The sequence below is a fragment of the Cellulomonas persica genome (genome assembly GCF_007989825.1).
Classification (GTDB): Bacteria; Actinomycetota; Actinomycetes; order Actinomycetales; family Cellulomonadaceae; genus Cellulomonas; species Cellulomonas persica.
This window is the reverse complement of sequence record NZ_BJUA01000017.1, coordinates 1-57,671: the sequence shown is the minus strand read 5'-3', so window position 1 is coordinate 57,671 and position 57,671 is coordinate 1. Positions and strand designations below refer to the sequence as shown.

Genomic DNA, 57,671 nt, shown 5'->3' with positions numbered 1-57,671 from the left:
CCACTCGTCCGCGTCGCGGCCGAGCTGCTGCGTGAGCTCCAGGCGGGCCGTGACCATGGCCTGGTACAGGATCTCGTCGCGGCCCTCGAGCAGGCCGGGCGTGGTGCGGTCGTCCCACCACTCCGAGTCCGGGTCGTCGAGCAGCCCACGGACCACCTCGAGCCAGCGCGAGCCGCCGTCGGGCATGTCGCCGTCCGGCAGGTCGTCGGCGAACGTCAGCGAGAGCAGCGTCTTCCACACCGCCGCGAAGTACGCCGCCGCGGCCGAGTCCTCGCTCGAGACGCGGTCCCACGAGCGCAGCAGCTGCTGACCGTCGTCGGCGAACGTGTCCTCGATCCCGATCCGCAGCAGCCACGGCACGAGCACGTCGGCGTACGGGTTGTGCTGGTCGTTCTGCAGTGTGCCGACGTCCTCGACCGTGATCGGCGTGCCGCTCTCGATCGCGGACTCGACCTGCGTGCGGATGCGCTGCGAGCGATAGCCGTAGTCCCAGTCGTCGGTGAGGAACGGACCGACGCCCGCGGGCGTCACCGCCTGGTTCGCCGCGACGACGAAGCCCTCGACCGGGTCGAGCGCCCGCGGCATGACCTCGGGGTCGACGTAGCCCTGCCAGTCGTACGCCGGGTCCCAGCCGGGCCGCGGCCACGTGCCGTCGGACGGGACGTCGCCCGGCACGACGTTGCGCACCGGGATGCGCCCGGGCGCCTGGTAGCCGATGTGCCCGTCCGTCGTGGCGAACACGATGTTCTGCGACGGCACGTCGAGCAGCCGTCCCACGCGCGCGACGTCCTCGGCGTCGCGGGCCGTCGCCATCGCCAGCACGGCGTCGGCGGTACGGCCCGGCGCGAGCGCCGTCCAGGCGAGCGCGACCTCGTACTCGCGGCCGACGATCCCGTCCGGCAGCGGCGCGCGCTCGACCGCGTCCACCTCGAGCACGTCCGAGACGATCGGCCCGTGCACGCTCTGACGCACCTCGATCGAGACGTCGTCGCCGCCGTTGACCTTGATGACCTCGCGGCGCGTGGTGATCGGAGCGGTCTCCTCGCCGCGCAGCGTGCGGCCGTTCTCGACGCGCTCCAGGAAGAAGTCCGTCACGTCCGCGCCGAGGTTCGTCAGGCCCCACGCGAGGTCCGCGTTGTGGCCGATGACGACGCCCGGGAAGCCCGCGAACGAGAAGCCCGACACGTCGTAGGGGCACGCCTCGTCGACCGTCGAGCACCGCAGCCCCACCTGTGCCCAGACGCCCGGCGCGGAGATGCCCAGGTGCGGGTCGTTCGCGAGCAGCGGCTTGCCGGTGGCGGTGTGCTCGCCCGCGATCACCCACGAGTTCGAGCCGACGCCCTCGCCCTCGCCGACGAGGTGCGGCACCGCCGCGAGCGCCTTGCTCGCGCTGTCCAGCGCGCGCTGGATGCCCGCGTCGTCGAGGTCCAGCACCGCGCCCGGCGCCGCGGCCGCCGTCGGCGTCACCAGGTCGTCACCCGTCAGGATCGACGCGTTCAGGTCGTAGGGGTAGGCGGGGAACAGCTCGTCGACCCGGGCCACGTCCCGCACGGAGGCGTACGCGCGGGCCCGCGAGAGCTCGTCGTCGTAGTTGCCCCGCAGGTCCCACGCCATCGCCTTGAGCCACGCGAGCGAGTCGACCGCGTCCCACGGCTCGGGCGCGTCGACGTCGACCTGCAGCCCGAGCACCGTGTACTCGACCGCGATCTGCGACGGGGCCTTGCCGTCGAGGTACGCGTTCACACCGTCCGCGTAGGCCTCGAGCGCCGTGCGTGTCGACTCCTCGACCAGCCCGAGCTCACGCTCCGCGACCCGCCGCCAGCCGAACGTGCGGATCACCTTGTCCGCCTCGAGCGCGTCGGCGTTCTCGCCCACGAGCTCGCTCAGCCGCCCCGACACGACGTGCCGGCGGTAGTCCATCTCGAAGAACCGGTCCTGCGCGGCGACGTAGCCCTGCGCGAGGAACAGGTCGTGCGGGGTCGCTGCGGTGATCGTCGGGACGCCGCGCGCGTCGCGCGTCACGGTCACCTCGTCCTGCAGGCCGGCCACCTTCAGGGACCCGCTCACCTGCGGCAACGGTCGGCGGACGACGACGAACGCGGCGACGACAGCGGCGACCAGCGCCACCACCAGGACGATGGCGACGGACAGGAGAGTCAGACGAAAGGCACGGCTACGCACGACTGCGAGGGTAGTGCCGCGCCGAGACCCGCGCCGTCAGGAGGCAGCCGGAGCGGCGGCCGGGGCGCTCGTCGTCGAGGAGGACGACGGCGAGGTCGACGTGGTCCCCGAGGTCGACGCGGACGACGAGGACGTCGTGCTCGCGCCGCCCTTCGCGCTGTCGGAGGACACCGCCGGGACCGACGACGACGTCGCGCCCGAACGCGCGTCGTTGCGGTAGAAGCCCGAGCCCTTGAACACCACACCCACGGACGAGAAGACCTTGCGGAGCTTGCCCTCGCACTCGGGGCAGACCGTCAGCGACGCGTCCGAGAAGGACTGGTGGATGTCGAAGGCGTGACCGCACGCCGTGCACGCGTACGAGTAGGTGGGCACCGGGTCTCCTGGGGTTCGTTCGGTGAGCTCTCGTGCGGTGGCCGAGGGGCCGGCGCCGACCGGCGTCCGCTGGCACTCACACGTTCCGAGTGCCAATGGTAACGGCGCGCGCAACCCGACGATTCCCGCGCGCGCCCGCTCGGCACGCTGCGATCACGGTGCCTGCACGGACGAGGACCGCCGCCTGCGGTGGCGCGCGGTCCTCGTCGGTGGACGTCCGAGCCGGCTCGGTCAGGCCGTCGGTGCGGGGGGCGCCGGCGGGACCGACGGCGGCGGCGTCGGGCCGTCGGACGGCTTGATCGTCGGCGGGTTGGTGATGTCGGTGGTGAGCGCGGGCGTCGGGCGCGCGGCCAGCAGGTCGCGGATCTCCTGCAGCAGCAGGATGTCCTCGGCCGGTGCGGCGGGCTCCGGCTCCTCGCCGCGCTTGCGGCGAGCGGCGAGCTTGTTGAGCGGCAGCACGACGACGAAGTACACCGCCGCCGCCGTGATGAGGAACGTGATCGCCGCGCTGAGGATGTGCCCGAAGCTGATCGGGTCCTTGCCCTCGGGCCCGAACGCCAGGACGTGGTCGAGGTTGGGCTGCCCGAAGATCCAGCCGATCAGCGGGTTGATCAGACCGTCCACGATCGACTGCACGAACGCGCCGAACGCCGCACCGATGACGACACCGACGGCCAGGTCGACCGCGTTGCCCCGCGAGATGAAGTCCTTGAACCCCTCGAAGACCTTGGCCAGACCCTTGGCGCCTGAGCCGAGCGCTGCGCCGGCCGAGCCGGCAGCCGAGCCGAGCGGGGACTGAGACACGTGAACCTCCGGATGGGTGAAGCGACCTGGCGACGTTCGATCATGGCACGACGACCGCGGAGAGCAAGGCCGAGACGGCCGCCCCCGACAACGCCGCCGCCTCGTCGGGCGAGACCGCGACCAGCACGGGCGCCGTGTCACCGCTCGCGAGGCTCGCGGCCCAGCCGTCGTCACCCGCCCCGGGCGCGACGGGCAGCACGAGCGCGCGGCGCGCGACGACCACGCCCTGCGCCCCGGTCTCCGCCGCGGCGGCCAGCACGTCGATGCGTGTGCCGGGCTCGAGCAGCGCGGCCATCGCCGGGTCGGCGAGCCGCACGGCCGCGACGACCGTGCCCGGCGGCCCGACGAGCGCGCCCGACGCGAGCAGTCCCGGGACCACGGGCAGCCCGGCCGGCACGGGCACCGCGACGCTCTCGCCGACCACCTCCCCCGACCCCGGCGTCGTCCCGGCGACCGCGAGCCCTTCCGGGACCTGCGCGACGCGCACGTCCGCCGCGCCGATCGTCGTCCCGGCGGGCAGGTCACGCGCCGCGACGACGACCGCGCGCATGACCGGCTCGGGCGGCCGCAGCACCTGCAGCGCCGAGGTCGCCGCGAGCCCGACGCCCAGCGCGGCGACGACGAAGCGCCACCGCCAGAGCACCCCGCGCCACGCGACCTTGATCGGTCGCCGACGCCGCTCCAGCGGCGGCACCCCGCCGTCCACCCATCCCCGCACGCCGCGACGCTAGGCGCGCCGCAGCCCGCGCCGTCGGGACGCCGGACGTACCTGTGGACCGAACCCGCTCACCTGAGGGCTGGGGTCGGGTCGCGCGTCAGCCCCAGTGCGGGGGCTTGTCCAACCGCAGGCGGTCGTCGTTGTCGTCGCGACCCTCGCCCCAGCCCACGTCGGAGTCGTCGGCGCTGCGCGCCGCGAGCAGGGCATCCGTCGAACGGTCGGCGATGCGGGATCCGGGGCACGGGTCCGACGTCGCCGTCCCGTTCGAGCTCGGCGGGGCGGCCGGGAGCGTGCTGCGCAGCAGCGAGTCGTCGGTGCCGACGGTGCCCGGGGCGCGCACCGCGCGACGCGGCCTCCGGGCCGGGACGCCGGGGGTCGCCGGACTCGTCGCGCCAGCCTGCGCGCCCTCGTCGTCCCCGGTGCTCACCCTCCGATCATCCCACCGCGCCGGCTCCCACCTGCGCGTCCCGATCCGCGGGCCGAGCTGTCAGGACAGGGCGCGGGCGATCGCGGCGCGGACGGCGGTGTCGATGCGGTACGAGCGGCGCGTGACGCCGAGCTCGTCGCGCAGCTCCGCGGCCAGCTCGTCGCGCGAGCGCTCGAGTCCGTCCGACCGTAGCCAGGCGACGAGGTCGTCGAGCTGGTCGTCGCTGTACGCCGCGATCGGCAGACCGCGACGCACGTCGGGACGCGCGAGCGTCCGCACGGGCAGTGCGGGCTGCTCCGGCCGGACGAGCGTGAGCGGCCGCGAGACGGGCTGCGCGTCGGACGCCGCGCTCGGCGTCGTCTCGGCTGCTGTCGACGGCAGGTCGGCTGCGGTCGGCGTCGCGGCCGGGTCAGCCGCGGGCGTCGGGGGCGACGAGGGCCGGACGTCGGCGGGCGGCTCGGCCTCCGACGGCTCGGGACCGCTCTTGTCCTTGCGTGTGCGGCCCTTGCGGCGCAGCGCACGCCCGCGCACCATCGCGTCCGCGGCGTCCATGCGGGCGGGCGGGGCGGCCACTCCTCCGGTGACGACCGTTCCGGCGGCGCCCATGGGCTCCGCGACGGCCGCAGCAGCACCGGACGGATCCGACGAGGTGGCGGTCTGCACGGGCTGCGCAGGGACCGGAGCAGCGGTGGAGTCGCCGGGCGCCGCGGCGGCGGGGGCAGCGGCGGGCGCGACGTCCGACGCCGCGACCGCACCGGTCACGGGCCTCGGTTCGGCGAGCTCGTTCGTCTCGACCGCAACCGGGAGCTCCGCGCGGGCGGCCGGGGCGGCCGCAGCAGCGGCACGTGCGGGTCGCTCGGCGCCGAGCGCGCGCTCGTCGTCGGTCCACGACTGCGGCAGACCGATGATCGCCGTGCCGGTGCGCGGCTCGACGGGTGCGGGGACCGCGGCGTGCACGTACCGGCGGATGCGGTCTACCTCGGCCTCGGGGTCGAGGAACGCGGCGGCGGACCAGACGCGCACGACGGTCCACCCGAGCCGCTCGAGGCGGTCGGCGGTGAGCCGCTCGCGCACGCGCACGCTCGGCTCGGCGACGTACGCCTCGTCGTCCGTGAGCACGGCGACGAGCATCCGGCCCGGCAGCGACGGGTGCCCGACGACCATCGGGATGCGCTGCCCGCCGGGCACGCCGTAGTCGAGCTCGACGATCAGGCCGTGCCGCCACAGGCGCTCGGCGAGGTCGACGAGCAGCCGGTCGGGGTCCACCGCGTGCGACGCGGGCGCGGTCTGCCCGGTGCCGCGCTCGGCGGCGAACGTCAGCAGGTCGTGCAGCAGGCGCGGACCGTCGCCGCGCAGGCGCTCGGTGTCGAGGTCGTCGGCGCCGAAGCACGAGACGACGACGAGCCGGTGCCGGGTCGAGCCGAGCGTGTCGAGCAGCAGCGCGGCCCCGCCGGGGCCGGACAGCGCGCCGAACGTGTGCAGCACGCGACGGTGGGGCGTGCGGCCGAGACCGAGCGACAGGATCACGGCCTCCCGGCGCAGCCCCGCGACGCCGGTCAGGTCGGTCACGACGAACGGCTCGGGCCGCGCCGGGTCGAAGAACGCCGCGAGCGCGGGGTTGGTGCGGACCTCGTCGAGCACGGCCTCGCGGACGGCCTCGGCGTGCGCGGGGGTGACCGTGACGACCGCGAGGGACTCCTCGGGGCGGCTCATCACGTGCTCGAGGACGAGCTCGACGGTGTGCGCGACCTCCGCGGTCGTCGTCTCGACGATGCCCGACGTGGGGTTCGGCATGCCGGTGCCGTCGACGACCTCGAGCCGCACGAGCGGCCGGCTCGTGGGCAGCGGGGTCGCGACGAGCGCGTCGCCGTACCCGTGCTCGGCGAGGAACGTCGTGAGGTAGGGGTCGCGCGCGACGGAGTCCGCGCGCAGCGTGGCGCGCGGCAGAACGGTCGCGAGCTCGCGCACGGCGCTGCCAGACGCGCAGCGGGCGTCCCCGACGACGACGACCTGGCGCCCACGCGCGATCGCGGCGAGCGCGACCTCGGTGGGCAGGTGCGCGGCGGCGCCGAGCACGACGAGGTCGACGGTCCGCGATGCGGGCAGCACCTGCGGCACGAGCATGGGGCTCGCGACGAGCACGGGCCGTAGCCGGCGCACGACGTCGGGGTACCGCGAGAACGTGTCGCGCAGCGACGTGATGCGCTCCTCGACGAGCTCGGCGAACAGCTCCTCGGCCTGTTCGCGGTGCCGGCGCAGCACGGCGCCGACCTGCGCGGCGACCGCGGAGCGGATCGGCGGGGCGAGGCTCGCGACGTGCTGACGGTCGAGCTCGGCGTAGCGCGCGGTCATCGCCCCGAGGGTCTCGCCGTCGTAGCCCGCGAGCGCGGGGTCCTGCGCGAGGATCTGCTCGATCACGGTGCTCCACCACGCGAGCTCGAGCTCGGCGGGTGCGGCCTGCGGTGCGACGCGGCGCTCGGCGAGGTCGTCGACGAGGTCGCCGAGGCCCGCCGCGCGCAGGGTGTGCAGCAGGCCGGTGCGGTCGGGCAGCGTCTCGAGCGCGTCCTGCGTGGCGCGCAGCCGCGACAGGCGCTCGGTGAGCGCGTCGAGCGGCACCGTGCACAGCCCCGCGCCGCCGGGCGTCGACGCGAGCACCGCGTCGAGCGCCTCGAGGTCCTCGCGGACCTCCCGGTACTCGCTCTCGAGGATCTCGAGCCCCTCGGGCAGGCGCGGCCAGCCACCGCTCGGGCAGTGCGTCTGCCAGATCTCCCGCCGCTCCTGCACCTGCTGGAGCGCGGAGTGCAGGTCCGCGACGGGACGTCCGGGGCGCACCATGTCGCGTGCCTGGCGGCGCAGGCGGCGGCGCAGCCAGTAGCCCATCGCGATGCCACGCTCGGCGCGCCACTCCTTGGTCGCGGTCGCGGCGACGAGGTCGGCGGCCGTCCGCTCGAACACGATCGGCAGGAACAGGTCGAGGGACGCGCGGACGCCGTCGAGCATGCGCAGCTGCTCGCCCCACGCGTCGACGCTCTCGGCGGGCACCAGGCCGGTCTCGGTGTCGACCTGGACGGCGCGCTCCGCGAGGCGCGGCAGGGTGTCGTCGAGCAGGCGGGCCAGGCGCCGGCGCGCGACGTCCGCGTCGGCGTGCGTGCGCAGGTCGGCGCCGTACCAGGGGGTGTCGCCGGGCCGGACGCTGTAGGCGCCGAGCTCACCCGCGCGCCGCAGGTCGGCGGCGAGCCGGGTGCGCGTGGCGTCGCCGAGCACGCCGGCGACCTCGGGGGCGAGCCGCACGGTCGTGTGCGGCGCCGGGCGGGTCGAGGTCAGACGCGCGAGGTGCTGCAGCGCGTCGTACGCGGAGACCCCGAACGGCTCGCGCGCGACGTGCAGGCCCGTGACGTACGCCCGCAGGGCCTCGCGGTGGCCGACGAGGTCGGACCGCAGCGCCTGCACGCCGCGCACGTCGACGACGGGCGACTCCATGGTCATGGCGCCCAGCAGCCGCCGGGCCGCGGCGGTGCGCCAGCCGGCCTCGGGGGCGATGTCGAGCAGCAGGTCGTGCAGGCCGTGCGCGGCGAGCCGCTCGGTCAGCGCGACCGCCGCGCGCCGGTGGCCGGGCACGTAGAGCACGGTGCGTCCGGCGGCCGCGGCGTCGGCGACGATCGCGGCGATGGTCCCGGCCTCGTCGGCGCCCGTGGGGCTGTCGACGAACAGGTGCGAGCCGGTGGCCACGACGTCCAGCACGTACTGCTGCGCGGGGTCCAGGTCGCCGACGCCACGCTCGTGCGCGGGGTCGCGGTCCCCCTCGACGACCGCGGGCAGCGGCTGGTGCAGGCGCTCCTGGTCGGCCTCGACGCCCGCGAGCGCGGTCAGCACCTCGTGGTGCGCGACGCTCGCGGCGAGGTTGTCGAGGTCGTCGACGAGCACCTGGCCCGGGTGGACGAACGTGCCGACGACGACGCGCTCGGTGAGCTGGAAGTCCTCGAGCACGGCCTCGCCGAGCGACGCGAGCCGCTGCAGCGCGGCGCGCGGGTCGAAGCCGCCCGGCGTGAACGCGCCGCGCGCGACGGCCGCGGGGTCGAGCAGCGCACCGCGCGAGCGCAGCGCACGCGCGAGGACCGGGTTGACCTCGAGCGACGGCTCGAGCGCGAGCTCGTAGTCGCTCTCCCCCGTGCCCCGCGCCCGCAGCGCGACGGGCCGCAGCAGGACGGGCGCGTGCAGGCGACGAGGCTCGTTCGTGCCCTGCTCGGGCGACGGGTCGCTCGACTGCGCGCGCGTGATGCTCGCGAGCGCCGCGACGTCGTCCTGCCCGACCTGGCCGGGGGTGCGCTCGGTCCACGTCGCGACGCCGATCGCGAGCGACGTGGGCGCGATGCCGTACCGCTGCTCGTACGCCGCCGCGCGCGAACCGACCGCGCGGGCTCGTCGTCGCGCCGCCGACAGCGCCGCACCCTCGCGCACGAGGTTCGACAGCCGGGTCTCGCGCCCGGCGAAGAGCTGCGCCATGCCGGACGGGTGCGCGGCGGACAGGTCGAGCGCGGCCTCACCCAGCAGGTCGATGTCGGCGAGCGTCGATCCGCCCGCGGCCTCGACGAGCGCGCCGCGCCACGTCGCGAGCGCACTCTCGACGAGCTCGGCGTCGGACGGGGGTTCGACGAGCGCGACGGGGCCCGCAGCCTGCTCGTCGGACGACGAGGGCTCGGGACCGGTCGGGACGCCGGCGGTCGGGGTGGTGGGGTCGGCCTCGGCAGGGCCGGGCCCGTGGTCCGAGCCGGCTCCCGTGGCTGACGCTCGCGCGGGGACGGTCACCCTGCGACGGTAACCGCGGGCGCGGCCCGTCCGGCCGTGACGCGCCGAGGGTGGGCGAGTTGCACGCCAACGCGTGACGATCCGCATGATCGTGCGGCTCGCATCGATCCGTTCACGCCCTGCAGCCGCACACGGCCTGGCCGCGACGAGGTCGGCGTGCGGGTCAGGTCAGGGGCCGTCCACCCGGTTCGACGAGCACACGGCACGTGCCCTGAGCGAACACGCGCCACCACAGAACGCGAGAGGCGGCCGCGGATGATCGCGGCCGCCTCTCGGACGTGAGAACGGTGCGCACCGCGCAGGGGGCAGGCGATGCGCACCGTCGGGAGTCATCATGCGTCATGCACTACCTGCTGGTCAACCGTCCAGTCCATGATTTTGCAGAATGTCACCAAGGACCCATTCGCTCCCTCACTCGGTCGGCACCCGACCGCAGGTAGGCGCGGCTGACGTCAGGTGATCGACGCAACCGGTGCCACACGCTCGTCGTCCGCTCGTGGGACGCACGTCCGCGCGGGCGCTGCGGCCGCGGTGTTGGATGGGCCGCATGAGCACCGCGAGCACGTCGGTCGCGCCCGCGAGCACCCGCCTGAGCGTCCCCACCATGGCGATGCTCGTCGTGGGGTCGATGGTCGGGGCCGGCGTCTTCTCGCTGCCACGGCAGTTCGCGCAGTCCACGGGCGTCGCGGGTGCGCTCGTCGCATGGGGCGTGGCGGGCGCCGGGACGCTCATGCTCGCGCTCGTCTTCCAGATGCTCGCGGTGCGCCGCCCGGACCTGGACGCGGGCGTGTACGCCTACGCGAAGGCCGGGTTCGGCGAGTACCTGGGGTTCTTCTCGGCGTTCGGCTACTGGGCCTCGGCGTGCGTCGGCAACGTCACCTACTGGGTGCTCATCACCTCGACGCTCGGTGCGGTGTTCCCCGCGCTCGGCTCGGGCGACACGTTCCTGGCGGTCGCGGTCGGCTCCGCGGGGATCTGGGTGTTCTTCGCGATCGTGCGACGCGGCATCCGCGAGGCGACCGCCGTCAACCGCGTGGTGACGGTCGCCAAGACCGTGCCGATCGTCGTGTTCGTGCTGCTGTCGGTGCTCGCGTTCGACCCGCAGGTGTTCGCGGACAACTGGGCCGGTGCGCCCGGTGCAGGCTCGTTGCTCGACCAGGTGCGCGGCACCATGCTCGCAACCGTGTTCGTGTTCCTCGGCGTCGAGGGGGCGAGCACGTTCTCGCGGCACGCGCGGCGCCGCCGCGACGTCGGGCGCGCGACCCTGCTCGGGTTCGGGTCGGTGTTCGCGCTGTTCGCGTCCGTGACGATCGTCTCGTACGGGATCCTGCCGGCGTCCGAGCTCGCGGCGCTCGAGGAGCCGTCGATGGGCGGTGTGCTCGAGGCGGCGTTCGGCTCGTGGGGCGGCACGTTCGTCGCGGCCGGGCTCATCATCTCGGTGCTGGGTGCCTACCTCGCCTGGACGCTCATGGCCGCCGAGGTGCTGCTCGTGGCGGCCCGCGGCGACGACATGCCGCGTTTCCTGCGCGCGACGAACCGGCACGACGCACCCGTCCCCGCGCTCGTGCTGTCGACCGCGCTGTCCCAGGCGGTGCTGCTGCTCACGCTGCTGTCCGAGCACGCGTTCGACTTCGCGCTCGAGCTCACCGGCTCGCTCGTACTGATCCCGTACCTGCTCGCCGCGGCGTACGGCGTGCGCCTGCTGAGACGGCCCGCGCCCGAGGCCGGACGCGGGCCGTTCGTCGTCGCCGTGCTCGCGACGCTGTACACGACGTGGCTGCTGTACGCGGCCGGCGTGGACCACCTGCTCGTCGTGTTCGTCGTGTACGCGCCCGCGACCGTGCTGTTCGTGCTGACCCGCCGCGAGCAGGACCGCCGCTGGTTCAGCGCGCGCGAGCGCGTCGTGCTGGCGGTCTCGCTCGTCGGCGCGGTCATCGGGCTGGTCGCCCTGGTCGCGGGCTGGATCCAGCTGTAGGCCAACCGGGTCCGGGCGCGCCGGGCCGTCAGGCGGCGAGCGTGTGGCTCGTCGCCGGAGTGATGTGCGCGGCGGGCGGGATCGTGGCCTCGGCCGGGACCCTCGTCCGGTCGACGACCTGTGCTCCGTCGCCGACGGTCACGCGCGTCGCGAGCCGCGTCCCGGCGCCGAGCACCGCTCCGCGGCCGACGTGCACGTGCGTGCCGAGCCGCGCGTGCGGCCCGATCACCGCATCGGGCTCCACCCAGACGTGCGCGCCCAGGTGGGCGCCGCCACCGATCTGTGCCCCGGGGTCCACCCAGGCTGTCTCCGCCACGAACGCGGTCGGGTCGACGGAGGCGGTCATGGCGACCAGTCCCCCACCGTTGTCGTGCCGGCGGTAGCGCACGACCTTGCCGTCGTCTGTCTCGAGCTCTTCGTATCGCTTTCTCATGGCGCCCATAAGAACGATTCGACCCCTCTCGATGTTCCCGCTCGCGCCCCGCTGCCGGAGGACGACGAACGCCGGCGAGCTCCGCATCCGTGAGGAGCTCGCCGGCGTCCCGGTCCCGGTGTTCGCGCCTCACCCGACCGTGAGGCGCGACCGCCGGGGCGGCTCACTCGGTGCCGAGGCTGACCCGCGCGGTGACGCGCGGGGTCGTGCGCGGTGCGATGAGGGCGCGGACCTCGGAGCCGACGTAGCGGCGGTGGCCGCCGAGCGTCCGGATCGCCGTGAGTCGGCCGGCCCGCGCCCAGCGCGTCACGGTCTTGGGATCGACGCCGAACAGGGTCGCGACCTCGTGCGGGGTCAGCAGCTCGGGCTCGTCGTTGCGCAGGTCAGTCATGGTGTCTCCCCCCGAGTCCGACGTGCGGGCCGGACTTCGTCGCGTCAGTCACTGACAAGTTTGACAGGAAGCGCCGAAAATACAACCCCTTTGCTCTAGGGTGTGGCGTATGTCCCAACCAGACACCTCCCTGCGGGCCCGCAAGCGACGCGCCGTCAAGGGCGACCTGACGCTCGCGGCGATCGACCTGTTCATCACGAACGGCTACGACGAGACGACGGTCGAGAAGATCGCAGCTGCGGTGGGGATGTCCGAACGCACGTTCTTCCGCTACTTCGCGACGAAGGACGACGTGCTCGAGCAGCTCTCGGCGTACTGGCGCGACCTCGCCGCCCGCACGTTCGCCGAGCGGCCCGCGGACGAGTCGGACTGGGTGTCCATCAGGCGATGCTTCGACGACTTCGTCGAGAGCACCCGCCGCGACGACTTCGCACTCCCGCTGCTGCGGCTCATCTACGCGACGCCGCAGCTCTACGGGCGCCACATGCACAACGTCCGGCGGTGGCGGCAGATGTTCGAGGGCGTGCTGCGCACCCGGCACCCGCAGGCGCCGGACCTGGCGATCCGGGTCAAGGCAGCATCCGCCATGGCCTGCATGGAGTGCGCGCGCGAGGCCTGGGTCGCGACCGACGGCGAGCGTCCGATCGCCGACCTGATCGACGCGGCGATGTCCGAGGTCTGGCCGCTCGTCTGACCGACGCCGTCGTCGGTCAGCCCGCTCGTCCGACCGACGTCGTCGTCGGTCGGCGGGCCCGTCTCGCACGGCCCACGAGCGCTACCCCTCGTGGGCGCGCCACAACGCCCTGACGCGGTGCACCGTCGCACCGCGTCAGGGATGAGGCGGCTGGCTCAGATCAACCTCCACCACCTCACCTCGGCGCTGTGGTCGCATTGCGGGCACGGCGGGAGCGCCTCGCCGTCCTTCAGCTCGACCGTGTGACCGCACGCGTCCAGGAACTTCCCCTTACCCGGCTTCGCCCCGATGGAGAACACCGGCATCACCTCCTTGTGATGCCCTAGGCCTACTCCTGTGCCACCGCGTGTCGCCTGGGACCTAAGGCCGTCACCGCCCGGATCGGGGCCCTCGGGTCACCGCGTCGGCGTCCCGGGCGGCCGCGCGGGGGTCAGGACGACGAGACGGGGGCCGAGCCTCCTGCGGCTCAGCCCCCGTCCGACGCGCGTGCGTCCGGGCGGTCAGCCCTGGCGGCGGTCACCGCGCGACGGGTCGCCGGCGGGACGGCCGGCGCGACGCGGACCGCCGCGGCGTGCGGACGACGACGAGCCCGACGTGCCCCACGAGCCCGACGACGACCCGCCCGTGCTCGAGGAGTACACGACGGCCGAGCCGGAGCGCGCGCCCACGCCCGCCTTCGCGGAAGCGGCACCCTGGCGCGCGGCACCCTGGCGCGCGGTGCGCTGGCCGCTGGTCTGGCCGCTCGTCTGGCCGGCGGTCTGCGCGCCACGCTGCCCGCCGCGAGCCGGCTGCGCCGCCGGCGCACCGGCGCGAGCAGCGGCGTCGCCGCGCCCCTTGCCGCCACGACGGCGCGAACGCCCCGCGGGCCGCTCGGTGCTGGCCGGGGCCGCGCCGGAGGTCTGCTGACGACGACCGGTCGGCGCGGTCGTCGTCGGACGCACCACCGGCTTGACGGGTGCCGCGAGCGCGCCGACGAGCTCGGTCAGCACGTGCGCGCCGGGGCGCACGGCCTGCGGCGTCGCCGTGATGCCGGCCTGACGCGTCATCGCGCGCACGTCGGAGAGCTGCTCCGGGAGCACGATCGTCACGACGTCACCCGCAGACCCGGCACGCGCGGTGCGGCCCGAGCGGTGCAGGTACGCCTTGTGCTCGGCGGGCGGGTCGACGTGCACGACGAGCTCGACCTCGTCGACGTGGATACCGCGCGCCGCGATGTCGGTCGCGACGAGCACGTTGACCGCACCCGTGGAGAACGCCTCGAGGTTGCGCTCACGCGCGCCCTGGCCAAGGTTGCCGTGCAGGTCCACGGCAGGCACGCCCGCGGTGGTGAGCTGCTTGGCGAGCTTCTTGGCGCCGTGCTTGGTGCGCGTGAACAGCACGCGGCGGCCCGTGCCGGACGCGAGGTGCTGGACGACCTGACGCTTGTCCTCGGCGTCCGCGACGGTCAGCACGTGGTGCGTCATCGCCGACACCGGTGAGCGGTCGGTGTCGACCGAGTGACGCAGCGGGTCCTTGAGGAAGGCGGTGACGAGCTTGTCCACGCCGTTGTCGAGCGTCGCGGAGAAGAGCATGCGCTGACCGCGCTTGTCGGTCGCGGCCAGGATCCGCTTCACGCCGGGCAGGAAGCCCAGGTCGGCCATGTGGTCGGCCTCGTCGAGCACGGTGATCTGCACGTCCGCGAGCGAGATGATCCCCTGCTTCATGAGGTCCTCGAGGCGCCCGGGGCACGCGACGACGATGTCGACGCCGCTCTTGAGCGCGGACTCCTGCGGGCGCTGCGAGACGCCGCCGAAGATCGTCGTGACGCTCAGGCGCGCGGCCTTCGCGAGCGGCTCGAGCGTCGCGGCGATCTGCGTCGCGAGCTCACGCGTCGGCGCGAGCACGAGGCCCGTCGGGCGGTTCGGGACGTGGCGCACCATCGTCGTACCGGGGACGAGACCCGCGAGACGGGCGACGAGCGGGAGGCTGAACGCGAGCGTCTTGCCGGAGCCCGTGCGGCCGCGGCCGAGCACGTCGCGGCCGCGCAGGGTGTCCGGCAGCGTCGCGGTCTGGATCGGGAAGGCGTCCGGCATGCCGCGGTCGGCGAGCGTGCGGACGAGGACCTCGGGCACGCCGAGGGAGGAGAAGCTGGTCAAGGTGTCGCCTTTCAGGCGTCGAGGGGGCGCCCACCAGGCACTTTCACACCCAGGACGCGGGCCCGCGCTGGTCCATGAGCCGCGCAGAGCCGACCCCAGTGTCCCCCATGACCGGGCGAAACCCGCTGTCGCGCTGCTCACACACCCGTTCGAGCGGCGTCCGACGGCGCTCGCGTGCGTCATCGTGGTCCTGTGCACACCACGTCCCGTCCCCGCCGGCTCCTGACCGCGCTCGCAGGCCTCAGCCTCGTGCTCGGCGGCACGCTCGCCGTCTCCCCCGCCGCCGCGCAGAGCGCGATCGCCGCTCCCGTCGCGGCCGGCGACGTCGCCGCGGCGAGCGAGGTCGCCGCCGTGTCCGCGGCCATCACGCCCGAGCCGTCGAAGGCGACCCGGGACGTGCCCGCCTACTACTCGGAGCGCTCCACGCTCGCGCCGTGGGTCGGGCGGCCCTGCCACGGCAAGGCCGCGACCAGCAACGCGGTCGTCTGCGAGTACGGCAGGGCGTCGTCGTCGGCGTACACGATCGCGCTCGTCGGCGACTCGAAGATGGGCCAGTACGCGGCCGCGTTCATCCGGATCGCCCACGCGCGCGGGTGGCGGGTGCTCATCATCACGAAGTCCGCGTGCTCGTTCACCGACGCGGAGATCGACCGCGACGGCGCCCCGTACACCACCTGCAACGCGTGGAACCGCTCGGCGCTCAAGGCGCTGCAGCGCCACCAGCCCGACCTCGTCGTGACGAACCAGGCCACCTCGACGGGCCGCCTCCCGGGCGACACCGCGTCGTCGGCGTCCTCGATGGAGCGGGGCCTGGCCTCGCGCTGGCGCACGCTGCAGGGCATGGGCATCCCGGTCGTCGTCGTGCTCGACAACCCGCCGTCACCCGCGGGCGACGTCTACCCGTGCGTCGCCAAGCACCCGACGCAGCCGTGGCGGTGCAACTTCTCGGCGGTCAGCGGGACCGCGAAGGTCCAGCAGCGCGCGGCCGACCGCGTGGGCGGCGTCGGCGTGGTCAACCTGCGTCCCACGCTGTGCCCGGGCGGGGTCTGCCGCGCGGTGTTCGACCGCGTGCTGGTCTACCGGCAGGGCTCGCACCTGACGAACACCTACGTCAAGACGATCACGTCGACGATCGCGACGAAGCTCGACGCCGCGCGGAAGGTCGCCACGGCGCAGTAGCCGCCCCCGCCCGGAGAGTCGCGCGGTCAGGACCCGTCGCGCACGTCCGACAGGCGCACCCCGCGCAGGCGCGTCTGCGAGAACGTCACCGCGCAGCCGTCGCCCATCGGCGACTGCGCCTCGAAGCCGATCCGCAGCGCGGCACCCGGCCGCTCGAGGCCGAACACGCGCACGAGCACCCAGGTCTCGCCGTCGGACGACGCGTGGAACGCGAAGACGTTGTCGATCCGCGAGACGCGCAGCCAGAAGTCGTGCCGGTCGACGACGAAGGCGTTGGCGTCGTCGGCGACCTCGCGGTTCACGACCGAGACGACCATCGCCTCGCCCGCGGGCGAGTACTCGAAGCAGAGCTTGGCCCAGTACCTCTCGTCGAGCCACAGCAGCAGCACGCCCGCGTCGAACGTCGCGGCGAACTCCACCTCGACGTGCGCACTGAGCTGGAAGTCGCCCTCGGGCGCGTCGGTCAGGAGCGTCGCGGCGTTGAGCAGCGTCGTGGAGTTGACCTGGCCGTCGCCTGCACCGGGGTCGACGAAGATGTCGCTGAGCGGCGCGGCAGTCACGCGCAGGCGGCCGTCGGCGGGGTCGACCTGCCACGTGGACCCGGGAGACGCGTCGAGCGGGTCGGGCAGGCCGGGGACGACGAGCTGGGTCACGGACGGTCCTCTCGGATCAGGGTGGCGGGGGCGTGCGTGCAGGGTGCTGCGGCGGTGCTGGAGGGTGCGGGGCCGGACCGGGCCGGCCCGTCAGTCGACGAGGCGCACGGCCGTGCGGTAGGTCCTGCTCTGGCCGGGCGCGAGGACGACGACCTCGCCGTCCCGCTCCGCCTGTGCGCGGCCGCCGTCGCGTGACGTGGACGGCTCGACGCCGAGCACGTTGACGCCCGGCGTCGGGTCGCGCCAGAGCACGAGCAGCGGCCAGCCGTCGGTGTCCTGCTCGACCTCGAGGACGTGACCGTCGGGCGAGGTCACGCAGACGTACGCCGTCGGGCCCTCGTGGGGCCGGCAGTACAGGACGGTCTCGGGTGCGGGCCCGTCGGCGAGGTCGAGCGTCCACGGCAACGCCCGGGGCGCCGCGTCGGGCCGGTCGCGCTCGGCGTACGGGTCGGCGGTGGCGGTCACGACGGTCCCCGGGGCGACGAGCGGGTAGCCGACGTTCAGGTGGTGCCGGAACATGTGGCCCGCGGGCGTGAACCCGTCGTTGGTGACCACGTCCTCCACCCGCAGCTCGGGCCGTGCGGTGCTGGCGACGATGCGTCGCCGCAGCCGCAGCGACGGACCGCCGAGGGAGGCCTCCAGCACGTCACCCGTGATCTCGACCGCGGGCACGCCCTCGTCGTCGGTCAGGCCCCAGCGCACGTTCTCGGCCGGGATGTGCCCGACGCGCCCGTGCAGCCCGTGGTGCGTGCCGTCGACGGTCGAGGCGGCACCCGTCGAGGCGAGCCCGCACGTGGACAGCAGCCCGCCGCCGAACGTGCGCGTCCAGCCCGAGCCGTGCGGCTCGTACCGCGACGAGGCCACGGGTCCGCGCGCCGAGCGCCACGCGAGCGGCAGCCCGGCGGCGTCGGCCCAGCCGAGGTCGAGCGCACGGTCCAGCAGCACCTCGAACGAGATCCCGCCGGGGTTGCGCACCACCAGAACGGGTGCGCCGCGCCCGGGTCCCTCGTCGCGCACCAGGCGGTCGACCGACACGAGCTGGTCCGGTGCCCCGACGAGCCGGCGCACCGGCTCGTCGGTGAGCACCGAGTCGGCGCCGAAGCCCATCAGCCGGCCCCTCGGACCTCGGCCGCGGACGAGCGCCGCGCGCCGAGCGCGATCGCGGCGACGAGCACCGCGCCCGTGAGCACGTACTGCCAGTAGGACGCGACGCCCAGCAGGTTGAGCGCGTTGTTCAGGACGGCGAACAGCAGCGCACCGACGACCGTGCCGAACGCCGTCCCCCGGCCGCCGCGCAGCGCGGTGCCACCGACGACGACGGCCGCGATGACGTCCATCTCGAAACCGGTGGCCATGTTGCCCTCGGCCGACGACAGGCGGCCCGCCATGAAGACCCCGGCGAGCGCGAAGCACACCCCGGCGACGACGAACACGAGCACCTTGGCCCGGTTCACGGGCAGACCCGCGAGCACGGCGGCACGCTCGTTCGACCCGAAGGCGCGCAGCGTCCGTCCGAAGTAGGTGCGCTGCAACACGAAGTACGTGCCGACGGCCAGCACGACGAACACGAGGAACGGCACGGGCAGCAGCCCGACCGTGCCGGTGGTGAACGAGCGGTACTTGCTCGACGTGATCGGCACGACCTTGCCCGAGGTCCAGATGAACGCCGCGCCCAGGAACAGGTAGAGCGTGCCGAGCGTCGCGATGAACGGGGCGATCTTGACGTACGTCACGAGCAGCCCGTTGACCAGGCCGAGCACCGCGCCGATCGCGAGCGCCAGGAGCAGCGCCGTCCCGATCGTCGTGTGCGGCAGCACGGTCGCCACGGCGATCGACGCGACCGCGATCACGCCGCCGACCGACAGGTCGAGCAGGCCCGCGGCGATCAGCAGGGTCATGCCGCAGGCCGCCAGGCCGACGAACGAGGCCTGGAAGAGCACGTTCGACAGGTTGCCCGAGCCCCAGAACGACGGCCGGGCGAAGCCGACGGCCACGCAGGCCACGACCAGCACGCCCAGGAGGTACTGCCGCCCGGCGAACTGCCGCAGGACCTGCCCGATGCCCGGTCGGGCCTCCTGCTCGGCGGACGGGACGCCCGCCGCGGGGGTCGTCACGGTGGTGGTCACGAGAGCCTCCCTTCGAGCATGCGGCGGACCGCCGCTCGCTGCGCACCGTCGATGCTCAGGGCGAAGACCAGCAGGGCTCCGAGCGCGACGTACTGGTAGAACGACGGGACGTTGAGCAGGTTGAGGCCGGAGTTGATCATCGACAGCAGCAGGGCTGCGACGAACGTGCCGACGATCCGCGGCCGGCCACCGGCCATGCTCGTGCCGCCGAGGACGACGATCGCGATGGCCTGCAGCTCGAGGCCCGACGCCACCGAACCGTTGACGACGCCGAGCTGGCTCGCCAGGAGCACGCCGCCGACACCGGCCGCGGCCCCGGACGCGAGGTAGGACAGCAGGATCACGCGCGAGACGCTGATGCCGGTGTCGACCGCAGCCTCGGGGCTGCCGCCGACGGCGACGACGTGCTTGCCGAACCGCATGCGGTCGAGCGCGAACCAGGCGCCCACGCCGATGACGACCGCGATGACGAACGGCAGCGGGATGCCGAGCACGGACGCGGTGGCGACGGACTTGAACCCGCCCGACGCGATCATGATCGGCGCACCGCCCGTGAACAGCAGGACGAACCCGCGGAACACGCTCATCGTCGACAGCGTCGCGATGAAGCCGGGCACCCGCAGCCGGGTGGCGATCACGCCGTTGAGCAGGCCGAGCCCGGCGCCCACGCCGATGCCGACGACCGCGCCGACCAGCGGGCCCGCGGAGTTCACGACCGAGGCCGCGATGCACGCCGCGAGGGCCTGCGCGGAGCCGACCGACAGGTCGATGCCGCGGACCGCGATGACGAGCGTCATGCCGTAGCCGACGATCGCGAGGATCGCCGCGTTGACGAGCATGTTGGTGACGTTGGAGCCCGACGCGAAGTTCGGGACGGCCGCGATCCCGGCGACGAGCACCAGGACGAACGGGACCATGACGCCCGCGTTCTGCAGCAGGTTGCGGCGCGAGTCGGCCCGGCGGGCCAGCTCGGCGGAGCGCGCGCGCTCGTCGGCGACGAGGTCCGCCGTCGACGTCGCGGCGAGGGTCGTGTCAGACATGGGTCGCCTCCTGCGCGGTCTGTCCGACGGACGCGCCGACGATGTTGTCCTCGGTCACGTCGCGGCCGTGCAGCTCGGCGACGCGACGGCCCGCGAAGTACACGGCGCACCGGTCGGCGATCGCGGCGAGCTCGGGCGCGTCCGAGCTGGACACGACCACGGCCACGCCCGCGTCCGCGAGCTGCTTGATGAGCTGGTAGATGTCGACCTTGGCGCCGACGTCGACGCCTCGGGTCGGTTCGTTGAGCAGGAGCACCGCGCAGCCGGACAGCAGCGCCCGGCCGAGCAGCACCTTCTGCTGGTTGCCGCCCGAGAGGTTCCCGATGAGCTGTCGGCCGTGCGGCACGCGGATGCGCATGTCGGCGCGGAGCCGGGAGAACTGGGCGGACTCGTCGGCCGGGACCGGGAAGAGGCGGCGCAGCAGCGGCAGCGACGAGCGGTCGCGCGAGACCATCGCGTTCTCGGTGACGTCGAGGTGCGGCAGGATGCCCTCGCCCTTGCGGTCCTCGCTGAGCATGAAGACGCCGGAGCGGACCGCCTCGCGCGGGTTCGTCAGGCGCACGGGCTTGCCGTCCACCCGGATCTCACCGGCCGAGGTCAGGTCCCCGAACAGCGCGCGCGTGAGCTCGGTGCGACCCGAGCCGACGAGGCCGGCCAGGCCGACGATCTCGCCGCCGCGGACCGTGAGGTCGAACGGCTCGGCGACGCCGGGCACCCGCAGGCCGACGACCTCGAGGCGAGCGGCACCCTCGTCGGACGTCGACCCGGCGCGCTCGAAGGTCTGCGGCTTGCGTCCCAGCATGTGCTCGACGAGGCGTGCCTCGTCGAGCTCCGCGGTGGGTGCGTGCGCGACGAGCGCCCCGTCGCGCAGGACGGCGACGTCACCGCAGATGTCGAAGATCTCGTCGAGGTGGTGCGAGACGTAGACGACCGCCTTGCCCTGCGCCGCGATGCGCCGCACGATCTCGTGCAGCCGCAGCGTCTCGGCGCCGTTCAGCGCGGCGGTCGGCTCGTCCATGATGAGGACGTCGAACTCGCGCGACAGCGCGCGGGCGATCTCGACCATCTGCCGGTCGCCCACGGTGAGCGACGAGACGGGACGGTCGGGGTCGAGGTCGAGGCCGAGCTGGTCGAGCAGCTCGGCCGTCCGGCGGCGCGTGCGCCCGCGGTCGACCACACCGGCGCCGGTCAGCTCGTGGCCGAGGAACACGTTGTCGGCGACCGAGAGCTGCGGCACGAGCCGGAACTCCTGGCTCACGACGCTGATGCCCGCGGCCTGCGACTCGGCCGAGCTCCGGAACGTGCGCTCGGTGCCGCCCACCAGGACGGACCCGCTCACGGGCTGCTCGATGCCGCCGAGCACACGGATCAGCGTGCTCTTGCCCGCGCCGTTCTCACCGACGAGGCCGAGCACCTGACCGGGGGCCAGCTCCAGCGAGACCCCCTTGAGCGCGCGGACCCCGGGGTACTCCTGGACCACGTCCACGACCTGCAGCAGTGCGGGCATCGACGTACCTCCTCACGTGGGGACGGGTGAGGGCGGGGCGCGGCGGCCCCGCCCTCACCGGGGGATCACTTCTGCGAGGCGCGGGCGGCCTGGAAGTCCGCCAGGTTCTCGCCGGTCACGAGCTCGACCGGGAAGAAGACGGTCTTGGCCGCGGCGTCGTCGTAGCCCGGGTCCTCGCCGTCGAGCAGCGCGAGCACGGTCTCGACGGCCCGCTTGCCCTGGCCGAACGGGTCCTGCGCGACGGTGGCGCTCATGAGGCCCTGCTCGATGAGGTCCTGCGCGCCGTCGGAGCCGTCGAAGCCGATCAGGAAGAAGCCGTCGGCGACCGACTTGCCCGCCGTCTCCATGGCGCGCTGGGCGCCGATCGCGGAGTCGTCGTTCGCGGCGTAGATGACCGCGAGGTCGGGGTTGGCCGAGAGCATGTCCTGCGCGGCGGCGAAGCCACCGTCGACCGTGTCGTTCCCGTCGAGCGACGAGACGATCTCGAACGCGTCGTTCGCCTTGATCGTGTCGACGAACCCGGCGACGCGCTCCTCACCGACGACCGAGCCCGCGTGCAGCTCGATGACGCCGACCTTGTGCGGTCCGGGCTTGTCGCCGAGCTCGGCGATCACGTGCTGGGCGGCGAGCTCACCGCCGTTGTAGTTGTTCGACAGGATGTAGCCGTCGTAGTCGCCGGCGGTGCCGATGTCGGCGATGACGACCGGGATCTTGGCGGCGTGCGCCGCGTCGATCGTCGACGGCAGCGCCGAGGGCTGGACCGGCGTCACGATGAGGCCGGAGATGCCCTGGTTGATCAGGTCGAGGCTGCCGGAGACCTGCGCGTTCTGGTCCGACTTCTGGTCGACGACGATGGCCTCGATGCCCGCGGCCTCGGCGCCGGCCTTGACGCCCGCCGAGTACGACTGCCAGTACGGGTTCTGCAGGTCGTAGACCGAGTAGCCGATCTTCAGCGGGTCCTTGGCCTCGAACTGGACCTCGGCGCCCGTGTCCGTGGAGCCGGTCGCGGCGTCGGTGGTCTCGTCGGCGCCGCTGGCGCAGGCGGACAGCAGCAGGGCGGCAGCGGCGCTGAGGCCGATGACCCGGGTGAGGGTACGCACGGGATGTCTCCTTTGACGTGGTCGTGGTGCTGCGGTGCTGTGCGGGTGGTGCTGGTCCGGTCCGGGAGGCGAACCGGTCGTGCGTGGCGGTCCGGGGTGCCGGAGCGCGCCTGGTCGGTGCGGCGCGGGCGCCGTCAGACGATCGCGGTCGCGAGCCGGCCGGTGTTGGCGGCCTCGGCGACGAACGCGTTGTCGTGCAGCCCGGCCCACGAGGGCAGCGGCACGGCCTTGTCGTGCGCGTGCTCGGTGGGCTCGTGGCTGTAGGTCGAGACCTCGCGCACGACGAGCGGCGTCGTCGCGTCGGCGGGGCAGCGGAACGCGTGCAGGTGCTTGCGGTGCATGACGAACTTCGGGTCGCCGGCGCGCAGGCGCACGTAGCTGGTGAGCTGGGCGTAGGAGTCCTCGCGTCCGGCGGGCAGCGCCACACCCTCGGGCCAGGCCTCACCGGCTGGCATCGGGTGGAACGCGAGCACGTCCTCGTCGCCGACACGCACGGGCTCGGGCGAGTAGAAGACCTCCATCTCCCCCAGCACGACCTCGTAGCTCTCGGTCTTGCGCTGGTGGAAGTGCGGCGGGCAGAACTTGCCGGGGTGGACGATCATCAGCTTGTCGCACAGTCCCGAGTACTCGGCGTGCGCGGCGCCGGCGGCCGGCAGGCCGTCCACGGCGGGCTCGTTGAGCGACTCGAAGATCACCATCGCCTCGTACGGCTCGCGGGACCACAGGCCGTTCTCGAAGGCGTCGTACTGGTCGTCACCGAAGACGATGCCTGCGCTGTCGTTCACCATCTCGGGGGTGAGCGGGTAGCGCAGGGCCTGCGCCAGGCTGGCCGCCTCGTTGAGCCACTCGTCGTACTCGCGACGGGTCACGGACGTCCTGGTCACGGATCCTCCATTGGATCGAGCGTCGCCCGGTCGAGGCGCGACGCAACGGCTTGAACCGGTTCATTTCTGAACCGGTTCAAGAGTGCATCCCGAAGTCCGTGAGTGTCAAGCGGACAAGGTCACAGTTGAGTGTCAGTCACTGACACATTACGTCACGATGCCGGGTGCCCTGCGTCTGCGCAGGTCAGAGGCTCGCGGAGGCCGCGGTCGAGTCCCGCACCACGAGCAGCGGCTCGAACTCCACGTGCTCACCCGGCTCGCGTTCACCCGAGCGGAGCAGGAGGCGCGCCGCAGCGACACCCATCTCGAACGCCGGCTGCCGCACGGTGGACAGCGGCGGGTTCAGCGCGGGCGCGAAGTCCGCGTCGTCGTACCCGATCAGCGCGACGTCGTGCGGCACCCGCAGACCCCGCTGCTGCATCGCGAGCAGCGCCCCGAGCGCGAGCATGTCGTTGACGCACATCACGGCCGTCACCTCACGCGCGTCGAGCAGGGGCGCGACCGCCTCCGCGCCCTCGTCGACCGTCAGGTCGCACACCTCGACGTCCACGACCACGTCCTGCTCCGCGAGCCCGCGCTCCGCGAGCGCGAGCACCACGCCGGCCCGCCGCTCCGCGCACCACGAGACCGACGACGGCCCGTTCACGAGCGCGATCCGGCGGTGCCCCTGCTCCAGCAGGTGCGCCATCGCCAGGCGCGCACCCTCGACGTTGTCGAGGCTCACCCACGCGCCCGTCGAGCCCGCGCCCTGCCGCTCGAGCGTCACCACGCCGAACCGCCGGTCCCCGAACGGCGCCCAGTCGGACGCCCGGTCCACGATCGGCGCGATCACGAGCCCGTCGACGCCCTGGCTCTTCAGCACGCGCAGCAGGTGCTCCTGCCGCTCCGGGTCCTGGTGCGTCGAGCCGACGACCATCGTCAGCCCCGCCTCGTCGGTCACCGTCTCGACCCCGCGCAGCACCGACGCCCAGAACGGGTTGCCCACGTCCGGCACGACGAGGCCGATCAGCTCCGAGCGCCGGCTGCGCAGCTGACCCGCGGCGCGCGACGGCACGAACCCCAGCGCCCGCATGGCCGACTCGACACGCTCACGCGTCGCGGCCCCGACCCGGTCGGGGTTGTTCAGGACGTTCGACACCGTGCCCAGCGAGACCCCAGCTCGGGCGGCGACGTCCCGGACGCCGACCGGACGCACCGCGTCACCGGTCCGCGAACCCACGCTCTTGGGCACCACGCCTCCGTCCGTCTGCATCGTCGCCGTCGCCCTCACCACGCGCGTTCTCGCACGCGGCGGAGCAGGCGTGATGCTACGGCCCCGGATGCTACATCCGAGTTCCGGGCCGTTCTGCAGGGCCATCGTCGCAGGTCAGCCGCGCACCGTCGCCCGGTGCTGTCACACCGTGCGCCCCTGGGCTGACGCTCGGGGCCGCCCCGCGCCTCAGACCTCGACGCGCCGAGCTGAGCGCGCCTGCAGACCGTCGGCCAGCCGACGCGCCACCGCGTACAGCACCAGCGACGCGGCGACGGCCGCACCGGACGCCGTGACGAGCCCGACGAGCGTCGCCTCGACCGACTCGCCCTGTGCGACGTCCCGCGCGACCGCGAACGCGGCCGCGGCCAGCCCGAGCACCGCGACCCCCGCCAGGACGACGACACCCGCGCGCGACACCTCGACCCGGCCGCCGCGCTGTCGCCACCGCGCGCCCGCGCGCGCCGCCCACACCGCGAGCACCACGAGCCCGACGACCGTGCTCACGTGCTGCAGGACGCGCGCGACGTCCATCCCCGCGAACGCGGGCTCCCGCAGCGCGTCGACCCGCTCGACCAGGAACCCGTCGCCGTGCGTGAACGAGTCCCACAGCACGTGCGTCGCGACCCCCAGCACGAGCGAGACGACGACCCACCCCGCCCGCTCGACCCGGCCACCTCGCTCGTCGGACCGATCGCTCGGCAGGCCCACGCGGTGCCTCGTCACGAGCGCGGCGAGCGGTGCCTTGACCACCCACCACGCCGCGAGGAGAGCGGCGGCGGTGGGCACCGCGACCGTGAGGGCGCCGGGCCAGTGGTGCGTCGTCGTCGCGTTGACGAACGGCTCGTACCAGGCGCCCGCGTACCGCGGCACCGTCACGAAGTACGGCACGTCGGGCGCCATCGCCCCGACGACGAGCGCGGCGGGGACCAGCGGTCCGCGCGCGAGCGGGACGACGGCAGCGGCGTGCGACAGCGTGAACGGCATGCACCCAACGATCGGCCACGAGCCCGCGCCCGATCGTCGTCCCAGGGCATCGACTCCACACGCGTCGTGTCCGACCACGGTCGGACGCCCCCGATGCGCCGCGCAGCCCGACGGTCGTCGTCGCCCCGGTGCCGCCTCGGCGCGAGGCCGGCGACGCGCTCGTCGTCGGCCCCGGGTCACCGCCGGTGCAGGCCGAGCCAGCGGGGGACGCGGCGGCGGTAGGCGTCGTAGGGCTCGCCGAACAGGCCGTGCAGGAAGCATTCCTCGGGCAGGATCGCGCCCCACAGCACCAGGCCGACGGCCAGCGGGAACAGCAGGAGCCCCCAGAACGTCGGCGCCAGGAGCGCGAGCGCCAGGTACAGGCCGAGCATCCCGACGTACAGCGGGTTGCGCGAGAGCCGGAACGGCCCCTCCTCGATGAGCGAGAGCGTCGCCTGTCCCGGCAGCAGGCCGGTGCGATGGCGGCGGAACAGCCACAGCGCCCAGCCGTTCCACACCCCGAAGACGACGAGCAGCGCCCACCCGGCCGGCACGCGCCACGGTCCGAGCGTCACCGGGTCGCCCCCGATGACGGTCGCGAGCCAGCCGACGACGAGCGGTGTGCCGATCGCCACGGGCGGCCAGATCCGGAACCCCACGACTGCGTCCTGATCGTGCGCCATGCCTCACTCTGGCAGGCAACCGCGCCCGACGGGCACTGGAAGAACCGTCGGGCGGCCGCGCTGACCCGCGCGTTCACCCTGCGCGGGTGAGGTCGCGGGTTCGTCGCCGTCCGGACAATGGCGACGGACCTGCAGCCGCGGGTGCGAGGAACGGAGCGCTCATGGGGCGTCTGGTCGGCGGGCTCGTCGGCGTCGCGCTCGTCGTCTCCGGGTGCGCGGCGCAGGCCCAGGACGCGAAGGCGACCGACGTGTGCGCGCAGGTCGACGACCTGCGCGACGCCGTGCATGACGTGCGCGACCTCGACGCCGCGACGCTCACGGCCGACCAGGTGAAGGACGCGCTCGGCCGGCTGCGCACGGAGCTCGACCAGGTCATGGCCGCGGCCGACGGGACCGCGCGGACCGACGCCGCGGCGCTGCGTGAGGCGATCGCGGACCTGCGCGCGACGGTCGTCGCCGCCGGGCCAGACGCGCTGACCACCGCCCGCCCGCTCGTCGCCCAGCAGCTCGACGCTGTGCGGGACGCGGCGCAGGCGCTGCAACGGGACGTGGCCGCGACATGCGGGACGCGGTAGGGCCGGCAAGGGGCGAAGGAGGAGCGGCGTGGACGTGGTCTTCGTTCTCGAGGCGCTGGTGGTGCTCGCGTGCATCGTGATGGGCACGCGCGCCGGGGGCGTCGGGGTCGGCCTGTGGGGCGGCGTCGGCGTCGGGATCCTGGTGTTCGTCTTCCAGGAGGCGCCCGGTGAGCCGCCCGGCTCGGCGATGCTCATCATCCTGGCGGTGGTGACGGCGGCCTCGATGATGCAGGCGGCCGGGGGCATCGACTGGATGGTCGGCGTCGCGGCGCGCGTGATCGAGAACCACCCGAAGCAGATCACGCTCATCGCGCCGCTCACGGCGTTCCTGTTCGCGGTCGGGTCCGGGACGGGCAACATCCTGTACCCGCTGCTGCCGGTGATCTACGACGTGTCGTACCGCAACGGCATCCGTCCGTCGCGGCCGTTGACGGTGACGGTCGTGCAGTCCGGGATGGCGCTGGCGGCCTCGCCGGTGTCCGCGGCGATGGCCGCGATGCTCACGCTCACGGACGTCGAGCCGTTCGGGTTCAGCCTGCCGCAGATCCTGTCGGTGACCTTCCCGGCGTGCATCGCAGGGATCGTCGTGACGGCGCTCGTCATGAACCGGGTCGGCACGGAGCTGGACGACGACCCCGAGGTGCAGGCGCGCATCGCGGCCGGGCTGCTGCCGTCACGTGCCGAGCTGCTCGCCTCCAGCGCCACGGGGCCGACGACGAGCGACGCGACTGGCCCGGTCGTCGCACCGGACGGCGGCACCGCGGGGACGACGACGAGCGGGACCGCCCCGGTGGCCACCGCACCGGTCGTCCCGCAGGCCACCACCCGGGGCCGCAACTCCGCGCTGGCGTTCCTCGTCGGCGTCGTCGTGATCGTGCTGCTGGGTCTGTTCCCGGACCTGCGGCCCGCGTTCGAGGTCGAGGGCGAGTCCGTCCCGATCGACATGACGACGACGATCATCATCGTGATGTTCGCGGTCGGGGTCGCGATCCTGTTCCTCGGCCGGCCGAAGGTCGCCGACGTCCCCGAGATGTCGGTGTTCAAGGCGGGGATGGTCGCGGCGATCGCGCTGTTCGGCATCGCGTGGCTGACGGCCACGTTCATCGCCGCGCACGAGGACGTGATCGTCGGGACGATCGGCGGCTGGGTGAACGACTACGTGGTGATCTTCGCGCTGGCCGTGTTCCTCGTCGCCGCGCTCACGACGAGCCAGTCGACGGCGACGCGGACGATCGTGCCGATCGGGCTCGCCGCGGGGCTGTCCCCCGGGCTCGTCACGGGCATGTGGGCGGGTGCGCTCAACGGCGTCTACACGCTGCCGGCCAACGGCACGCAGATCGCCGCCGCGAACTTCGACCTCACCGGGACCACCCGGCTCGGCACCAAGCTGCTGGACCACAGCTTCTTCCTGCCGATGGTCATCATGACCGTGACCAGCGTGCTCGTCGGCGCTGCGATCGGCGCGATCTTCTACTAGCCCGACCGTCAGGAGGAGCCATGCAGACCGAGGAGATCGCCAGCCGCGCGGCGGCGCTCATGCCGTCGCTGCTCGACCGGCTCGCCGAGCTCGTCGCCATCCCGTCCGTCGCGTTCCCCGGCTACCCGGCCGAGCCCGTGCACCGGATGGCGGAGCGCACGCTCGAGCTGTTCCGCGAGGTCGGCTTCACCGACGCGCGCTTCATGGACGTCCCCGCAGGCTACCCGCCGATCTACGCCGAGCTCCCCGGTCCGGAGGGCTCACCCGTGGTGCTGCTGTACGCGCACTACGACGTGCAGCCCGCACCGCCCGAGCAGGGGTGGACGAGCGACCCGTGGACCGCGACGCGCAAGGCCGACGGCCGCATCTACGGCCGGGGTGCCGCCGACGACAAGGCGGGGCTGGTCGCGCACCTCGGCACGCTCCAGGTGTTCGAGGGCCGCCCGCCGTGCACGGTCAAGCTCGTGCTCGAGGGCATGGAGGAGACCGAGAGCAACCTCGAGGCGTTCGTCGAGGCGCACCCCGAGCTGTTCGTGTGCGACGCGTTCGTCGTGTGCGACATGGGCAACCTCGAGGTCGGCCAGCCCGCGCTCAGCACCGCGCTGCGCGGCGACGTGGCCTGCGAGGTCACCGTCCGCACGTTGCAGCACCCGCTGCACTCGGGCGTCTACGGCGGTCCCACACCCGACGCGATGATCGCGCTGGCGCGCCTGCTGGCGACCCTGCACGACGAGGCCGGCGACGTGGCCGTCGAGGGCGTCTCCCGCACGCCGTGGACCGGCGAGGACCTCACCGAGGACCAGTTCCGCGCGGGTGCCGACCTGGTCGACGGCGTCTCGCTCATCGGCACCGGCACCATCGGGCAGCGCCTGTACGGCAACCCGTCGGTCTCGGCGATCGGTGTCGACACGACGAGCATCGCGGGCTCGTCGAACGTGCTCCTGCCGGAGGCCCGCGCGAAGCTGTCCATGCGGATCGTCCCCGGCTCGGACCCGACGGCCGAGCTCGACGCGCTCGTCGCGCACCTCGAGACGCACGCACCGTGGGGCGCGCAGGTCGAGGTCCGCCGCACCAAGGCCGCTCCCCCGTTCACGTGCCCGACGGACGGCCCCGCCTACGCCGCGGCGCGCGACGCGCTCGAGCAGGCGTACGGCAGGCCCGTCGGCGAGGCCGGGTCCGGCGCGTCCATCCCGCTGCTGCGCACGCTGCAGACCGCGTCGCCGGGCGCCGAGTTCATCCTGTGGGGGCCGGAGGACGTCGCCAGGTCCCGCATCCACGCGAGCGACGAGAGCGTCGACCCGTCCGAGATCGAGCACCTCGTCGTCGCCCAGGCCCTCCTCCTGCAGAACCTGGCCGCGCGCTCGTCGTGATCAGGCGGCGGCCTGCGCCTCCAGCGCCTCGGTGAGCAGGGCGACGAGGGTGTCGAGCTGCACGTCGGTCGACGACGCGTCCTCGTCGATGTCCGCGCCGTCCAGCGCGCGCGCCGCGAGGCCCGACTTGCTGTCGATGAGCTCGGCGATCTTGGCGTCGATGGTCTGCGCCGCGATCACGCGCCACGCGGTGACCGGCTCGGACTGCCCGATCCGGTGCACGCGGTCGATCGCCTGGGTCTGCTCGGCGTCGGTCCAGGACAGCTCGGCGAGCACCAGGTTGGACGCGACCTGCAGGTTCAGCCCCACGCCAGCGGCCAGGAGCGAGCAGACCGCGATCTGCACGTCCGGGTCGGTGGTGAACGCCTTGATCGCCTTGTCGCGCGCCCGCGGCGTCTGCTCGCCGCGGATCGACGCGAACGGGATGCCCCGGTCGACGAACGTCTGCTCGGCCTGGTCCATGACGTCCACGTGCTTGGCGAAGAACACGACCTTGCCGACGTTGCGCGCGAGCTGCGCCGCGTAGTCCGCCGCGAGCCCAGCCTTGGCCTGGCCGATCCGGCGGACCATCGTGAACACGTTCTCGCCCGACGCCTTCGAGTTCGAGTCCTTGAGCTCGCCGGCGGCGACGCGACGCGCGAGCTCCAGGTCGATGCCCTCGCGCACCTCGTCGACCGGACGCGCCTCCAGCGCGGACTGGTACCGCTTGACGAGCCGACGAGCGAGCGCCTCCTCCGCCGCGCGGATGGACCGCCCCACCGCACCGTCGAGCTCGACGGGCAGGTCCGCGACCCGCCGCGCGGGGATGTCCGCGACCACGTCGACCTTGCGGCGTCGCACGATGCCCATGTCGATCACGCTCGCGCGCGCCGCGGCGTAGAAGCCGGGGTCGGCGGGCGTCAGGCCGGTCTCCTCGAGGCTCGACATGAGGTCGCCGAGCGGGACCTTGTCGTCGATCCACCCGAGGAACTGCCAGATCGCCCGGAAGTCCTCGATGTCGTTGATGAGCGGCGTCCCGGTGAGCGCCATGAGCAGCGGCCGCGCGGTGCGCTCACGGATCTTCTCGGAGATCGCCAGCACGTGCTGCGAGCGCTGCGACGACTTGTTCTTGATGAAGTGGGCCTCGTCGACGACCATCCCGCCGAACCCGAAGTCCCCGAGCCAGCCGACGTGCCGGTCGAGGATCTCGTAGTTGACGATGAACACGTCCGCGAACGCGTCGACGTCCTCGCCGTCGCCGTGCACCACGGTCGCCCGACGATGCGGCGTCCACAGCCCGACCTCGTGCGCCCAGTTGGTCTTCACCACGTTCGGGACGACGACGAGCAGCGGGTAGGCGTCCGCGGCCTGCGCCGCGAGCAGCGCCTGCGCGGTCTTGCCGAGGCCCGGCTCGTCGGCCAGGAGGAACGTGCGGTGCCCGCGCGCCGTGGCGGTGACGAGCTGCGCCTGGTGGTGCATGAGCTCACGCCCGAGCGGCGTGGGCACCGGCCGCGGTTCGGGCAGGTCCATGCACGCCGGCTGCCCGGTCGCGGCGTACTCGAACGACCGGAACAGCGGCTCCAGCAGCTCCCACCCCGCCAGCCGACGAGGCCGCGCGGCGCTGCGAGCGGCGGCCGCCTCGAAGTCGGGCGCGAGGAACGGGTTCGCGAGCTTGCGGGAGATCACCGACCGCGGCACCACGCGGTTCGTCGTGGCCTGCGCGACGACGGGCGCCGGCTCCGGCTCGGGCTCCTCGGGCGGCTCCAGCCCACCCGCACGCATGACCGTGGCCTTGTAGGCCCGCGCCGCGTCGGACACCTTGGCGTCCTCCGCGAGCAGCGCGAGCAGGGACGTGTCCCGCGCGGCGATCTTCGCCAGCAGCGTCGCGACCCCGTCGAGCCGCTTGAGCTGCTCGGTCCGCCTGGCCGACGACAGCTCCGTGTCCGCCATGACCTTCGCGCGCTCCTCACGCACCAGCAGCGCCGTCACCTGGAACTGCGTGCGCACCGCGGGGCGCGTCGGCGGGCGCCGGACCGCGTTGTCCACGTCCCGCGCCACCCCGGCGAGAACGGGGATGATCCCCTCCTCGTCGGGCCGCGACGCACGACGACGCTGCCCGCCAGCATCCTGGCGCGCGCGACCTGACCCGCGCTGACCGCTGGGTCGTGCCACTTCTCCTCCTTCATGCGGCGCACCGCACCCGCGGTGCGGCACGCCGTGCCGCAGTCGCCCGTCACCCGGACGACGCCAAGCCAGCGCCCTGACGTGGGCCGCCCGTGCCGGGGCGCCCCAGAAACGGGCGCCGGGTCACAGCGCGGCAGCCAGACCGCGCGATCCCGAGGACCGCGCTCACGCCGAGAGAGACACGCAACCGAACGCGCCTCGCTGGATCACCACCGAGCGGCCCCGCCGCCCGGCTCGATCACCGAACCACCGGCAGCCTACCGCGCGGGTGCGCCGCAGCCGGAGCACATCGGCATGCACGTCCGCGAGTCCTACTCGACGCGGTGACCGTCGCTCCGACGGGTTCCGGCGCGACGTCGCGCTGTTCCGCATCCTTCAGTAAGCCGGAGTGTTGTTGAAGGCTGTCACCGGATGGGACCCTCCGCTCCGTGAGCTTCGACGTGTTCGCACAGCGCTTCGTCGGCGGGAAACCTGCTGACGCGGACGGCCAGGTGCTCCGAGCGCTCATCGCCCCCCACCTGGGCAGAGTCGAGCCCGAGACCCGCTTCGCTGAGCTGATCTTCGAGGACGGGACAGCGGACCTCTACAGCGACGACGAGCCCGGCACCGGGTTCATGGTCAACCACGTCAGCGGACGCCGCGCCTGGGACCTCATCGCACGCGTGGCCGCAGCAGGCGAGATGGCGCTCTTCGCCCCTGGCGTGCCGACGCTGATCTTCAGTGAGGCGGCGCGAGCGCACCTGCCAGCCGAGCTGGCCGACGGAGCAGTGGTGGTCGCGTCCGGCGCAGACATCCTGCGCGCCATCGCCGACGGCTGAAGTCTCACCAACGTTGAAGGCTGGGTCCGATGCACCCGAGATGGATCGAGTCCGGCACGAGGGCGGCTCGGGCGGCGGGCAGATCCGCCCAAGTGCAGGGTTCATGCTAACACTTTCGTAGAAAACGTTAGTACTGTTGAGGCATGGCAACGGAAGTCACGGCCCTCGCGGTGCCGGCGACGACGTACGAGTCGCACCACTGGCTCGCGCAGACCGACGGGATGAGCTCGCGCGCGCAGCTCTCGAGCGCCTCGGGCCCGTACGAGTCCAGCGTGCCCGCGCGCATCGCCGACCACTCCATGACCATCCCCTCCGACCTCGGGGCGGACGTCGACGAGGCGACCGCCGCACTCGCGCGGTTCGACCTGTACGCGAGCGCGAAGCTCGGCGCCGAGAGCCCGACGCTCGGCCCGATGTCGTCGATCCTGCTGCGCACCGAGTCAGCCTCGTCGTCCCAGATCGAGAACCTGACCGTGGGCGCCCCCCAGCTCGCCCTGGCCGAGATCGACCAGGCCGGCAGCGAGAACGCGAGGGCCGTCGTCGCCAACGTCCGCACGATGGAGGCGGCGCTCGCCCTCGCCGACCACCTCGACGAGAGCGCCGTCCTCGCGATGCACGCCCGGCTGCTGGGCGGACAGCGAGGCTGGGAAGACCGCGCCGGCAGATACCGCGACGAGCTGGTCTGGGTCGGCCGGAGCAGGATCAGCCCGCGCGGCGCGTCGCACGTCGCACCGCAGGCCGAGCAGGTGCCCGCGGCGATGGCCGACCTGGTCCGCTACCTGGCCCGTGACGACGTGCCCGTCATCGTCCAAGCCGCCATCGCACACGCGCAGTTCGAGACGATCCACCCGTTCGCCGACGGCAACGGCCGCACCGGGCGGGCGCTGGTCCACGCGATCTTGCGCGCCAAGCGCGTCATGGTCCGCACGACGGCGCCCGTGTCGGCAGGGCTCCTGACGGACACCGAGGCGTACTTCTCGGCGCTCGGCGCGTACCGCCGCGGTGACGCCCGGCCCATCGTCGAGCAGTTCACCCGCGCGAGCCGCTACGCAGCCTTCACCGGCGAGAGACTCGTCGACGACCTGGCCGCTCAGGTCGACGCAGCCCGCGAGGCCCTGACCGCTCGCCGACTGCGGCCGCAGGCATCCGCCTGGCGGGTCGTTCCCCTGCTCATCTCGAACCCGGTGCTCAACGCCCGGCTGCTGGTCGACCGCCTCGGCACCAACGAGGTCGCCGCGCAGCGAGCGCTGACCCAACTCACCGACGCAGAGGTCCTGACCGAACGCACGGGCATGAAGCGCAACCGCATCTGGCAGCACTCAGGGATCCTGAACGTGCTCGACCAGTACGCGCAGCAGATCTCCCGTCACTAGCTGTACCGCCGGCGACTTCGTGGGACGCGCGCGACCCGCATGAACATCGCGCGCGCCTGGGCAAACTCGAACTACCGACACGGGTTCCCGAACGCGGCGGCCTGCGGCTCCTCGGTTGATCCTGTCGGCGCGAGCCCTCTAGCTCGCAGGTGGCCCTGGGCAGATTCGAACTGCCCGACACCCGCTCTGGGGTTCGATCTTGGACGGTGGATAGCGCGCTGACCTGCGGAACTACACGCGGGTAGTTCGTGGAGGTACCCGGTTCCGGCGGGCTCGCTGACCACGCTGCAGCGGACACCAAGCGCAGACGCCCTGCGGGTACCGCAGCGTCGTCGCGCTCCCAACGCTGGCCACGATCACGCCAGCCCCGGTCACAGATCCCTTGAGGCGCCGGACCCGTCGCCCGCGAGATGCGGGCGGCCCAAGGAGGGCCATGACCCGCCCGGGCTCGACGACTACCCGTGGCAGCGCATGCCTCGCGAGGTGAGCTGCCGACGGCATCGGGCCCGACGGCCTGCCGCAAGCGAGTACCGCCCATATGTGAGCTCCTCGGCGCCTCGCAAGTGGAACACTGGCGTCGTGCTCACGACGCTCTGTCTACGCAACTTCAAGTCCTTCGGCGACGTCAGCGTGCCGTTCGGGCCCTTCACGCTCATCTACGGGTCCAACGGCGTCGGCAAGAGCAACCTCCTCGACGCACTTCGCTTCCTCCTTGCTATCGGCCAGGGGCGATCCGTGCGGGACGCCATCGAAGGTCACGCTTCTGCCGCAGGGGGCCCGACCGCCACCGTTATGACGGGGATCAGAGGAGGCGCCCAGAACCTCCCTCGATACGCCGCCCAAACGTCCGTCTTCGAGCTCGAAGTAACTCTTGACAATGAGCAGGCCGGGAAGATCACATACACAGTCGCCGTGGATACCTCCGCGTACAAGATTGTGCGTGAAGAACTCAAGGCGGCTCGCCATTCTGGCGCCTACGTCTTTAGCACACATCCGGACGTCGCGCCCCTCAAACAAGCTCCAGACTCGCCCGCCATCGCGGCGCGCTACTACACGAGTTCGCCCGGGCGGAACCCAAGCCGTTCCTTCTCATCACACGAGTTCATCATCAATCAGTTCACGGGTCGCAAGGCCGAGACAGTGGCGAACGAACGCTGGGCCGACGTGGTGCGGCGGGAACTAGCCGCGTTGACTCCGCTGGAGTTGCACCCCGAGGTTCTTCGGCAGTATTCGCCCCTCGGTCGCTTCACCCTCGGCGAGCACGGCGAGAACTTCGCGGCTGTGACTTGGTCACTTCTCGCTCGCGCAGAAATTGACCAGACGGTCACCGAGTCGCCCGGACGCGCCTGGCCGAACATCATCACGGCGGCGAGACGCGACGGTCTCGATCTGAACGATGAGTCCCTCGACGATGAGACGAGCGACGCCCGCGCGCGGTTGGCCGCCATCTGCTCCTGGCTAGCCGAACTGACGCCTCGGCAAATCGAGGGAATCGCCGTCGAGTGGGCGCCGACGAACGAGGTCATCTTCTCGCTCTTTGAGGCGCCGCACGACCGGCCGCTCAATGCGCGCGTGCTGTCGGACGGCACGCTCCGTCTCGCGGCGCTCGCTGTGGCTTTGCTTGGTGAGAATCGGCGCGAGACATTCGTTATCGAAGAGATCGAGAACGGCGTTAATCCGGCACGCGTTCAACTCCTCCTCCGCCTGGTGGAGACGGCCACGCGCCCCGGTGGTGGCAAGCAGGTGATCGCCACCACCCATGCGCCCGCGCTCCTAGATTCCCTATCGGAGTCACTGAGAAGGTACACGCTAGTTCTCGGATGGGACGAAGAGAACGAGACTTCGGTCGTCACAAGCCTCGAGGACTTGCCCGGCCTCGAAGAGGCGGAAGGCACGTCGTCACTCGGTGACCTTCTCACTGAGGGTTGGGTGCAGATGGCGGCCGACCGGTGAGCACCAAGGTTGCCGTCCTGTGCGAAGACCACACAAACGATCGATTCATTTTGGAGCCGCTCGTCGCGGCAGCGCTGAGAGCAATCGGCGTCCCTCGGCCTCGCGTTTGGTCCGTCACAAACCCCCGCATGTCGGGGTTCTCGACGCTACTGACCAACCTCTGCGCGGTGGTCACCCGCTATCACAAGACAGTCGACCTTGTCGTTGTCGCCTTCGATCTTGACGGCGAAGACGGTCTCGAAGGCCGGCCCGACAAAGCGGCTCGGGTTCGTCGGGCGCTTCGCGAGTGTGATGCAGGCGCTGTCAACGTCGTGCTCCTGGGCTGCGTCATGGAGGCCGAGATCTACGCCATCTGGGGACAACGTTCAGCGATCCCTGTGTCGTGGAGCGACGCACGAGCGGAGCCAGACCCGAAGGAGCAGTTCTTCGACGGACTCCTGCGCAAGGAAGACCGGCTGGCGAGCGACGGCGGCCGCACTCGCCTCATGAAGGACAGCCTGGGATCCGGCTGGGGAGGCCTGAGCACGGCATGCCCGGAGCTTCAGCAGCTCACGGCCGACCTTCGAGTCGTGCTCCAGCGCTGACCCCAGGGGCCACTCATGCTGGCCCAAGGGGGCACCCGTCGGGTTCGGGTGACGCGGGCGTTCGTGGTTCAAGAACGCAACCCACTCGCCCAGCTCAACCTGCTCCTGGTCCAAGATCGAGAACAGTCGTTCGGAGCCGAACTCGACGCGCATGGTGCGGTGGGAGCGTCCGGTAAGCCGCTCGTGGTCGGTGACCTGGGCGCGGCGAGTCCGCCGGTGGGTGCCGGGTCAGGTGCCGACGGAAGTCACCAGCAGGGGGTCCTCTGCCCGCAGGTGGTCGAGCACCGCAGCCAAGTTCTCCTCCCTGGCGCGGGCGAGCGCCTCGGCGTCGACTGCGACGAACTGCAGGAAGCGGACGCGGCCGTTGGGGGTGTCGATCTCGCCCAGCTCGGGGTCGGTCGCGAGGAGGACGGCAACGAGCGGAGTGTCGGGGCCGTCCGTGTGCGGGTAGCCGGTGACGGGCGTCCCGATGGCGAGGCGGCTGCCCTCGGCGAGGAGCACTCCGCTGTCGGATGCCCACTTCGCGAGCCGCTGGAGGATCGCGAATGGCCACGCCGGTGCCTCCGCCTCGGCGCCGGTGTCGCGCACTCGCCACGTCAGCTCGTAGCCCCAGCCGCTGAGCCCGTCGTTGTCGCCCTCGTCGTCGTCGAAGAGGTTGCTCAGGCCGTAGGTCACGTAGTGCCAGTGGTTGTCGGCCCGGTAGGCGCTGCATCCCTGCAGGACGGACCCGAACGCGCGGCCCGGGGAGTAGCCGACGTGTCGCGGCGTCTGGTCGCCGTATAGCCGCTGGCAGGCCGCATCGATCGCGTCCCACCCACAGGCCGTCGGCTCACCGTCGTCGAGGGGAGGCCCGTCGGCTCCACCATCGTCCGAACCGTTCGCCGTCGCGGCGTCATCACGCCGACCGCGCCACCATGGCACCGCGCACCTCCCTCGATCGCTGACGAACTTGCTGCGAACTCGCGCGGGCGAGCCCTCTGACTCGCAGGCGGTGCGCCTGGGCAGATTCGAACTGCCGACACCCGCTTTAGGAGAGCGGTGCTCTATCCCCTGAGCTACAGGCGCTCGGGCCGGGGCCCGGGCTGCCGCGTGCGACGCAGGTCGCGGCGGCGCAGGCCAGCCTACCGGCCGGCCGGCGGGTGGTTGGCGCGGGCCCGCAGCAGCGCAAGGGGGCGCATGGTAACTGGGGCGACCGTTTGCCGAAAGTCAACCGGTTCAGTGAACGAAAGTGCATGTCCGACATCTTGACCATCTCGGGGCAAGGCGCTCACACTCGGCAGGCAAGGGTCCTGCCGGGGATGATCCCCGTGCAGGTCATGGGAGTGGATCGAGCCGTATCGCCCCAGGTCAGCGGGGATTGCAGGCGCCCAACGACCGTCGAGTCTCCCCGATCCACGATTCCGCACGAAGGAGTGCAGAATGACCGCAAGTTTCGCAAGTCTCCGGCGGCCGAAGCATCGTCGTCGGTCCGTGAAGCAGGCCATCGCCGCGGTGGCCGTCGCCGGTCTCGTCGGGACGGGGTTGGCCGTGGCGCTGCCGGCGTCCGCGGCAGTGACGTCCAATCAGACCGGCAACAGCGGTGGGTACTACTACTCGTTCTGGACGGACTCGCAGGGCACGGTCTCTATGGAGCTCGGCTCGGGCGGCAACTACTCGACGTCGTGGCGCAACACGGGCAACTTCGTCGCCGGCAAGGGCTGGCAGACGGGCACGGGCCGCGCGGTGACGTACAGCGGGCAGTTCAACCCGTCGGGCAACGCGTACCTGACGCTGTACGGGTGGACCACGGGCCCGCTGATCGAGTACTACATCGTCGACAACTGGGGCACGTACCGCCCGACGGGCACGTACATGGGCACCGTGAACTCCGACGGTGGCACGTACGACATCTACCGCACGCAGCGCGTGAACCAGCCCTCGATCCAGGGCACGGCGACGTTCTACCAGTACTGGTCGGTGCGCCAGCAGAAGCGGACCGGCGGCACGATCACGGCCGCGAACCACTTCAACGCGTGGGCGTCGAAGGGCATGAACCTGGGGTCGCACAACTACCAGATCCTCGCGACCGAGGGGTACCAGTCCTCCGGTTCGTCGAACATCACCGTGTCCGAGGGCTCGAGCGGCGGCAACAACGGCGGCGGCGGGAACCCGGGCGGGGGCGGCTCCTGCACGGTCTCCGCGACCAAGACCCAGGAGTGGGGTGACCGGTTCAACGTCACCTACACGGTCTCCGGCTCGAGCACCTGGACGGTGACGGTCTACCCGTCGAACGGCCAGTCGATCCAGAACCACTGGAACGCCAACCGCAACGGCAACACGTTCACCCCGAACGGATCGGGGAACACGTTCGGCGTGACCTACTACAAGGGTCCGAACAACGTGAACTGGACGCCCAGCGCGTTCTGCTGACACACACGCACCACCGGGGGCGGGTCCGCATCACGCGGGCCCGCCCCTGTGCGCGTCAGGACCAGGACCGCGAGCCGTGGACGCTAGAGCTCCTCGGCGTCGTCGAGCGTCTCGAGCGCCACCGGGACCACGCCCCGCATGCGGACGGCGATGCCGTAGGGGTCGGCGGCGGGGAACGGGCACTCGCCCACGTGGACGAGCCACTCGTCGGACTCGTCGACGACGAGGGACAGGTCACCGAGCCCGTCCGGCGTGACCGCGTAGGCGGCGTCGAGGCCGACGACGCGCGGCTGGGCGCGGGCGGTCGCGACGAGGAGGTCGAGCGCGGTGTCGAGCACGTCGGGCAGCGCCGCGACGACGTCCTCCACCAGACGGGCGGTCGTCGGCGGGACGGGGCCGTCCGTCGTCGTCATGAGGTTCACGACGAGCGCGCCGTCAGGGCACCCCCGGTGGGCGCACGGGACCTCGAGAACGCGGTGCCAGGCCTCGTCGTCGACGTGCTGCGGCTCGGACCACGGCAGTTCAGTCGTCATGCGCTCATCCTGCTGGGTCGATCAGCGGGCCGGCGCAGAGCGCGCCGGGGCTACGGCGTCCAGCCGGTCGCGTCGGCCGCGGTGATGGGGCGCAGGACTCGCGCGGGGTTGCCGGCGGCGATGACGGCTGGGGGGATGTCACGGGTGACGACGCTGCCGGAGCCGATGACGGCACCGGCGCCGATGGTCACGCCCTGGTTGATGGTGACGTGCCCGCCGATCCACACGTGGTCGCCGATGGTCACGGGCTTGGCGTAGCAGCCGCCGTTGACGCGTTCGACGGGGTCGAGGGCGTGGTTGGAGGTGAAGATGCCGACGCGCGGGCCGAGCAGCACGTTGTCGCCGATCGTGATGGGTGCGCCGTCGAGCATCACGCAGTCGAAGTTGGCGTAGAAGTTCGAGCCGATCGTGATGTTGTCGCCGAACTCGCAGCGGAACGTCGGCTCGAAGTGCACGCCGGTGCCGATCGAGCCGAGCAGGGTCGCGAGCAACGCCTCGCGCTCGGCCGCGGGGCGCCCGAACGTCGCGTTGTACTCGTTCGTGCGCAGCACGGCGGCCTCGCGGGCGGCGACGAGCTCGGGGGTCAGGTCGTCGTACATGGCGCCGGTGAGGATGTGCGCGCGCTGCTCGGCGAGGTTCATGCGGGCCGGTCCGTTCGTCGGGAGGAGGTCCCTCATCGTCGCGCGTCCGACGACCAGCGCAGGCCAGGCGCGACGGCGCGCCGACGACGACCACCCACCCAGGCGAGACCCGGAAGGGGAGATCAGCGCAGGACCGTGACCAGGCCCTCGCGGGAGTGCACGCCGGTCTTGGAGAACACGCGCGCGAGGTGCGAGTCGACGGTGCGCACGGACAGGGTCAGGCGCGCGGCGATCGCGCGGGACGTCATGCCGCCCGCGGCGAGCGAGGCGATCTCGCGCTCGCGCGGGGTCAGCGCGACCGGCGGTTCGAGCGGCGCGAGCCACAGGCCGCAGCGGTTGAGGTCCCGCTCGGCGATGCGGGTGAGGTCCACGTCGTCGGCCACCATCGCGTCGATGTGCGCGGCGACCGCGGCGGCGCGTGCACCCTCGACCTGGCGGGCCAGCACGGCGACGCGCTCGAGCACGTCGGGTGAGCGCCCGCCGGCACGCACGAACCGGTGCAGCGCCTCGAGCTCGACGCGGAACGCTCCGCGGTCGCGGGACCACTGCGCGAGCATCGATGCCTCGACCTTGACGCCCGGGTCGCGCAGCCACGCGAGCGCGTCGAGCTTGAGCAGGCGGATCTCGGGCTCGAGCGCGGCCGCGGAGCGCAGCGGTGCGGCCTCGACGGAGAGCAGCAGGTGGCGCGCGGCGTTCGTCGAGCCGCTCGCGGCGACGGCCAGCGCCTCGGCGGCCGTGGTGAACGCGATCATGCCGCCGCGGTCGTTGACGCGCAGGCGGGCGTTGGCGGCGCGCAGCTCCATCGCGGCCTGCGACCATGCGCCGAACAGGATCCCCGCGATGCCCTTGGCGGCCTGCAGCGCGACCCAGTCGATCGCCACCGGGTTCGCGTCGAGGATGCGCAGGTTCTCCTCCTCGAGGACCGTCAGGTCCCCGGCCCACAGCCGCGTGAGCACGTCGACGACGTAGATCTCGCCCACGCCCCAGCGGTAGCGGTCGGTCACGGTCTGCGCGACGTGCAGGTGACGTTCGGCCAGGTCACGCGCGTCGGCGAACCGTCCGGCGTCCGCCAGCCCGACGAGGGTCGGGGCGACGAGGCGCACCGCGGTCGCGGGGACGCGCGGGCCGTTGAGCATCGCGAGGGCGTCCTTGCGGGTCTGCTGCGCGCGGCCCGCCCAGCCGAGCCGGACCAGACGCGTCGCGTCGAGCTCCTCGGCCCAGTCCCCCGGCGCATCCACCGACTCCAGCCAGCGCTGGGTCGACGTGACGATCTCGAGCGCGTCCGAGACGTCCGTGCCGGACACGTGCAGCGACGCGGCCAGGATCTGGACCGCGTCGACGAGCCGGCGCACCAGGCCGGCGTCGAGGGCGGGCAGCTCGCGCAGCGTCTCGAGCACGGTCGTGGCGTCACGTCCGGCGCGCACGAGCTCGCTCTGCGACCACCACGCCTCGCCGCGCCAGTTCATCAGGCACGCCCAGTACTCGCTGCCGACGGGCGCGGCGCGCAGGGCCAGGTCGACGAGGCGGATGACGACGTCGGGCTGCTGCAGCGTGAACGCCTCGGCGACCGCCGCCTCGAACCGGGGCCGTCCGACGACGATGCCGGAGTCCATCGCGAGCATCACGGACCGCATGAGCGAGGCGCCGGACGCGGCGTGCGTGGACCCGGCGACCAGGTCGAGCACCTCACGACGACGACCGCCGGGCACCCGGGCGCGCACCGCCTCCGCGTACAGGGCGTGCGCCAGGTCGACGACGATCTCGCTGCCGCCGGCCGAGGGCTGCGGTCGCAGCGTCGCGACGCCCGTGTGCGTCAGCTCGTCGACGGCGGAGCGGGGCACGACGTCGAGCACCAGGCGCAGCGGGACGGGGCACAGCAGCGCGACGGCCTCGAGCGCGCGGTGCGCGTCGGGCGACAGCCGCGCGACGTCGTTCTCGACGATCTCCAGCAGCCGCGAGCCGGGCGTCGCGCGGCCCGTCCACATCCACACGCCGTCGTACTCGCGCAGCCCGCCCGACGACCGCTCGGTGCGCACGAGCTCGCGCGCGTGGAACACGTTCCCGCGCGTCTCGCCCCAGATCCGGCGCACGGTGTCCGACGTGGGCGTGCCGCCCAGCTCCCCGGCGAGCCACTGCTCGGTCTCCGCGAGCGTGAACGCGGCGACGTCGATGCGCTCGACGACGTCGTCCTTCCACAGCTCGAGCCACGGCGAGTCCGACGCGCCCGACGGGCGTGACGTCGCGACCAGCAGGACCGCGCGCTGTCGCACGACCCACGCGAGCGCCTGCGCCGAGGCGTCGTCGAGCAGGTGCGCGTCGTCGAGCCGCAGCACCAGGGGCGCGTCACCGGCGAGCTCGGTCAGCGAGTGCCCGAGCGCACGCACCGTCCGCGCGAAGCTGCCGATCGTCAGCAGGTCGTCGCCCAGGAGCGGCTCGAGCCCGGACAGCGGCATGCCGCCGCGCGACGAGGCTCCCGTGAGCGCGACGACGAACGGCGCCCGTCCGTCGATCACGAGCCCTTCGAGCGCGCGCGCGGCGAGCGCGGTCTTGCCGACGCCGGCCTCGCCGACGACGAGCACGCTGCGTCCCTCACGCAGGCACTCGCGCAGCTGCTCGACGGCCTCGCGGCGCGACGCGGGCATCACGAGATGACGTGAGGCGAAGCCCGCCGGGCGGTCCTGCCCGGCACGGGCGGACGGGACGAGATCGGTGGGCGCTTCGTCGCGCGCCGCAGGCCGCGGGGAAGGCGGCGAGGAAGGCACGAGGTCGAGCCTTTCTGGCGGTGCGAGCGGGACGTAGGTCCTCATCATGACGGGTGACAGCGCTCCTGTGACCTGGCCTTCTCGCCTGCTGGACGAATTTCGCCCGCTCGCCCCTGGCAACGGCCGTAGGTCCCGACCGCGCGACGTTGCGTAGCGATTACCGATGACCCGGTACCGGGCCTCTTCCTAGCCTCGAACCGCGACACACCTGCGTCTGCCGATCACCCCGCGCCGGTGTCCTGACCCCAACGCGGGGGCCACAGCCGAAAGAAGGATGGCCCGTGCCCACCTACACCGCCCCTGGCGTGTACGTCGAGGAGATCCCCTCGACTCAGAAGGTCCTGTCCTCGGCCCCGACGGCCGTCGCCGCGTTCGTCGGGTTCACCGCGTCGTTCCCCACGGACGACCCCCACGACCCGGACGGCCTCGCGCCCCGGCTCGTCACCTCCTGGACCCAGTTCGAGTCGCTGTACGGCGGCTTCGTCGAGGGCGCGCTGCTGCCCCTGTCCGTGTACGGGTTCTTCCTCAACGGCGGCGCGCAGGCCTACATCGTGCGCGTCCCGAACGCCGAGCCGTCGGGTGAGCCCGCGCGCCTCGCGCTGCCGGCGTACGACAAGTCGCTCGGCCTGCCGCTCGCGATCGAGTCCGTCGAGCCCGACGCCGACATCACGGTCGTCGTGAGCTCCGGCGAGGCCGCGGACGACGAGGACGGGCCCGCACCGTTCAGCATCACGATCGTCGAGGGCGGCGAGGCCGTCGAGTCCTACGACGACCTGACGCTCGGCGGTCCGCGCGACGCCGCGACCGTCATCAACAAGACGTCGACCAAGGTCAAGGTCGAGATCAAGCTCGCCGAGGACACCGACCTGTCGAGCCAGCTCGAGCTGCTCAAGCCGGGCCAGTACTCGCTCGAGAAGGCCGCGCCGAAGCCGGTGCCCGTCTCGGGCCGCAAGTTCGCCGGCTCGGAGACGAGCCGCTCGGGTATCAACGGTCTCGCGATCGCCGAGGACGTCACGATCGTCGTCGTCCCGGACCTGCTGACCGCCGCCACCAAGGACGACGGCTCGCTCGACCTGGGCCTGTGGAAGGCCGTCCAGACGAGCCTCATCGCGCACTGCGAGCAGCACGCGAACCGCGTCGCGATCCTCGACGCGCCTCCCGGGCTCACGCCGCAGCAGGTCAAGGAGTGGCGCAGCGAGGCCGCGCAGTACGACTCCGCCTTCGCGACGCTGTACTACCCCTGGATCAAGGTCGAGAACCCGACCGGCACCAACGGGAACGCCGAGATCCTCATCCCGCCGTCGGGTCACGTCGCCGGCGTGTGGGCGCGCACCGACGAGACGCGCGGCGTGTGGAAGGCCCCGGCCAACGACACGATCCGCGGCGTGCTCGACGTCGAGCGCTCCATCACGCAGAACGAGCAGGGCATCCTCAACCCGATCGGCATCAACGCGATCCGCCCGTTCGGCACGCGCGGCATCCGCATCTGGGGTGCGCGCACGCTCGCCTCGGACACGGACTGGCAGTACATCAACGTGCGCCGCCTGTTCAACATGATCGAGTCGACGATCCTCGAGGGCACCCAGTGGGCGGTCTTCGAGCCGAACGACGTCTCGCTCTGGGAGGGCGTCAAGCGCACCCTCAACGCCTACCTGCGCGGTCTGTGGCAGGCCGGGGCGCTGTTCGGCCAGTCCGCCGACCAGGCGTTCTTCGTCAAGTGCGACGAGACGACGAACCCGCCCGAGTCGATCGACGCCGGCAAGCTCGTCGTGGAGGTCGGGATCGCGCCCGTGAAGCCCGCCGAGTTCGTCATCTTCCGCATCAGCCAGAACAAGCAGATCGCCAGCTGACGACAGCTCGCGCGACCCCCTGACCAGACGAGGAGAACCCCATGCCCAACGACCTCATCGACGGTGACCCGCTCATCGCCCAGAACTTCTTCCTGGAGATCGACGGCTCCGTCGTCACGATCCTCGCCTCGGTGTCCGGCCTGGACATCGAGATGGAGGTGGCCTCCACGCAGCAGGTGGGCAAGGACGGCAAGTCGCAGACCATCAAGACCCTCGCGGGCCGCAACAAGCAGGGCGACCTGACGCTCACGCGCATGGCCCCGCCCGACGCCACCTCCGACAAGCTCTGGCAGTGGTTCCACGAGATCCGCAGCAAGGGCATCCTGCAGTCGGACCGCACGAACAACCGCAAGAGCGGCTCGATCGTGCTCTACGACTCGACGCACGCGGAGGTCGCGCGGTTCAACTTCACCAACGGCTGGCCGAGCAAGATCTCGACCGACCAGCTGAGCGTCGACTCCAACGACCCCGTCAAGGAGAACATCACGCTCACGATCGAGACCCTCGAGCGGATCAAGTGACCCTGCGCACCCGCTACGAGTTCACCCTGCCGCGCGGGTACGTCGACCGCGACGGGGGCGTCCACCGCGACGGCGTGATGCGCCTCGCGACGGCCCGTGACGAGCTGGAGCCGCTGCGCGACCCCACCGTCACGGGCCCGGACGACCCGCGCCTGACGATCGTGGTCCTCGCGCGGGTCGTCGAGAGCCTCGGCACGCTCTCGCAGGTCACGCCGCACGAGATCGAAGGTCTCTTCGCGGCGGACCTGGCCTACCTGCAGGACTTCTACGGGGTCATCAACTTCGGGAGCCAGCAGGAGTTCGAGGAGTTCGTCGCCGCTCAGCGTGCGCTCGGTCAGGCGCCCGGGGTCTCGTCGTCCGACGAGGCCCCGGCGCCCGCCGCCGCGAGCGAGCCTGCTCCGGAGGCGGCGCCGGCCGCGCCCGCCGAGGCTCCGCTCCCCCGGCCCGGTCGCGCCGCGATCGAGGAGATCCGCTCCGAGGCCCGTCACTAGGCCCTGACCATGCTGCGCTACCCCGTCGACGTCCTCTGGCAGGAGATCGCCTACCTGGCGTACCACCTGCACTGGCCGCTGTCCGACCTGCTCGACCTCGAGCACATGGACCGCGTCCGGATGGTCCGGGCTGTCTCAGCGATGAACGCACGAGCATGGGAGGCGGTGCGCGACAGTGCCTGAGACACCACTCGGCGGAGACGCACCCGTCTCCGCCAACTTCCTGTTCGAGGTCGACGGCGTCGAGATCGGGCACTTCGTCGAGGTCACCGGCCTCGAGATGACCGTGAGCACGCAGGAGTACCTCGAGGGCGGGCAGAACCAGTACGTGCACCGGTTCCCCGGGGTGATCCGCTGGCCGAACCTCGTGTTCCGGCGCGGCATGGTGAACTCCGACGCGCTGTTCCAGTGGGTCGCGAGCTCGTCGGGTGAGGGGTTCGCGGGCAAGAGCAACACGCTGACCCGCTCGACCGGCGCCGTGACGGTCGTCGACGGCTCGGGTACGCGCCTGCGCTCGTGGGAGTTCGAGGGCGTGTTCGCGGTCTCGTGGGCGGGGCCACGACTGTCCGTCGACGCGACCGAGGCGCTCGTCGAGACCCTCGAGGTCGCGCACAACGGCTTCCGCGCGAAGACGCTGCAGTGAGGCGCCCGTGACCGAGACGACCGGACCGGACGCCCGTCCGACGACCGCGGCGACCGACGAGCAGCAGCGACTGGACCCGACCCGCCTGGGCCGGGCCGTGGCGCTGCGCATGCGCCGGCCGGGCCCGCGGCTCGGGACCGCGCGCCCGTCGCCGATCGGTTCGCTCGCGTCGTCGTCCGTGCGGTTCGCGCACGGCTGGGGACGGCCCGTGGACGTCCGACGAGCACTGGCCGGCCCGGCCACGACCGTCACGCCGCGCCGCACGCCCGAGGAGGTCGCCCCGCCGCGCTGGTGGTCGCAGGTCGCGCCCATCCGCGCCGCGCACGACGCTCAGGCCGAGGCCGCCTCGATCCCGCGCGGCCTGCCGCGCATGGTCGACCAGATCCCCGCCGACGGCGCGCGCCGCCCCGGCAGCGTCCGCGACCGCCTCGCGCCGCAGACCGTGCGCGTCCGCGTCACGCCTGACGTGCGCGCGGCCGGTCGCATGGTCACGGCCTCCGACACCGCGCGCCCACGCTCCGCCGCGCGGCTGCCCGCGAGCCCACCGGGTGCCGCACGGTCGCAACCGGGGAACGCCCCGGGGTCCGGACCCTCGTCGTCGCCCGCGGTCGCCACCGGCCCGGCGGACCGGACTCCCGCCGCCGCGACGACGAACCCCGTCCGCCGGTCGTTCGCCGCACCCTCGTCGCCCGCGACGAGCGGGTCGGCGACGAGCATGTCCGCGAGCGCGGGCGGCAGGGCTGCGGCGAGCGCGTTCGCGAGCGCAGGCGGGTCCGCGGCGACGAGCGCGCCCGGTCCCGCCACGGCGCTGCGTCCCGCCGGACGCTTCCTGCGCCGACGAGCGCGCGCGGCCGCCGTGACCGACGCCCGCGTCGCGCGCGCCCTCCCGCCCGCCGTCGGGGTGGCCGCTCCGTCCGCGGCCGCCGCGAGCCCGACGAGCTCGGCCACCGCCCCGGTGGCACCGTCCGCGAGCGGCGCCCCGTCGACCCCGGCGTCGACCCCGGCGTCCACCCCGGCACTCACGTCGGGCTCGTCGGTCACGGGCCCGGCGGGCGCCGCGGGGACGACCGCGGCCCGTGCGGACTCGACCGCGGGTCCGCACACCGACTCCGGACACGTTGCCGCTGGCCCGTCGCCCGCGGCGGCCCGGACGGGCGGCGCGTCCACCCCGGGTGCGTCCACGCCGCAGGGGCAGGCCGACGCTCCCGCACTCCCCCGCGCGCTGAGCGCCGACCGGTCCCTCGGCGGCGACGTGCTGCCGGGGGCCGCGCGCCGCGGGCTGCTCGGACCGGTCCGCCGCATGCTCACCGGACGCGGCTCGCCGCTGCACCGGCCGGCCACCACGATCCCCGACACCGCGACGTCCGCGGCCCGCCGGGTGCTCGCCCCCGCCGCGCACCCGGCGCGCGGCATGACGGTCGACCAGCCCGTCCCCACCGGCACGACGAGCACTCGCTCGCAGACGTCGGCCGGCCCGGCCGCCGTGACGAGTGCGCCGCTTCGTCGGTGGGCGCGCGGCGACGCGTCGGTGTCGGGTGGTCAGCCCACCGCAGGCGCTGCACCGGCTGCGAATGCCCGGGTCACCGCGACCGAGGCGTCGGGCCACCGCGCGGGTGTGCCGTCGGCTGCCTCGCGCGGGGTCGGCGGGCTGCCGGGTGGCGGTCACCGGCGGGCGGGGCACCGGCCCCGCTGGATCGACGACGCGCGACGCGGGCTGGGACTCGAACCGGCGGTGCTGCGTCGCGCGACGCGCTGGTCCGGCTCGCTGCCCGCCCGCACCACTCCCACGGAGGCGCCCGTCGCACGCCGTGCCCAGGATCCCGCCCCTCCGGCCGCGAGCGCGCTCCAGGGCCTGCCGCGCGACGCCGCGCCCGCCGCCCTGCGCCGCAGCGCCACGTCAGCACCCGCCACGTCCGCACCTCTGAGGTCCGCACCCGCGACGCCGGCATCGACGACGCCCTGGCCGGCGGCCTCGGGCGGCCTCGAGACGTCGTCCGGCGTCGGCGCGGGCCTCAGCGGTGCCGATCGCCAGGCGGCGAGCAGCAGCCGGGCGGGCTCCGGCGGGACGAGCGCCGGCGCCGTGCACCACACGGCCGGGGGCGTCCCGACGCCGCGCATCGACGACGGCGCGTCCGCGCGTTCGTCGCTCGGTCGCGATGCCGCCACGCCTTCGGCAGACGGCCGGGCCTCCACGAGCCCGGCAACGAGCGCTGCCGCCGCACCTCCCCTGCGGCGGCAGTGGGCCGGCGTCGACTGGTCCGCAGTCGGCTCGCCCGCGTCCTGGGAGCCCGCCGGCACGACGAGCCGCGGTCCCGGTCACACGGTCGCGCTGCTCGCTCCGGTCGCCGTGAACCCGTCCACCGCGCGGAGCACGGGCACACCGCCCGTCGCCGGACCCGCGATCGGTGCGCTCGCGCGCACGAGCGGCGCCGCCCTGACCGCCTCCGGTGGGGCCGCGGCGAGCGGCACCCCGCTGCGGCGTTCGACCGTCGGCGCGGCACCCGGCTCGCAGCACGCGGACGCCTCGTCGCGCCCCGGGGCGCGCTCGCCGGTGCGGCGCTCGACCGAGCGCGGCGCGTGGCGACCCGCGGCACCCGCCCCGAGCACGGCCGCGAGCTGGTCGCCGTCGGGCTTCTCGGACGCGGGCTCGTCGTCCGCAGGCTCGTCGTCCGCAGGCTCGTCGTCCGCAGGCTCGTCGTCCGCAGCGCTCGGCGCCGGACGGCCGACCGCGCTGTCCGCGAGCGCGCTCGCGGACGAGGCGCTCGCGACGAGCCCGCTCGGCGGACGCGGCCCCGCACCCGCGCGCCCGTCGACGGCGTCAGGCGCACCGTCGCTGCCGACCGCGTGGTCGGTGCTCCCGCCCCGCACGGTCGTGCGCCGCTCCCCGTCGACCACCACGCCCGTCACCCCGGCCACGTCGCCGGGCGGCGCCGCCGCGGGCCGCGCGAGCGCACCGCCGGTGATCCCGGCGTCGGCCGACCAGACGGTGCGTCGCTGGTTCACCGGGACGCCGACCGGCGCGCGCGGCTCGACGACCATCGGCGGCTCCCGCCGCGAGAGCACTGGAGGTCCCGTGGACCCGTTCGCGCCCCCGGTGGCCGCCCCGACCGCGGGGCCGCTGACCGGCGCCGAGACGACGCTGAGCGCGGAGACGCTCGGGGCGATCGCGCGCACGGTCGAGGAGCGCGTCGTCGCGCGGCTGGACGCGTGGCGGCGCGACGAGCTCGACGAGCACGTGCTGCGCCTGGTCGAGCGCCGGCTCGAGGAAGAGACGGAGCGGCGCTCCTGGCGGCGCGGTTCGGAGGTGTTCTGATGGCGGTCGAGAAGGCGTTCCTCGAGGTCGAGGGCGGGACCCGGATCCCCTGCCTGTTCAACCCGTCGCAGCTGCAGATCACGCGCAGCAACTCGTGGGCGGGTGCGGCCGTGCCGGGCCGGGACGTGCCGCGGCTGCGCTACACGGGTGCCGAGTCGGGCGTGCTGCGCGTGGACCTGTTCTTCGACACCACGCACGACGGCTCGTCGGTCACGGCGCACACCGGCAAGATCGTCGCGCTCATGGACGTCGACCCCGCGCTGCCGGGGTCTGACGAGTCGAGCCACAACGTGCGCCCGCCGTACGTCACGTTCCACTGGGGTGACCTGCACTCGTTCAAGGCGGTCGTCGCGGACCTCGACCTGACGTTCACGTACTTCTCCGGCACGGGCACGCCGCTGCGCGCGACGGTCGGGCTGACGCTGCGGCAGTACGAGCCGTCGCAGGCGTTCGGGCGGCAGAACCCGACGTCGGGCACGCCCAAGCCGCACCGCGTGCACCGCGTGCAGTCGGGCGAGACGCTCGACCGGATCGCGGCCCGCTACTACGGCGACTCGACGCGTTGGCGCGCGCTGGCCGCCGCGAACGCCATCGCCGACCCGCTCGCGCTGCGTCCCGGGACGCTGCTGACCGTGCCGAGGATCGACTCGTGACGGTCGTCCGGGAGGAGATCCTGCTCACCTGGCCGCGGGTGGTCGTCGACGGCCAGGATCTCGACGGTGTCTGGGCGGACCGGCTGGTCGAGGTGCGCGTCCGCACGGGGCTGCGCGCGATCGGCCGCGTGTGGCTCACGTTCGCGGACCCGGGCTTCGAGCTCGCGTCGGCGTCGACGGTGACGATCGGGTCGACGCTCCGCGTCACGAGCGTCGACGCGAGCGGCACGTCGCTGCTCGTCGGGACCGTCACGTCGGTGTCGAGCGAGACGGACGGCGACGGCCCGCGCCTCGTCGTCGCCGCTGACGACCACGCGATCGAGCTGACGCGGCTGAGCGACGCCGAGACGTACCACGAGATGAGCCTGTCGGACGTGATCGGCAAGCTCGTGGAGAACCCGCTGCGGATGGGGAGCAAGGAGGGTGTCCCGACGACGAAGGTCCCGTTCGTGCTGCGCAACGGCACGCCGCTCGCGCTCGTCGACGAGATCGCGCAGCGGTACGGGCTCGACTGGGTGGTCACCGAGGAGACGCTCGACCTGTGGACCGCGTCGACCGGCAGCGCCCCGGGCACGTCGGCCGTGCCGCTCACGCTCGCCCAGGACCTGCACACGTTCTCGGTCCGGCAGGTCAGCGACGGCCCGACCACCGTGAAGGTGCGCGGCTGGAACCCCGAGCAGCAGGAGGCGATCGAGGGCGAGGCGACGACCCCGAGGTCCCGCTCCGGTCAGCAGCCCGCCGCGGGCGACAAGCAGTTCACGTACACGGGCACGCGCGTCTCGCCGGCCTCGGCGCAGGAGGCGCGGCTGCTGGCGGCCGGCATCGCGGCGCGCACGGGACGCATGGTCGCGCGCGGCCGCGCGCTGTTCACGCCCGCGCTGCGGCCCGGCGGCACGCTGCAGATCTCGGGCGCGGGCCCGGGCAACGGGACGTACTACGTCCGGGAGGTCACGCACGTCGTCGACCGCTCGGGTGCGCGCACGCTGTTCGTCGCGGGTGACCGCGACCCCGTGACGCTCGCCGACCCGTGGGACCAGGGCCCGAGCGCGTCGAGCTTCCGGCACTCGGGGCTCGTCGTCGGGGTGGTGGACGGTCTCAAGGACCCCGACTCGCTCGGCCGCGTGAGTGTGTCCCTGCCGACCGCGGCGCAGCAGGCGAAGTCCGCGTGGGCGCGCGTCGTGCACATCGGCGCAGGCGCCAAGCGCGGGCAGGTGTTCATGCCGTCCGTGGGCGACGAGGTGCTCGTCGGGTTCGAGAACGACGACGTCGCGCGGCCCGTGGTGCTCGGCGGCCTGTTCAGCGCGAGGTCGACCGCCCCCGACCAGCTGCTCATCCAGGACGGCAAGGTCATCGGCCACCTCATCCGCACCGAGACGGGTCATGCCGTGCACCTGTCCGAGGGCAGCGCCGACGCCGAGTCGTTCATCGAGCTCCTCGCCGCGGGCGGCAAGCAGAAGATCCGGCTCGGGAAGACGGGCGTCGACGTCGTCGCGGACGGCGACGTCCCGCTCACGGTCACGGTCGGACGCTCGTCGCTCACGTTCGACGGCCGGGGCGCGGTCACGCTCAAGGGCTCGAAGATCACGATCGAGGCGACCGACGGGATCACCCTGAGCTCGCAGCAGAAGATCGAGGCGAAGGGCCAGCTCGGCGTCGCGATCGAGGGGCTCGAGGCCAGCCTCAAGGGCAAGGCGAGCACCAAGGTCGAGGCCGGCGGCGTGGTCGAGGTCAAGGGAGCGATGGTGAAGATCAACTGATGAGCGAGATCACCAGCGCGGCGGACTTCGTCGGACGCGGCTTCGCGTGGCCGCTCGGCGTCGACCACACCGGCGCGATCGCCCTGACCGCACCCGGCGGCGACATCGAGGACGCGATCCGCGTCGTGCTGCTGACCGCACCCGGGGAGCGCCTCATGCGGCCGCAGTTCGGCTGCCGGATCTGGGACCTGATGTTCGAGCCCGTGAACCACAACCTGCTCGGCCTGATCTCGCAGGCCGTGCGGGACGCGCTCGCGCAGTGGGAGCCGCGGATCGACGTGGAGGACGTGCGGCCCGAGCAGGACGGCGACGACTCCGGCCTGGTCCAGATCCGGATCACCTACCGCGTGAAGTCCACCAACGACCGCCGCAACCTGGTCTACCCCTTCTACGTGATCCCCCGTGAGGACGCCTGATGGCCCCGCTCGACCCCCCGCACCTCGACGACCGCACGTTCCAGGACATCGTCGACGAGACCAAGCGCCTCATCCCGCGGTTCACGCCCGAGTGGACGAACCACAACGTGGCCGACCCGGGCGTCGCGCTCGTCGAGCTGTTCGCGTGGATGAGCGAGATGGTGCTGTTCCGGGTCAACCAGGTGCCCGAGCGCATGTACGTGCACTTCCTCAACCTCGTCGGGATCGAGCCGTTCCCGCCCGCCGTGGCGCACGCCGACCTGACGTTCTGGCTGTCGGCGCCCGCGGACCGCGCCGTGCACGTGCCCGCGGGTACGGAGGTCGCGACCGTCGGCGAGGAGCCCGTGGTGTTCTCGACGAGCGTCGAGGCTGTCGTCTCGCCGCCCGAGCTCGTCGCCGCGCAGGCGATCAACGCCGAGGGTCAGGCGACCGACGTGTGGGAGGACCTGACGGTCCCCGGCGCGTCCGCGACGTGCTTCACGTCGCACCCGGTCACGCCCGGCGACGCGCTGTACCTGGGCGCTCGCGAGTCCCTCGCCGGGTACGCGGTGCGCCTCGACCTGTCCGCGCGCGCCGAGGGCATCGGGGTGGACCCGACGAACGCCCCGCTCGCGTGGGAGGCGTGGGACGGCGAGGCGTGGATCGCGTGCCACGTCGAGTCCGACACCACCGGCGGGCTGAACAAGTCCGGGTCGGTGCTCCTGCTGCTGCCGCAGCGTCACGAGCCGCTGCTGCTCGGCGGTCAGCTCGCGCACTGGGTGCGGGTGCGGCTGCAGCGCCCGCAGCCGGGCCAGCCGACGTTCGCCGCGTCGCCGCGGGTCGCGAGCGCGTCGATCCTCGCGCTCGGCGTGACCGTGCCCGCGGAACACTCGACGCGGCTGCCCGCCGAGCTGCTCGGCCGCTCCACGGGTCAGCCGGGCCAGGTGTTGACGGTCTCGGGCGCGCCGGTCGCCCGCCGGCGCGACGAGGAGGGCGTGCTCGTCGTCGCCCGCGGCGTCACCGAGAGGTGGACCGAGGTGCCGGACTTCGCGTCGTCGGGGCCCGGCGACCGCCACGTGGTGTGGGACTCGACGACCGGCGAGGTCCGGTTCGGTCCCGCGATCCGGCACCCCGACGGTGCGGTGCGCCAGCACGGCGCCGTCCCGCCCGACGGCGCGGAGATCCGCGTGACTCCCTACCGCACGGGCGGCGGCGCGCGCGGGAACGTCGGTGCGCGCACGCTCACGTCGCTGCGCAGCGGCCTGCCGTTCGTCTCGTCGGTCTCCAACGCGCGCGCCGCCTCGGGAGGCGTCGACGCCGAGACGGTCGCCGAGGCCAAGGTCCGCGGCCCGCTGACGCTGCGCACCGGTCAGCGGGCGGTCACCGCCGCGGACTTCGAGGCGATCACCCGGCAGGCGTCCGTCGAGGTCGCGCGCGCCCGCTGCCTGCCCGCCGCGACCAGCGGCTCCCCCGTCGTGCGCGTCCTGATCGTGCCGCAGGTCCGCACCGACGCGCGCACGCACCGCATCGACGACTTCGCGCTGTCCCCGACGCTGTTCGACGCGGTCGCGTCCTCGATCGACGAGCGCCGCATGGTCGGCGTGCCCGTCGAGATCGGCACGCCGTTCTACCAGGGCGTGAGCGTCGCCGCGCTCGTGCGCACCCTGCCGGGCCGTCCCGCGGCGATGGTCCGCCAGCGCGTGTCCGACGCGCTCACCCGGTACGTGCACCCCCTCACCGGCGGCCCCGACGGCACCGGCTGGCCGTTCGACGCGTCGCTCACGGCCTCCGCGGCGACGCAGGTGGTCGAGGGCGTCGACGGCGTGCTGGCCGTCGACGAGCTGCAGCTCTTCGAGTACGACCTGCGCACCGGACGGCGCATCGGCGGCGGCCGCGAGACCATCACCCTCGCCGAGCACGCGCTGTTCCTGTCCGCGGACCACCGCGTGGTGGTGCGATGACCGGCCGCCCGAACGACTGGCTCCTGCGCCAGCTCCCCTACGGGATGCTGTCGGAGGACTTCTTCGTGCGGTTCGTCTCGATCTTCCAGGAGCAGGCCGGCACGCTCCTGCAGCACGCCGACAACCTGCCGTACCTCGCGGACGTCGACGTGACGCCCCCCGCGATGGTCCGGCACATGGGCGAGTGGCTCGGGATGCCCGGCATCGACACCTCCTACCCGGCCGCGACCCAGCGACGTATCCTGCGCACAGCGGCGCAGACGCTGCAGTGGCGCGGCACGGTCCGGGGGCTGACCCACCTCCTCGAGCTGTACTCCGGCGGACCGGTGCACGTCACCGAGAGCGGCGGCGTGTACCGCGAGGGCGCGGCGCCTGACGACCCGGCCTGGGCGGTGCTCGAGGTCGACTCGACGGGTCCGCTCAGCGAGTCGGACTTCCTCGCGCTGGTGCTCGACGAGGTCCCCGCGCACGTGCAGGTGGAGGTGCGAGTGGCGGGCCGGACGGTGTGGCCCGTGCTCGCCGAGGAAGGGGAGATGGCGTCATGACGGACGTCGACGCGTCGCGCGACACCCTCGAGGTGACGTGCCCGGAGTGCGGGGCGGTCGCCCACGTGCAGGCCGGCGCACGCCTCGCGAGCGACTTCTGCCCGCGGTGCGACTACCCGCTGTTCTGGGCGCGGCCCTCGTCCGCACCGCTGTCCGACGAGGAGACCGACGACGCGCGCTGGCGCGCCCCCGGCGCGTCCGGGTCCGCGCTGTCCGCGACGCTCGCGTGCCCCGTGTGCGCCGAGCTCAACACACCCGTCGCCGTCACGTGCGTGCGCTGCGGGTCGAGCATGACCCCGCCACCGCCCGTGACCCCGCCGGCTCCACCACCGCCAGCACCCGTGGTCGTCGTGCAGGCGCCCCCGCAGCTCATCCCGTGCAACCACCCGGACACGTGGTGGGTCGTCGTCCTGACCGCCGCCGCCACCGCGGCCGTCACCCTCCTACTGGTCTGGCTCTTCTAGCCCGCCCACGACCGTGTAGCCGTCGCCGGTCACCATCAGCACGTCGACAAGATCCGTAGCCCGGTTCGCCCCCGGGTGACGTCTGGACAATGTCCCCGAGCGCGACGTCGTGCAGAAGAACGGGATGCGGCAGACCCGAACAAGGGGCAGACCACTTCCACGGAACGCGGCACACACCCCGAGCCTCCACTGAAGCCGGGGCGGTTCACTCTCACGAGCGGGTACATCATTTTCCCGGCAGATGCGCCTGAGACAGATGGGCCGTCGCGCGGCGCAGCACCTCGACCTCCTGCTCGAGGAGCCGGTTGCGGCCCCGCAGCTCGCGCAGCTCGGCCGACTCGCTCGTCGTCACGCCAGGACGGTTGCCGTCCTCGACGTCCGCATCACGCAGCCAGTTCCGCAGACACGACTCGGCGATGCCGAAGTCGGACGCGATCTGCTTGATCGGAGCATCGCCACGGCGGGCGAACGCCACGACGTCCGCACGGAACTCCTGGGGATAGGGCCTGGGCACGGTGCACATCCTTCCAGCGGCGCCATCCGGCACCACAGGTCAGGTGTCACCTATCCGTGCAGCAGACCCCGGCGACATCATCGATGCTCTGACCCGCAAAGCGACCACCGCTGCTGAACATCTCGCTGTACGAACTCTGCGCGAACCGAGCGCCTGCAATGTCGGCCCCTGCGGTGTTTGCGGCAACTACGTCGCCGCCGACGGAGACAGACCGCCCCCATGACGCAGCTCCCGGCCCCGACGGCGAACCCCGCACGTCCCTCGCGACGGTGTCCGGCGGCAACAACCGCGCTGGGGCAGCGTAGACGTAGGCCGCCGTGTCGTAGGCGTACGTCGTCCCCACGGCCGACGCCGTCGCCTCTCCCACCACGAGGCCAGCCAGGCCAACGACGACGACCGCGACGGCGCTGGCCAGGAAGGCGCCGACCCAACGCTGCAGAGCAGGCGATCGGCTAGCCCGGCTCATCATCGCCACCGGCCGCCACGCGACGAGCGACCCGCTCACCCTTGGTCGTCAGCCTCAGCCAGAAGCCAGCCCCCATCGGACGCCAGCCCAAGCGGTCAAGCTCCGCCTCCGAGCGAGTGACCCAGCCGTCCGAAGGCGGCCCCCAGTCCTCGAACCCCGACGCCCCAAGGTCGCCAGGAACCATGAGCCCGTCCGAGTACAAGGACTCAAGGACCTCCAGCACGATGCGCTTCGTTCCTGGGTCGATCGCACCATGGGTGGAGAGCCACACGACATGGTCCAGCAATACCCAGTCGTCGAGGCCAATCTCCAGCAGTTCGCTGATGATCCTGGGCTGCGTCACCACGTCACACCGTCCGCGAGATGCACCGTGCGCGGGCGCCCACTCGGAGTGATGATGTCGATGCTCGGGCCACCCGTCCTTGAGGTCGTGCGCCACTGGACTACCCCACCATCTGGCAACTGAACCGCCCCGGCTTTAGTGGAGGATCGGTTCTCTGGTTTCCAGCGTCGTCGACGCCGGGTTCTGACGGTAGTAGTTGGCCTCCTGCTCGGCCGGTGGAATGTCGCCGAGCTCGGTGTGCAGACGTCGGTTGTTGAACCAGTCGACGTACTCGAGCGTGGCGATCTCGACGTCGTCCAGGGTCCGCCACGGGCCCCTGCGGCGGACCAGCTCGTACTTGAACAGCCCGATCGTGGACTCGGCCATCGCGTTGTCATACGCATCGGCGACAGTCCCGATCGAGGCTCGCATGCCCATGGCGGCGAGCCGGTCGGTCAGTGCCAGGGAGACGCACGTGGTGGGTCGTCGTCCTGACCGCGGCCGCGACCGCAGCCCTGACCCTCCTACTCGTCTGGCTCTTCTAGCTGTACTGACCAAGACCGTTGTTGACGTAGCGAGAGACCTCCGGGTCGAGTTGGAGCTGTCTAGGAACCGACTTTGACCACGGAGGTCTCTCGTGTCTCACGCTAACGCCCGTCTGACCCCTGCCGGCAGGCTGGTTCTGGTCCGTCGCATCGCAGCCGGGCGCCCCGTCGCGCACGTCGCCGCGGAGATGGGCGTCTCGCGGACCACGGCGTGGCGTTGGTGGCGCCGCTTCACCCTCGAGGGCAT

General features: G+C 72.9%; 51 protein-coding genes and 1 tRNA gene (1 of these 52 running past the window's edge). 24 read left to right on the top strand and 28 right to left on the bottom strand.

Going from position 1 to position 57,671, the window contains the following annotated elements; genetic code table 11:
• The 6 genes from CPE01_RS14290 to CPE01_RS14265 form a co-directional block, all read right to left on the bottom strand.
• Positions 1 to 2,181, bottom strand: the 5' portion of a protein-coding gene (locus tag CPE01_RS14290) for a penicillin acylase family protein (RefSeq protein WP_246783963.1). The gene continues 375 nt to the left of window position 1, outside the view; only the first 2,181 of its 2,556 coding nucleotides appear in the window; its start codon is at positions 2,179 to 2,181; its stop codon lies beyond the left edge, outside the window.
• 36 nt (positions 2,182 to 2,217) lie between these two features.
• Positions 2,218 to 2,556, bottom strand: coding sequence for an FmdB family zinc ribbon protein (locus tag CPE01_RS14285; protein WP_146807486.1), 339 nt, complete (start codon positions 2,554 to 2,556; stop codon positions 2,218 to 2,220).
• 231 nt (positions 2,557 to 2,787) lie between these two features.
• Positions 2,788 to 3,360 carry a large conductance mechanosensitive channel protein MscL gene (gene mscL / locus CPE01_RS14280; RefSeq protein WP_146807485.1) on the bottom strand — a complete coding sequence of 191 codons (573 nt, stop codon included), beginning with the start codon at positions 3,358 to 3,360 and terminating at the stop codon, positions 2,788 to 2,790.
• A gap of 40 nt (positions 3,361 to 3,400) precedes the next feature.
• Positions 3,401 to 4,078, bottom strand: coding sequence for an SAF domain-containing protein (locus CPE01_RS14275; protein WP_246783962.1), 678 nt, complete (start codon positions 4,076 to 4,078; stop codon positions 3,401 to 3,403).
• Positions 4,079 to 4,175: 97 nt separating this feature from the next.
• Entirely contained in the window at positions 4,176 to 4,505 is a 330-nt protein-coding gene (locus tag CPE01_RS14270) for a hypothetical protein (protein WP_146807484.1), read from the bottom strand.
• Positions 4,506 to 4,565: 60 nt separating this feature from the next.
• Positions 4,566 to 9,311 carry a PDDEXK-like endonuclease domain-containing protein gene (locus CPE01_RS14265; RefSeq protein WP_186811558.1) on the bottom strand — a complete coding sequence of 1,582 codons (4,746 nt, stop codon included), beginning with the start codon at positions 9,309 to 9,311 and terminating at the stop codon, positions 4,566 to 4,568.
• A gap of 547 nt (positions 9,312 to 9,858) precedes the next feature.
• Between CPE01_RS14265 and CPE01_RS14260 the strand changes: the two genes are divergently transcribed.
• Positions 9,859 to 11,286: a basic amino acid/polyamine antiporter gene (locus tag CPE01_RS14260; protein ID WP_146807483.1), complete on the top strand. Its 1,428-nt coding sequence runs from the start codon at positions 9,859 to 9,861 to the stop codon at positions 11,284 to 11,286.
• Between the two features lie 28 nt (positions 11,287 to 11,314).
• Here CPE01_RS14260 and CPE01_RS14255 read toward each other — a convergent pair whose 3' ends face one another.
• Entirely contained in the window at positions 11,315 to 11,719 is a 405-nt protein-coding gene (locus tag CPE01_RS14255) for a transferase (protein WP_146807482.1), read from the bottom strand.
• 163 nt (positions 11,720 to 11,882) lie between these two features.
• Positions 11,883 to 12,110, bottom strand: coding sequence for a BldC family transcriptional regulator (locus CPE01_RS14250; protein WP_146807481.1), 228 nt, complete (start codon positions 12,108 to 12,110; stop codon positions 11,883 to 11,885).
• Between the two features lie 109 nt (positions 12,111 to 12,219).
• Here CPE01_RS14250 and CPE01_RS14245 point away from each other — a divergent pair, with 109 nt between their 5' ends.
• Complete coding sequence (locus CPE01_RS14245) at positions 12,220 to 12,804, top strand: TetR family transcriptional regulator (RefSeq protein ID WP_146807480.1); 585 nt, start codon at positions 12,220 to 12,222, stop codon at positions 12,802 to 12,804.
• A gap of 500 nt (positions 12,805 to 13,304) precedes the next feature.
• Here CPE01_RS14245 and CPE01_RS14240 read toward each other — a convergent pair whose 3' ends face one another.
• A complete protein-coding gene (locus tag CPE01_RS14240) occupies positions 13,305 to 14,939 on the bottom strand; it encodes a DEAD/DEAH box helicase (RefSeq protein WP_246783961.1) in 1,635 nt (544 codons plus the stop codon).
• A 192-nt stretch (positions 14,940 to 15,131) separates the two neighbouring features.
• On the opposite strand from CPE01_RS14240, the gene CPE01_RS16530 reads away from it, so the two are divergent.
• Entirely contained in the window at positions 15,132 to 16,118 is a 987-nt protein-coding gene (locus CPE01_RS16530; RefSeq protein ID WP_186811557.1) for an SGNH hydrolase domain-containing protein, read from the top strand.
• Positions 16,119 to 16,144: 26 nt separating this feature from the next.
• Here CPE01_RS16530 and CPE01_RS14230 read toward each other — a convergent pair whose 3' ends face one another.
• The 10 genes from CPE01_RS14230 to CPE01_RS14185 form a co-directional block, all read right to left on the bottom strand.
• Positions 16,145 to 16,771: a DUF1349 domain-containing protein gene (locus CPE01_RS14230; RefSeq protein WP_146807479.1), complete on the bottom strand. Its 627-nt coding sequence runs from the start codon at positions 16,769 to 16,771 to the stop codon at positions 16,145 to 16,147.
• Positions 16,772 to 16,861: 90 nt separating this feature from the next.
• Positions 16,862 to 17,878, bottom strand: coding sequence for a DUF4432 family protein (locus CPE01_RS14225; RefSeq protein WP_146807478.1), 1,017 nt, complete (start codon positions 17,876 to 17,878; stop codon positions 16,862 to 16,864).
• Positions 17,878 to 18,897, bottom strand: a complete 1,020-nt coding sequence (locus tag CPE01_RS14220; protein WP_146807477.1) for an ABC transporter permease — start codon at positions 18,895 to 18,897, stop codon at positions 17,878 to 17,880. Before CPE01_RS14220 ends, CPE01_RS14225 begins: the two co-directional genes overlap by 1 nt.
• A complete protein-coding gene (locus tag CPE01_RS14215; protein WP_146807476.1) occupies positions 18,894 to 19,937 on the bottom strand; it encodes an ABC transporter permease in 1,044 nt (347 codons plus the stop codon). The genes CPE01_RS14220 and CPE01_RS14215 overlap by 4 nt, the downstream gene beginning before the upstream one ends.
• On the bottom strand, positions 19,930 to 21,444 hold the full coding sequence (locus CPE01_RS14210; RefSeq protein ID WP_146807475.1) for a sugar ABC transporter ATP-binding protein: 1,515 nt from the start codon (positions 21,442 to 21,444) through the stop codon (positions 19,930 to 19,932). Before CPE01_RS14210 ends, CPE01_RS14215 begins: the two co-directional genes overlap by 8 nt.
• Before the next feature lie 65 nt (positions 21,445 to 21,509).
• Positions 21,510 to 22,544, bottom strand: coding sequence for a substrate-binding domain-containing protein (locus CPE01_RS14205; RefSeq protein WP_146807474.1), 1,035 nt, complete (start codon positions 22,542 to 22,544; stop codon positions 21,510 to 21,512).
• Positions 22,545 to 22,678: 134 nt separating this feature from the next.
• Positions 22,679 to 23,428 carry a cupin domain-containing protein gene (locus tag CPE01_RS14200; RefSeq protein ID WP_146807473.1) on the bottom strand — a complete coding sequence of 250 codons (750 nt, stop codon included), beginning with the start codon at positions 23,426 to 23,428 and terminating at the stop codon, positions 22,679 to 22,681.
• A gap of 184 nt (positions 23,429 to 23,612) precedes the next feature.
• Positions 23,613 to 24,659 (bottom strand): LacI family DNA-binding transcriptional regulator, encoded by a 1,047-nt coding sequence (locus tag CPE01_RS14195; protein ID WP_186811556.1) that lies wholly within the window; start codon positions 24,657 to 24,659, stop codon positions 23,613 to 23,615.
• A gap of 207 nt (positions 24,660 to 24,866) precedes the next feature.
• Positions 24,867 to 25,664 carry a DUF4184 family protein gene (locus CPE01_RS14190; protein WP_146807471.1) on the bottom strand — a complete coding sequence of 266 codons (798 nt, stop codon included), beginning with the start codon at positions 25,662 to 25,664 and terminating at the stop codon, positions 24,867 to 24,869.
• A 176-nt stretch (positions 25,665 to 25,840) separates the two neighbouring features.
• Positions 25,841 to 26,326: a methyltransferase family protein gene (locus CPE01_RS14185; protein ID WP_146807470.1), complete on the bottom strand. Its 486-nt coding sequence runs from the start codon at positions 26,324 to 26,326 to the stop codon at positions 25,841 to 25,843.
• 161 nt (positions 26,327 to 26,487) lie between these two features.
• On the opposite strand from CPE01_RS14185, the gene CPE01_RS14180 reads away from it, so the two are divergent.
• From CPE01_RS14180 to CPE01_RS14170, 3 genes are read left to right on the top strand one after another with little or no spacing between them, the layout of a single operon-like run.
• Positions 26,488 to 26,901: a hypothetical protein gene (locus CPE01_RS14180; protein ID WP_146807469.1), complete on the top strand. Its 414-nt coding sequence runs from the start codon at positions 26,488 to 26,490 to the stop codon at positions 26,899 to 26,901.
• A gap of 28 nt (positions 26,902 to 26,929) precedes the next feature.
• The gene (locus tag CPE01_RS14175) at positions 26,930 to 28,378 is read left to right on the top strand and encodes an anaerobic C4-dicarboxylate transporter family protein (protein WP_146807468.1); all 1,449 of its coding nucleotides are present in this window, start codon (positions 26,930 to 26,932) and stop codon (positions 28,376 to 28,378) included.
• 20 nt (positions 28,379 to 28,398) lie between these two features.
• Positions 28,399 to 29,748 carry a M20/M25/M40 family metallo-hydrolase gene (locus CPE01_RS14170; protein ID WP_146807467.1) on the top strand — a complete coding sequence of 450 codons (1,350 nt, stop codon included), beginning with the start codon at positions 28,399 to 28,401 and terminating at the stop codon, positions 29,746 to 29,748.
• Here CPE01_RS14170 and CPE01_RS14165 read toward each other — a convergent pair whose 3' ends face one another.
• On the bottom strand, positions 29,749 to 31,899 hold the full coding sequence (locus CPE01_RS14165) for a DEAD/DEAH box helicase (protein WP_146807466.1): 2,151 nt from the start codon (positions 31,897 to 31,899) through the stop codon (positions 29,749 to 29,751).
• Positions 31,900 to 32,339: 440 nt separating this feature from the next.
• Between CPE01_RS14165 and CPE01_RS14160 the strand changes: the two genes are divergently transcribed.
• From CPE01_RS14160 to CPE01_RS14145, 4 genes are all read left to right on the top strand, one after another.
• Complete coding sequence (locus CPE01_RS14160; RefSeq protein WP_146807465.1) at positions 32,340 to 32,729, top strand: hypothetical protein; 390 nt, start codon at positions 32,340 to 32,342, stop codon at positions 32,727 to 32,729.
• 143 nt (positions 32,730 to 32,872) lie between these two features.
• Positions 32,873 to 34,102 (top strand): Fic family protein, encoded by a 1,230-nt coding sequence (locus CPE01_RS14155; RefSeq protein ID WP_146807464.1) that lies wholly within the window; start codon positions 32,873 to 32,875, stop codon positions 34,100 to 34,102.
• Between the two features lie 579 nt (positions 34,103 to 34,681).
• Positions 34,682 to 36,055, top strand: coding sequence for an AAA family ATPase (locus CPE01_RS14150; protein WP_186811555.1), 1,374 nt, complete (start codon positions 34,682 to 34,684; stop codon positions 36,053 to 36,055).
• A gap of 128 nt (positions 36,056 to 36,183) precedes the next feature.
• Positions 36,184 to 36,639: a hypothetical protein gene (locus CPE01_RS14145; protein ID WP_146807462.1), complete on the top strand. Its 456-nt coding sequence runs from the start codon at positions 36,184 to 36,186 to the stop codon at positions 36,637 to 36,639.
• 228 nt (positions 36,640 to 36,867) lie between these two features.
• On the opposite strand, the gene CPE01_RS14140 is transcribed toward CPE01_RS14145, so the two are convergent.
• Positions 36,868 to 37,560, bottom strand: a complete 693-nt coding sequence (locus tag CPE01_RS14140) for a suppressor of fused domain protein (protein ID WP_186811554.1) — start codon at positions 37,558 to 37,560, stop codon at positions 36,868 to 36,870.
• A gap of 71 nt (positions 37,561 to 37,631) precedes the next feature.
• Positions 37,632 to 37,704, bottom strand: a tRNA-Arg gene (locus tag CPE01_RS14135).
• A gap of 405 nt (positions 37,705 to 38,109) precedes the next feature.
• On the opposite strand from CPE01_RS14135, the gene xynA reads away from it, so the two are divergent.
• On the top strand, positions 38,110 to 39,048 hold the full coding sequence (xynA, locus tag CPE01_RS16840) for an endo-1,4-beta-xylanase XynA (protein WP_281285126.1): 939 nt from the start codon (positions 38,110 to 38,112) through the stop codon (positions 39,046 to 39,048).
• An 83-nt stretch (positions 39,049 to 39,131) separates the two neighbouring features.
• On the opposite strand, the gene CPE01_RS14125 is transcribed toward xynA, so the two are convergent.
• The 3 genes from CPE01_RS14125 to CPE01_RS14115 all read right to left on the bottom strand — a co-directional run bounded on the left by CPE01_RS14125 (position 39,132) and on the right by CPE01_RS14115 (position 42,864).
• On the bottom strand, positions 39,132 to 39,581 hold the full coding sequence (locus CPE01_RS14125) for a hypothetical protein (RefSeq protein ID WP_146807459.1): 450 nt from the start codon (positions 39,579 to 39,581) through the stop codon (positions 39,132 to 39,134).
• A 50-nt stretch (positions 39,582 to 39,631) separates the two neighbouring features.
• Entirely contained in the window at positions 39,632 to 40,258 is a 627-nt protein-coding gene (locus CPE01_RS14120) for a sugar O-acetyltransferase (RefSeq protein WP_222592941.1), read from the bottom strand.
• An 86-nt stretch (positions 40,259 to 40,344) separates the two neighbouring features.
• Positions 40,345 to 42,864 carry a helix-turn-helix transcriptional regulator gene (locus CPE01_RS14115; protein WP_146807458.1) on the bottom strand — a complete coding sequence of 840 codons (2,520 nt, stop codon included), beginning with the start codon at positions 42,862 to 42,864 and terminating at the stop codon, positions 40,345 to 40,347.
• Positions 42,865 to 43,265: 401 nt separating this feature from the next.
• On the opposite strand from CPE01_RS14115, the gene CPE01_RS14110 reads away from it, so the two are divergent.
• Genes CPE01_RS14110 through CPE01_RS14060 form a run of 12 tightly spaced genes read left to right on the top strand, consistent with a single transcriptional unit; the run spans position 43,266 to position 55,577 of the window.
• A complete protein-coding gene (locus tag CPE01_RS14110; RefSeq protein ID WP_146807457.1) occupies positions 43,266 to 44,834 on the top strand; it encodes a phage tail sheath family protein in 1,569 nt (522 codons plus the stop codon).
• A gap of 41 nt (positions 44,835 to 44,875) precedes the next feature.
• Positions 44,876 to 45,355, top strand: coding sequence for a phage tail protein (locus CPE01_RS14105; protein WP_146807456.1), 480 nt, complete (start codon positions 44,876 to 44,878; stop codon positions 45,353 to 45,355).
• Complete coding sequence (locus tag CPE01_RS14100) at positions 45,352 to 45,846, top strand: hypothetical protein (RefSeq protein ID WP_222592940.1); 495 nt, start codon at positions 45,352 to 45,354, stop codon at positions 45,844 to 45,846. The genes CPE01_RS14105 and CPE01_RS14100 overlap by 4 nt, the downstream gene beginning before the upstream one ends.
• A gap of 9 nt (positions 45,847 to 45,855) precedes the next feature.
• On the top strand, positions 45,856 to 46,029 hold the full coding sequence (locus tag CPE01_RS16525) for a DUF6760 family protein (protein WP_186811553.1): 174 nt from the start codon (positions 45,856 to 45,858) through the stop codon (positions 46,027 to 46,029).
• A complete protein-coding gene (locus CPE01_RS14095) occupies positions 46,022 to 46,489 on the top strand; it encodes a phage tail protein (protein ID WP_146807455.1) in 468 nt (155 codons plus the stop codon). The genes CPE01_RS16525 and CPE01_RS14095 overlap by 8 nt, the downstream gene beginning before the upstream one ends.
• A gap of 7 nt (positions 46,490 to 46,496) precedes the next feature.
• Positions 46,497 to 49,802: a hypothetical protein gene (locus CPE01_RS14090; RefSeq protein WP_146807454.1), complete on the top strand. Its 3,306-nt coding sequence runs from the start codon at positions 46,497 to 46,499 to the stop codon at positions 49,800 to 49,802.
• Positions 49,802 to 50,455 (top strand): CIS tube protein, encoded by a 654-nt coding sequence (locus CPE01_RS14085; RefSeq protein ID WP_246783960.1) that lies wholly within the window; start codon positions 49,802 to 49,804, stop codon positions 50,453 to 50,455. The genes CPE01_RS14090 and CPE01_RS14085 overlap by 1 nt, the downstream gene beginning before the upstream one ends.
• Positions 50,452 to 52,212, top strand: coding sequence for a phage baseplate assembly protein V (locus CPE01_RS14080; RefSeq protein WP_146807453.1), 1,761 nt, complete (start codon positions 50,452 to 50,454; stop codon positions 52,210 to 52,212). The genes CPE01_RS14085 and CPE01_RS14080 overlap by 4 nt, the downstream gene beginning before the upstream one ends.
• On the top strand, positions 52,212 to 52,628 hold the full coding sequence (locus CPE01_RS14075) for a GPW/gp25 family protein (RefSeq protein WP_146807452.1): 417 nt from the start codon (positions 52,212 to 52,214) through the stop codon (positions 52,626 to 52,628). Before CPE01_RS14080 ends, CPE01_RS14075 begins: the two co-directional genes overlap by 1 nt.
• Complete coding sequence (locus tag CPE01_RS14070; RefSeq protein ID WP_146807451.1) at positions 52,628 to 54,568, top strand: putative baseplate assembly protein; 1,941 nt, start codon at positions 52,628 to 52,630, stop codon at positions 54,566 to 54,568. The genes CPE01_RS14075 and CPE01_RS14070 overlap by 1 nt, the downstream gene beginning before the upstream one ends.
• Entirely contained in the window at positions 54,565 to 55,113 is a 549-nt protein-coding gene (locus CPE01_RS14065) for a phage tail protein (protein WP_146807450.1), read from the top strand. The genes CPE01_RS14070 and CPE01_RS14065 overlap by 4 nt, the downstream gene beginning before the upstream one ends.
• Positions 55,110 to 55,577: a hypothetical protein gene (locus tag CPE01_RS14060; protein ID WP_146807449.1), complete on the top strand. Its 468-nt coding sequence runs from the start codon at positions 55,110 to 55,112 to the stop codon at positions 55,575 to 55,577. Before CPE01_RS14065 ends, CPE01_RS14060 begins: the two co-directional genes overlap by 4 nt.
• A 226-nt stretch (positions 55,578 to 55,803) precedes the next feature.
• Here CPE01_RS14060 and CPE01_RS16665 read toward each other — a convergent pair whose 3' ends face one another.
• The 3 genes from CPE01_RS16665 to CPE01_RS14045 form a co-directional block, all read right to left on the bottom strand.
• A complete protein-coding gene (locus tag CPE01_RS16665) occupies positions 55,804 to 56,091 on the bottom strand; it encodes a transposase (RefSeq protein WP_222592939.1) in 288 nt (95 codons plus the stop codon).
• Between the two features lie 452 nt (positions 56,092 to 56,543).
• Entirely contained in the window at positions 56,544 to 56,903 is a 360-nt protein-coding gene (locus CPE01_RS14050) for a hypothetical protein (RefSeq protein ID WP_146807448.1), read from the bottom strand.
• Positions 56,904 to 57,035: 132 nt separating this feature from the next.
• Entirely contained in the window at positions 57,036 to 57,311 is a 276-nt protein-coding gene (locus CPE01_RS14045) for an integrase core domain-containing protein (RefSeq protein WP_281285127.1), read from the bottom strand.
• A gap of 205 nt (positions 57,312 to 57,516) precedes the next feature.
• Between CPE01_RS14045 and CPE01_RS14040 the strand changes: the two genes are divergently transcribed.
• Positions 57,517 to 57,671, top strand: a 155-nt coding sequence (locus CPE01_RS14040) for a helix-turn-helix domain-containing protein (protein WP_146807446.1), incomplete at its 3' end; no start/stop codon positions are given.

Bases quoted from the DNA above. Each gene is read 5' to 3' on its own strand.
- CPE01_RS14260 (WP_146807483.1), top strand. From the start codon at position 9,859: ATGAGCACCGCGAGCACGTCGGTCGCGCCCGCGAGCACCCGCCTGAGC.
- CPE01_RS14255 (WP_146807482.1), bottom strand. From the start codon at position 11,719: ATGAGAAAGCGATACGAAGAGCTCGAGACAGACGACGGCAAGGTCGTG.
- CPE01_RS14250 (WP_146807481.1), bottom strand. From the start codon at position 12,110: ATGACTGACCTGCGCAACGACGAGCCCGAGCTGCTGACCCCGCACGAG.
- CPE01_RS14245 (WP_146807480.1), top strand. From the start codon at position 12,220: ATGTCCCAACCAGACACCTCCCTGCGGGCCCGCAAGCGACGCGCCGTC.
- CPE01_RS14225 (WP_146807478.1), bottom strand. From the start codon at position 17,878: ATGGGCTTCGGCGCCGACTCGGTGCTCACCGACGAGCCGGTGCGCCGG.
- CPE01_RS14215 (WP_146807476.1), bottom strand. From the start codon at position 19,937: ATGTCTGACACGACCCTCGCCGCGACGTCGACGGCGGACCTCGTCGCC.
- CPE01_RS14210 (WP_146807475.1), bottom strand. From the start codon at position 21,444: ATGCCCGCACTGCTGCAGGTCGTGGACGTGGTCCAGGAGTACCCCGGG.
- CPE01_RS14190 (WP_146807471.1), bottom strand. From the start codon at position 25,664: ATGCCGTTCACGCTGTCGCACGCCGCTGCCGTCGTCCCGCTCGCGCGC.
- CPE01_RS14185 (WP_146807470.1), bottom strand. From the start codon at position 26,326: ATGGCGCACGATCAGGACGCAGTCGTGGGGTTCCGGATCTGGCCGCCC.
- CPE01_RS14180 (WP_146807469.1), top strand. From the start codon at position 26,488: ATGGGGCGTCTGGTCGGCGGGCTCGTCGGCGTCGCGCTCGTCGTCTCC.
- CPE01_RS14170 (WP_146807467.1), top strand. From the start codon at position 28,399: ATGCAGACCGAGGAGATCGCCAGCCGCGCGGCGGCGCTCATGCCGTCG.
- CPE01_RS14155 (WP_146807464.1), top strand. From the start codon at position 32,873: ATGGCAACGGAAGTCACGGCCCTCGCGGTGCCGGCGACGACGTACGAG.
- CPE01_RS14145 (WP_146807462.1), top strand. From the start codon at position 36,184: ATGTCGGGGTTCTCGACGCTACTGACCAACCTCTGCGCGGTGGTCACC.
- CPE01_RS14125 (WP_146807459.1), bottom strand. From the start codon at position 39,581: ATGACGACTGAACTGCCGTGGTCCGAGCCGCAGCACGTCGACGACGAG.
- CPE01_RS14120 (WP_222592941.1), bottom strand. From the start codon at position 40,258: ATGAGGGACCTCCTCCCGACGAACGGACCGGCCCGCATGAACCTCGCC.
- CPE01_RS14115 (WP_146807458.1), bottom strand. From the start codon at position 42,864: ATGCCCGCGTCGCGCCGCGAGGCCGTCGAGCAGCTGCGCGAGTGCCTG.
- CPE01_RS14105 (WP_146807456.1), top strand. From the start codon at position 44,876: ATGCCCAACGACCTCATCGACGGTGACCCGCTCATCGCCCAGAACTTC.
- CPE01_RS16525 (WP_186811553.1), top strand. From the start codon at position 45,856: ATGCTGCGCTACCCCGTCGACGTCCTCTGGCAGGAGATCGCCTACCTG.
- CPE01_RS14085 (WP_246783960.1), top strand. From the start codon at position 49,802: ATGGCGGTCGAGAAGGCGTTCCTCGAGGTCGAGGGCGGGACCCGGATC.
- CPE01_RS14075 (WP_146807452.1), top strand. From the start codon at position 52,212: ATGAGCGAGATCACCAGCGCGGCGGACTTCGTCGGACGCGGCTTCGCG.
- CPE01_RS14070 (WP_146807451.1), top strand. From the start codon at position 52,628: ATGGCCCCGCTCGACCCCCCGCACCTCGACGACCGCACGTTCCAGGAC.
- CPE01_RS14065 (WP_146807450.1), top strand. From the start codon at position 54,565: ATGACCGGCCGCCCGAACGACTGGCTCCTGCGCCAGCTCCCCTACGGG.
- CPE01_RS14060 (WP_146807449.1), top strand. From the start codon at position 55,110: ATGACGGACGTCGACGCGTCGCGCGACACCCTCGAGGTGACGTGCCCG.
- CPE01_RS14045 (WP_281285127.1), bottom strand. From the start codon at position 57,311: ATGCGAGCCTCGATCGGGACTGTCGCCGATGCGTATGACAACGCGATG.